The 48,608-nt window shown below is 60.7% G+C and carries 37 protein-coding genes and 3 pseudogenes (1 of these 40 cut by a window edge); 12 read left to right on the forward strand and 28 right to left on the reverse strand.

What is annotated here, in order from left to right; genetic code table 11:
• Nucleotides 1-257 carry the end of a hypothetical protein gene (locus B7Y43_RS03855; RefSeq protein WP_374130298.1) on the forward strand. The gene continues 310 nt to the left of window position 1, outside the view, so only the last 257 of its 567 coding nucleotides appear in the window; its start codon lies off the left edge, out of view; the stop codon is at nt 255-257.
• Nucleotides 257-1,309 (forward strand): relaxase/mobilization nuclease domain-containing protein, encoded by a 1,053-nt coding sequence (locus B7Y43_RS03860; RefSeq protein ID WP_374130299.1) that lies wholly within the window; start codon nt 257-259, stop codon nt 1,307-1,309. The genes B7Y43_RS03855 and B7Y43_RS03860 overlap by 1 nt, the downstream gene beginning before the upstream one ends.
• A 209-nt stretch (nt 1,310-1,518) precedes the next feature.
• Here B7Y43_RS03860 and B7Y43_RS03865 read toward each other — a convergent pair.
• Together B7Y43_RS03865 and B7Y43_RS03870 are read right to left on the reverse strand one after the other, a co-directional pair.
• Nucleotides 1,519-1,828: pseudogene (locus B7Y43_RS03865) on the reverse strand (transposase); the annotation flags it as partial.
• A 148-nt stretch (nt 1,829-1,976) separates the two neighbouring features.
• Nucleotides 1,977-4,613: a TonB-dependent receptor gene (locus tag B7Y43_RS03870; protein ID WP_374130300.1), complete on the reverse strand. Its 2,637-nt coding sequence runs from the start codon at nt 4,611-4,613 to the stop codon at nt 1,977-1,979.
• A 229-nt stretch (nt 4,614-4,842) separates the two neighbouring features.
• Between B7Y43_RS03870 and B7Y43_RS03875 the strand changes: the two genes are divergently transcribed.
• Together B7Y43_RS03875 and B7Y43_RS03880 are read left to right on the forward strand one after the other, a co-directional pair.
• A complete protein-coding gene (locus B7Y43_RS03875) occupies nt 4,843-5,982 on the forward strand; it encodes an ROK family transcriptional regulator (RefSeq protein WP_374130301.1) in 1,140 nt (379 codons plus the stop codon).
• A 26-nt stretch (nt 5,983-6,008) separates the two neighbouring features.
• Nucleotides 6,009-7,589, forward strand: a complete 1,581-nt coding sequence (locus B7Y43_RS03880; protein ID WP_374130302.1) for an alkaline phosphatase — start codon at nt 6,009-6,011, stop codon at nt 7,587-7,589.
• On the opposite strand, the gene B7Y43_RS03885 is transcribed toward B7Y43_RS03880, so the two are convergent.
• From B7Y43_RS03885 to B7Y43_RS03960, 16 genes are all read right to left on the reverse strand, one after another.
• Complete coding sequence (locus B7Y43_RS03885) at nt 7,505-8,797, reverse strand: MFS transporter (protein ID WP_374130303.1); 1,293 nt, start codon at nt 8,795-8,797, stop codon at nt 7,505-7,507. The genes B7Y43_RS03880 and B7Y43_RS03885 overlap by 85 nt on opposite strands.
• Nucleotides 8,798-9,067: 270 nt before the next feature.
• Entirely contained in the window at nt 9,068-9,853 is a 786-nt protein-coding gene (locus B7Y43_RS03890) for an LPD7 domain-containing protein (RefSeq protein WP_374130304.1), read from the reverse strand.
• A complete protein-coding gene (locus B7Y43_RS03895; protein WP_374130305.1) occupies nt 9,846-11,633 on the reverse strand; it encodes a type IV secretory system conjugative DNA transfer family protein in 1,788 nt (595 codons plus the stop codon). Before B7Y43_RS03895 ends, B7Y43_RS03890 begins: the two co-directional genes overlap by 8 nt.
• A gap of 19 nt (nt 11,634-11,652) precedes the next feature.
• Nucleotides 11,653-12,663 carry a P-type DNA transfer ATPase VirB11 gene (gene virB11, locus B7Y43_RS03900; protein WP_374130306.1) on the reverse strand — a complete coding sequence of 337 codons (1,011 nt, stop codon included), beginning with the start codon at nt 12,661-12,663 and terminating at the stop codon, nt 11,653-11,655.
• Nucleotides 12,663-13,841 carry a type IV secretion system protein VirB10 gene (gene virB10, locus B7Y43_RS03905; protein WP_374130307.1) on the reverse strand — a complete coding sequence of 393 codons (1,179 nt, stop codon included), beginning with the start codon at nt 13,839-13,841 and terminating at the stop codon, nt 12,663-12,665. Before virB10 ends, virB11 begins: the two co-directional genes overlap by 1 nt.
• Nucleotides 13,838-14,695: a P-type conjugative transfer protein VirB9 gene (virB9, locus tag B7Y43_RS03910; RefSeq protein ID WP_374130308.1), complete on the reverse strand. Its 858-nt coding sequence runs from the start codon at nt 14,693-14,695 to the stop codon at nt 13,838-13,840. The genes virB10 and virB9 overlap by 4 nt, the downstream gene beginning before the upstream one ends.
• Nucleotides 14,692-15,378 carry a virB8 family protein gene (locus B7Y43_RS03915; RefSeq protein ID WP_374130309.1) on the reverse strand — a complete coding sequence of 229 codons (687 nt, stop codon included), beginning with the start codon at nt 15,376-15,378 and terminating at the stop codon, nt 14,692-14,694. Before B7Y43_RS03915 ends, virB9 begins: the two co-directional genes overlap by 4 nt.
• Before the next feature lie 5 nt (nt 15,379-15,383).
• Nucleotides 15,384-15,716, reverse strand: a complete 333-nt coding sequence (locus tag B7Y43_RS03920) for a hypothetical protein (RefSeq protein WP_374130310.1) — start codon at nt 15,714-15,716, stop codon at nt 15,384-15,386.
• Nucleotides 15,717-15,727: 11 nt separating this feature from the next.
• Entirely contained in the window at nt 15,728-16,723 is a 996-nt protein-coding gene (locus B7Y43_RS03925) for a type IV secretion system protein (RefSeq protein ID WP_374130311.1), read from the reverse strand.
• Nucleotides 16,724-16,984: 261 nt separating this feature from the next.
• Entirely contained in the window at nt 16,985-17,692 is a 708-nt protein-coding gene (locus B7Y43_RS03930; protein WP_374130312.1) for a type IV secretion system protein, read from the reverse strand.
• Between the two features lie 11 nt (nt 17,693-17,703).
• Nucleotides 17,704-20,109, reverse strand: coding sequence for a VirB4 family type IV secretion/conjugal transfer ATPase (locus B7Y43_RS03935; RefSeq protein WP_374130313.1), 2,406 nt, complete (start codon nt 20,107-20,109; stop codon nt 17,704-17,706).
• Nucleotides 20,102-20,446, reverse strand: a complete 345-nt coding sequence (locus B7Y43_RS03940; RefSeq protein WP_374130314.1) for a type IV secretion system protein VirB3 — start codon at nt 20,444-20,446, stop codon at nt 20,102-20,104. The genes B7Y43_RS03935 and B7Y43_RS03940 overlap by 8 nt, the downstream gene beginning before the upstream one ends.
• A gap of 5 nt (nt 20,447-20,451) precedes the next feature.
• The gene (locus tag B7Y43_RS03945) at nt 20,452-20,817 is read right to left on the reverse strand and encodes a TrbC/VirB2 family protein (protein ID WP_374130315.1); all 366 of its coding nucleotides are present in this window, start codon (nt 20,815-20,817) and stop codon (nt 20,452-20,454) included.
• Nucleotides 20,805-21,482: a lytic transglycosylase domain-containing protein gene (locus B7Y43_RS03950; protein ID WP_374130316.1), complete on the reverse strand. Its 678-nt coding sequence runs from the start codon at nt 21,480-21,482 to the stop codon at nt 20,805-20,807. Before B7Y43_RS03950 ends, B7Y43_RS03945 begins: the two co-directional genes overlap by 13 nt.
• Nucleotides 21,483-21,667: 185 nt before the next feature.
• A complete protein-coding gene (locus tag B7Y43_RS03955) occupies nt 21,668-21,997 on the reverse strand; it encodes a hypothetical protein (RefSeq protein WP_374130317.1) in 330 nt (109 codons plus the stop codon).
• Nucleotides 21,994-22,146 carry a hypothetical protein gene (locus B7Y43_RS03960; RefSeq protein WP_374130318.1) on the reverse strand — a complete coding sequence of 51 codons (153 nt, stop codon included), beginning with the start codon at nt 22,144-22,146 and terminating at the stop codon, nt 21,994-21,996. The genes B7Y43_RS03955 and B7Y43_RS03960 overlap by 4 nt, the downstream gene beginning before the upstream one ends.
• A 245-nt stretch (nt 22,147-22,391) precedes the next feature.
• On the opposite strand from B7Y43_RS03960, the pseudogene B7Y43_RS03965 reads away from it, so the two are divergent.
• A pseudogene (locus tag B7Y43_RS03965) lies at nt 22,392-23,557 on the forward strand (IS3 family transposase).
• Between the two features lie 17 nt (nt 23,558-23,574).
• Here the strand turns inward: B7Y43_RS03965 and B7Y43_RS03970 are convergent.
• Both B7Y43_RS03970 and B7Y43_RS03975 read right to left on the reverse strand, forming a co-directional pair.
• Nucleotides 23,575-24,140 (reverse strand): annotated as a pseudogene (locus B7Y43_RS03970) (IS630 family transposase); the annotation flags it as partial.
• A 35-nt stretch (nt 24,141-24,175) separates the two neighbouring features.
• Nucleotides 24,176-25,495, reverse strand: a complete 1,320-nt coding sequence (locus B7Y43_RS03975) for a phosphodiester glycosidase family protein (protein WP_374130319.1) — start codon at nt 25,493-25,495, stop codon at nt 24,176-24,178.
• Between the two features lie 405 nt (nt 25,496-25,900).
• Between B7Y43_RS03975 and B7Y43_RS03980 the strand changes: the two genes are divergently transcribed.
• Nucleotides 25,901-27,028, forward strand: a complete 1,128-nt coding sequence (locus B7Y43_RS03980) for an ROK family transcriptional regulator (protein ID WP_374130320.1) — start codon at nt 25,901-25,903, stop codon at nt 27,026-27,028.
• On the opposite strand, the gene B7Y43_RS03985 is transcribed toward B7Y43_RS03980, so the two are convergent.
• Nucleotides 26,981-28,720 carry a hypothetical protein gene (locus B7Y43_RS03985; RefSeq protein WP_374130321.1) on the reverse strand — a complete coding sequence of 580 codons (1,740 nt, stop codon included), beginning with the start codon at nt 28,718-28,720 and terminating at the stop codon, nt 26,981-26,983. The genes B7Y43_RS03980 and B7Y43_RS03985 overlap by 48 nt on opposite strands.
• A 97-nt stretch (nt 28,721-28,817) precedes the next feature.
• Nucleotides 28,818-31,574 carry a TonB-dependent receptor gene (locus B7Y43_RS03990; protein ID WP_374130322.1) on the reverse strand — a complete coding sequence of 919 codons (2,757 nt, stop codon included), beginning with the start codon at nt 31,572-31,574 and terminating at the stop codon, nt 28,818-28,820.
• A 233-nt stretch (nt 31,575-31,807) separates the two neighbouring features.
• Between B7Y43_RS03990 and B7Y43_RS03995 the strand changes: the two genes are divergently transcribed.
• Both B7Y43_RS03995 and B7Y43_RS04000 read left to right on the forward strand, forming a co-directional pair.
• Nucleotides 31,808-32,182 (forward strand): transposase, encoded by a 375-nt coding sequence (locus B7Y43_RS03995; protein WP_374130323.1) that lies wholly within the window; start codon nt 31,808-31,810, stop codon nt 32,180-32,182.
• Between the two features lie 232 nt (nt 32,183-32,414).
• The gene (locus B7Y43_RS04000) at nt 32,415-32,669 is read left to right on the forward strand and encodes a hypothetical protein (RefSeq protein ID WP_374130324.1); all 255 of its coding nucleotides are present in this window, start codon (nt 32,415-32,417) and stop codon (nt 32,667-32,669) included.
• A gap of 105 nt (nt 32,670-32,774) precedes the next feature.
• On the opposite strand, the gene B7Y43_RS04005 is transcribed toward B7Y43_RS04000, so the two are convergent.
• Both B7Y43_RS04005 and B7Y43_RS04010 read right to left on the reverse strand, forming a co-directional pair.
• Nucleotides 32,775-34,070 carry an MFS transporter gene (locus B7Y43_RS04005; RefSeq protein WP_374130325.1) on the reverse strand — a complete coding sequence of 432 codons (1,296 nt, stop codon included), beginning with the start codon at nt 34,068-34,070 and terminating at the stop codon, nt 32,775-32,777.
• A 74-nt stretch (nt 34,071-34,144) separates the two neighbouring features.
• Complete coding sequence (locus B7Y43_RS04010) at nt 34,145-35,302, reverse strand: ROK family transcriptional regulator (RefSeq protein WP_374130326.1); 1,158 nt, start codon at nt 35,300-35,302, stop codon at nt 34,145-34,147.
• A gap of 195 nt (nt 35,303-35,497) precedes the next feature.
• Between B7Y43_RS04010 and B7Y43_RS04015 the strand changes: the two genes are divergently transcribed.
• Genes B7Y43_RS04015 through B7Y43_RS04025 form a run of 3 tightly spaced genes read left to right on the forward strand, consistent with a single transcriptional unit; the run spans nt 35,498 to nt 40,266 of the window.
• A complete protein-coding gene (locus tag B7Y43_RS04015; protein WP_374130327.1) occupies nt 35,498-38,203 on the forward strand; it encodes a TonB-dependent receptor in 2,706 nt (901 codons plus the stop codon).
• Nucleotides 38,200-39,303: a hypothetical protein gene (locus B7Y43_RS04020; RefSeq protein WP_374130328.1), complete on the forward strand. Its 1,104-nt coding sequence runs from the start codon at nt 38,200-38,202 to the stop codon at nt 39,301-39,303. Before B7Y43_RS04015 ends, B7Y43_RS04020 begins: the two co-directional genes overlap by 4 nt.
• Before the next feature lie 36 nt (nt 39,304-39,339).
• Entirely contained in the window at nt 39,340-40,266 is a 927-nt protein-coding gene (locus B7Y43_RS04025; RefSeq protein ID WP_374130329.1) for a sialate O-acetylesterase, read from the forward strand.
• A gap of 593 nt (nt 40,267-40,859) precedes the next feature.
• Here B7Y43_RS04025 and B7Y43_RS04030 read toward each other — a convergent pair.
• The 4 genes from B7Y43_RS04030 to B7Y43_RS04045 are packed head-to-tail and all read right to left on the reverse strand — an operon-like array spanning nt 40,860 to nt 46,826.
• Complete coding sequence (locus tag B7Y43_RS04030; RefSeq protein ID WP_374130330.1) at nt 40,860-42,026, reverse strand: ROK family transcriptional regulator; 1,167 nt, start codon at nt 42,024-42,026, stop codon at nt 40,860-40,862.
• A 24-nt stretch (nt 42,027-42,050) separates the two neighbouring features.
• Nucleotides 42,051-43,448, reverse strand: a complete 1,398-nt coding sequence (locus B7Y43_RS04035) for an MFS transporter (protein ID WP_374130331.1) — start codon at nt 43,446-43,448, stop codon at nt 42,051-42,053.
• A complete protein-coding gene (locus B7Y43_RS04040; RefSeq protein ID WP_374130332.1) occupies nt 43,408-44,178 on the reverse strand; it encodes a DUF1868 domain-containing protein in 771 nt (256 codons plus the stop codon). Before B7Y43_RS04040 ends, B7Y43_RS04035 begins: the two co-directional genes overlap by 41 nt.
• Entirely contained in the window at nt 44,178-46,826 is a 2,649-nt protein-coding gene (locus B7Y43_RS04045; protein ID WP_374130333.1) for a TonB-dependent receptor, read from the reverse strand. The genes B7Y43_RS04040 and B7Y43_RS04045 overlap by 1 nt, the downstream gene beginning before the upstream one ends.
• Before the next feature lie 743 nt (nt 46,827-47,569).
• On the opposite strand from B7Y43_RS04045, the gene B7Y43_RS04050 reads away from it, so the two are divergent.
• Nucleotides 47,570-48,199 (forward strand): glutathione S-transferase, encoded by a 630-nt coding sequence (locus tag B7Y43_RS04050; RefSeq protein ID WP_374130339.1) that lies wholly within the window; start codon nt 47,570-47,572, stop codon nt 48,197-48,199.
• Nucleotides 48,200-48,608 lie beyond the last annotated feature (409 nt).

Below are 48,608 nucleotides of genomic sequence, written 5' to 3' on the forward strand. Positions count from 1 at the left end.
ATCTCGGTTTGAAATCGCGGGTCGACGATGGCCTTATCGCCGAGCTCGCGCCCATCCGAATGCAGTTGCTGCGGATCGGCCGCAATCTCAACCAGGCAATGAAGGCCGCGAACGCGAGCATGTTGCCCGACGGCGACAAGCAGATTGGCGGCGAGCTGCGGCGTATCGCGGACATGCGGATGGAGGTATCCGAGCAGGTCGCAGCAGTCGGTGACGCGATGCGTGGCGATACCGCCTATTGGGCGGTTGCAGACTGATGAGCCTTGAAACGGCCTTGTGGGAAGCGACGCGGCCGGCGTTTCGTGTCCGCTATATCCATGATCCCGATGCGGTGCCGCGCGCGCCGCTTTATGCCAGTTTCGGGATTGCCGACGCGAAGAGCGCGCGCGCCAAGCTTGCACGGGTCGTGCGTGGCGCGCCCGAGGTGGTGGTGAAAGTGACGGGTCGCCAGAAGGGCTGCGGCCATGTGAAAGCGCATCTCGATTACATCGGACGCAAGGGCGATATCGATATCGAGACCCGCGACGGCGAAATCCTAACCAGCAAGGAGGACATCGCCGAGCGTGCCGAGGAGTGGAGCGACACGTTGCAATGGCGGTCGCGGGCTACGGTGTCATCGGTGTCGATGGTCTTCTCGATGCCCGAGGGCGCCGATCCCGACAAGGTGTTGAGCGCCGTTCGTGCGCTGGCCCATGCCGAACTTAGCGATAATCACGATTACGTCATGGCGCTGCACAACGACACCCCGCGCCCGCATGTCCACTTGTCGGTGCAGGCCGAGGGGCTCGACCGGACCCGCTTCAATCCGCGCCCGGTCCAGCTCAATCGGTTCCGCGAGCGCTTCGCCGAAGAGTTGCGCGCGCGCGGCGTCGCGGCCGAAGCCACACCGCGCCGATCGCGGGGCAAGGGCGTTGCCGGATCGAGCATCGCGCTCGTCAAGCTGCGCGCGCGCTTCCGCAGCGAGGGCAGTCGTCAGATATCCGATTCCGACCGGCGCACGAATGAGCAGGCTGTTGCGGTCGCACGCGGCCAGCAGACATTGCCCGAATTCATTTCGGCGGGGACGCGGCGTTGGGGCGAAATCCGCGTGGCTTATCGGCAAACTGCCGATGCGCTCGACGCGACGGGCAATATTGACGATCGCAAGCTGGCGGGAGACGTGCGCAGTTTTCTCGACAAGCACGAAAAGCTGAACGCCACGCCCGAAGTATTTGCCGCTCGCCATGCCGAGAGCATGAAGCGGGCGTTGCCAAAGCCCGAGGTCGCGCCGCCGGATCGCCCGCCGCGTGACAAGGGGCGAAATCGGTGAGTCTAAGGTCGACCCAAAGTCGGTCACCCATTGCCCTCCCCGCAGCTCCCGACTTCGGTCGCTCGTTCATCAAAGTCAGCACATTCATGCCGCAGTTCCGACGGCAATTTTGGTGGTCGGGCGATGTTGGGTCCGACCTGGTTTTGCGGGCACCAGTTTTCGGGCATTGCTCTGGACAATAATCCCCCGGATCATTGCCTACTGCTCCGAATCCCTCGGCACTTCGCGTTGAAGGCGAACCCGATATCGAGTCCTTCTCGAAGCAGGCCGCCGCTCTTTTAGGGTGTCGCGCTCCGCCTTCATCCGCGCCAGCTCGCGGCGCAGCCGCTCATTCTCAAACTGCTCTGGCCGCACGTTGACATGGCCGGGAAAGGCCTATCCCGGATCACCCTCCGCTTCGCGTATCCACGCAGGCAGCACGGCGAGATCGCGCGCTGCCTGCGCGGCTGAAACACCCCGCTCCAATTCCAGCTTCAGCGCGTCGAGCCTGAACTCCCGGCTGACCTTAAGTCGTTGCATCATCACCCTCTGGTTCCAAGAACGCCGTATCTCGGTGTCCACGAAACCGGGTGGAGCTCACGCAGCGCTGTTCAGACATCTACGCCGATAGTATCTACTTGGTTGACCGTCGAACGACAAAGATCGGGAATCTGTCGAGCTCGTGGCGTCAGAACTTTGCCTGCGCGCCGATCCAATAGGTTGCACCAGAATTGATCGCGGTGTTGGTGGAATCGGCGTTGATGCCAATCTGCTCGATGAAAAACGTTTTTGTCAGATTTCTCGCTTCGGCAAAGAGCTTGATATTCGGCGTGATCTTATAGCCAATTTGTGCATCGAGCCTATTATAGTCATTGGTGTAAATGTCGGCGGCCGCCGTCGCGCCGAAGGTTCCGGTGAACGTCCTGCCCTGCAGGCGCCACGCAACATTGGCCGAGAAGGGCCCCTGATTATAGGTCACGATCAGGTTCCCGAGCCACTTTGGCTGATTGCGCAGTCCATTAATGGTGCGCCGGGATCCGTCGGTGAAAACTACATTCCATCGTCCGTCGAGCACAGTTGCGTTCGCGTTCACTCCGAAATTTGCGAGGAACCCCGGCAACCCTTCGAAACGGTCGATGACAACGTTGGCCTCGATGCCGCGCAAGTCCGAAACGCTCGAATTAAGTACCACGGTCCTGATAAGGGTCAGATTACCGGCGGTGTCGGTGAAATTGGTGACTTGTCGGAAGGTTTCGTTGCGCAGGTTCTTTTTGAACAGTCCGAGCGACAAATAACCACCGCGAAAATAATATTCGGCGCTCAGATCATAACCGTCGGCAATCCGCGGGAGCAAGAAGGGATTGGCGCCGCTTTCCACGCGCACGCCCTGCGTGTTGACGGAGGTCGTCAGGCCATTCGCGAAGTCGGCAAAATCGGGCCGCGCAATCGTGCGGGTGAAAGCTGCTCGCAATTTGACACCCGCGACCGGTTCATAAGCCGCCTGCACGTTGGGCAGGAAATTCGTATAGCTGAATCGTCGAATGTCAGGGAGATTCACCCCAGAAATAACATTGCCAGTCGTATCGACGAACGAGGTCTTTTCCACGCGGAAACCGGCGCGAAGCTCGAAACGCTTACCCCTGAAGAGCAGCGAGCCATGGCCCGCCGCTGCATCCTCGGTCAGCAGATAGTCAACCGTCGGCGAAAGGTTGGTCGTCGCCGTGGCGTTGGCGACCAGATAGTTAATCAGTCCTGGGCGATTAATGAAAACTGGGCCGAGCCCAGCGACCGTCTGCGTGCCGACGCTCTGATCGAGATATTGTGAGAGGCGCAGCACCGTCCCATTCGGCACCGTGTAATTGAAGATGGTCTGATCGAAGTTGCGGTCCAGGCGTCGCCACGAGCCGCCGACGATCAAACCGAACCCACGTGCCCCAGGCTGGCCGTTCCAGTTAAAGTCGCTGTTCACATTGAAGACATTATCCCGGTGCGGGATTTGCTGATTCGCGGCGGCAGTGCCGGTCTGGTAGATCCAGTTGGCGGGATCAGCGACCAGCGCCGCCGATGCGCCGTCATAGTTGACCGACGACACCGGGCCGTTGACGTTGTAGCTGCCGGACAGATTGGCCGCACGGAAACGCGCCGAGGTCCAAAGTGACTCGTCGTTCGAATAGCGCGTGTAGCCCGCGCGAAAATTCAGCGCGGCATTGTCGGCAACGCGGAAATCGAGGCCGCTGCCGATCAGCAGCGTCTGGCGACGCAGGCGATATTCGACGAAAAACGTCTCGGCCGTCCCTCTGGTGAAGTTTCCAGTGCCGACGCCTGCGCCGGTGACCGATGTTGCGGAGAGCAAAGGGCCGCCACGATTGAACGTGTCGAACAGACTGTCGTTAAAATAACTGGCGGATAAGAAGCCATAATATTTATCAGGCGAGCGAGTTTCAACTTTGGCAAACAACGCGGTCCGCTTTTGATCTTGCTGAAAAATCCCCCGAAAAACGTTACCATTTGGAACGTCGACACCGTTGATCTGCGAAAAGGCGGTATTTTCATTATCTCGATCATACCAAGCCAATTGCTGATATTCGGCGCCGACCACGATGCCAAACTGATGCTCCGGACCAAAGGTAAATTTATGGACGAAGTCGCCGCGAAACGTCGGACGACTTCCCGCCGGCAAGTCTCGCTGGTCCCAAAGCCCGTATGCCGCAGTTACTTTCGTGAACGCCTGTGTGCCGCCGTCGAAGGCGCGCAAGGTGCGCAGCGACAAATGCGCGCCAATTGAATTAGGATCAATTTCTGGCGTGACGGTTTTGAACACATCGATCTGGCTAACGACCGCAGATGGGAAAACATCGAGCTGTGTGCCGCGATTGTTGCGCGACGAGTTCCAGATAAGGTTACCGTCAACCTCCATCGAGTTGTACCGCGCGTCAAACCCGCGCACCGTAACCGTGCGGCCCTGCGAGCTGCCGAACCCGCGAACAGCGTTCACCCCGGCGATCCGCTCAACCACGTCGGAAAGCGATCGGTCAGGGAGCGTTTCGATTTGCGTCTGCGTCAAACTATCGACGATTTGGGGGGCATCGCGCTTCAATTCGCTGGGTGACTTGGAGATTGATCGATGGCCTGTAACGACGATCGACTCGTCGTCCGCTGAGCTAGCCGTATTTTGCGACGCTTGTTGCGCAAACGCCGGCGTTGTCATCGCTGCAATCAGGCCGAATCCGGCTAAATACTTGATTGTCATTGTCTGCTCCCCTGCAATCCCATGATCAACAATGCGGCGATCACCGCGTGGCTCGAACCAAACACCCTCCGGCAAACCCGGCGCGGTTCAGCTTCGAATCGGTTCCCTGATCCCCTTGTTTGTGATGACGAGAGCTAGTGGAGGAATATGACTCTTTAATTTCATAACGGAATTTTAGTTTTCACCCGTGCCGCACGGCTTTTGGTTGAAACTGTCACATTTGCGTGCTTTTACGCAGAGTATCCATGAAGGAGCGATCGGGAGATATTTTTTAGTGGAACTTTATGATGCGCCGGAATCAGTAATGGGCGATGCAGCCGAACTCCTGCCACTCCTGTCGCAAAGCGAGCGCCGGGTGCTTGGCGCAGTATGGCGCAACGGCCCAGTGCCGCGCTCCGACATTGCGGAACAAACCGGGCTGGCAGATGCCTCGGTCACCCGCTTGGCGCGCGAACTCCAGCAGCGAGGATTCGTATCCGACTCGGTTCGCCGCGAAGGTGCGCGCGGTCAGCCAACGCGGCCGCTCGAGCTAAAGCCTGACGGCGCCTATGCATTTGGCGTCAATTTCTCCCATAGCTATATCGACCTCGCCTTGGTCAATTTGGCCGGTGAGCCCGTGGCCACCGAGCGTCGAAGGCTCGACCGCGCAAGTCCGGAGCGGATCGCGGAAATTGCCGCAGAGACGCTCCAGGAACAGTTGGTCAGCACGGGCGTGGCGCTGGAAAAGGTAATCGGGGCCGGTTTCTCGCTGCCCGGCGACTTCCTTGAAACGCCCCATTTCCTGCACGCGCATGCAGCCTTTCCTGAGCTGCGCGGCCGCGACTTGTCGGCCATTTTTCGGGTCGCGATGCCGGTTCCGGTATGCGTTGAAAATGACGGTACCAGCGCGGCGTTGGGGGAACGCGTCCATGGCATCGGGCGAAAGGTTAATTCCTTTTTGTTCCTCCACATCGGCCACGGTGTCGGCGCAGGGCTGATCATCGATGGCCGGCCCTGGCGCGGCGCGCGGGGCAATTCCGGCACGATCGGCGTGATGTATCCCAACAGCGAACCGCGCCCGTCCGGCCAGGATCTTTTCGAAACGCTGCGCGCAGAGGGCGTCGCCATCGACGATTTCGACGCACTCGATTCGATCGAACCGCAGGAATGCCCGCCACTCCGACGTTGGCTGGTACGGGCAGGCGAGCAATTGCGGCTCGCGGTCCATGTCACGAGCCGGGTAATGGATCCGGCGCTCGTCATTGTCGGCGGTCGCTTGCCGCCGAAGATCACCGAAGCATTGGCTGCCGCGATCGATGGCGACGCCGCTTTTGCCCCCAGCCGTGTGCTTCCTTATCCGCGTCTCGTTGCCTCGACATTGGGCCCCTATGCCGGCGCCATAGGCGCGGCTTCGGTTTGCTTTTATCGGGCATTCCTCGCCTCAGACGCGTCCGAAATTACCTAAAATCTAGTTTCACGAAGGAATTTAAAATGGGGTACCGCACCGCCAAGTCCTGGACAAGACGTTCTGCACTGGGGTTGTTACTCGCTGGCGCGTGCGTGCCGATCGTGGCAGCTGCCCGCATCAAGCCTTACCCGTTCCAACTGGGCGTGGCATCGGGCGAACCGGCGCCCGATGGATTCGTCATCTGGACGCGGCTATCTATCGATCCTGCCGATCCGCATGGCGGATTGCCCAATGCGCGCTATCCTGTGCGCTGGGAGGTCGCAAACGACGAACGCTTCGCCCAGATTGTCGGCAGCGGCGAGACATTGGCGCAGCCAGAGCTCGGCCATGCCGTGCACGTCGAGGTGGAGGGGCTGGCTCCCGGGCGACCCTATCATTACCGCTTTTTGATCGACGGGCATGTCAGCCCTACCGGGCGATCCCGCACCGCGCCTACGGCCGGAGCGCCCCTGGACATGCTTCGGTTCGCCGTTGTCGGCTGTCAGCATTACGAACAAGGTTACTACACGGCCTATCGCCACTTGGCGAATGAGGCGAATCCGGTCGATTTCGTCTTTCATTCTGGGGATTACATCTATGAAATGAAGCCTAACGAGCAGGTTAAGAACCCGCGCGGTGGCTTCACGCCCGTCATCCGGCTTCACCGCGGCGATGACCTGTTCAGCCTCGATGACTATCGGCTGCGCTACGCCCAGTACCGCGCCGATCCCGATCTTCAAGCAGCGCATGCTGCGGCGCCATGGTTCGGTTGCTTCGACGATCACGAGGTATCGAACAACTGGGCTGGCGAGTATGATCAATATGGTACGCCGCCAGAGCTTTTCCTACTGCGGCGGGCGGCCGCGTTTCAGGCGTATTACGAACATATGCCGCTACGCCGGTCAGCGCTGCCGCGCGCGGGATCGATGGCACTCCGCCGACGCGCCCAGTTCGGTGACCTGCTCCAAGCGCATTTTCTGGATACGCGGCAGTTCCGGAGCGATCAGCCCTGTGGCGATAAGGTGAAGCCACAATGCGACGACATCTTCAATCCTGGATTGACGATGCTTGGTGATGCCGGCGAACGATGGCTAAAAGACGCTTTGGTGCCGGGCCGCGCGCGCTGGAACCTGCTGGCGCAGCAGGTTATGATGATGGACATGGATCGGCGGACTGACGACACACTGGCCGTCCCGCTGATCAACATGGACGACTGGACGGCCTATCGCTCTGCCCGGCAGCGGCTGCTCGATCACATCCACAACCAGCGGCTGGGCAATGTGGTGGTCGTCACTGGCGACGAGCACCAGAATTATGCCGGCGAAGTGCGGTTGCACGGCGGCAGCAGCGATTCACCGATCATAGCCCATGAGTTTGTTGGGACGTCGATCTCCACAGGTGGCGACGGCTCTGACCTGCGACCGGGTGCCAAGGCCATTCTCAACCGCAATCCGCATTGCAAGTTACTCAATGACCAGCGCGGGTATTTGCTCTGCACAGTCACGCCCGATCGATGGCAGACCGACTTCAAGGTTTTGGATCAGGTTAGCCGTGGTGGTTCGTCGATCAGCACTCGTGCCCGCTTTGTCGTCGAAGCCGGTGCGCCAGGCCTCAAGCCTGCATAGCCGGGCCGCAGGATCGTGGCGAGAATCGCCGCCGCCGCCAGTCCCATCACGCTGGCGGTCAAGCACAGCGCCAAGCCCCCGGCCACCGGCAGCGCATCGGTTCCAATCCACCCGACGCCGAGCGCCAATATCGTACCGCCAAGTCCCACGGCCAGCTTCGAAAGGCAGGTAAACAGCCCGAACAGCAGCGATTGGGCGCTGCCGCCGAATTGAGCTTCGACCTGCTCGACGGCTTGTGCGATCAGCGCCCAGGAAAGCATACTTGCACCGCCCATGGCTGCGCCGAACATGCCCAGCAACAAGTCGAGCGGTAGCCCGATCGTTAATGTGCGTCCGATCAGCGCTGCGGCCACGGCCAAAACGGCATAGGCAATGATGCTCCCGACCGAAGCGCCGAGCCTCCGCTCCAGCCAATACCAAAGGGGAATGGCAGCCAGCTTGCCAAGTGTAACGGCCAGCATCGCCCGACCTGCCCATCCCAGATCGCCGAACCCGAATTTGGCCAGATAGGGAAAGAGCTTCAACATCAGGCTGAAACCGACGATTCCAGACATGGTCGCCGCGAGCACCATCAGCACGCTGCCATGCGTCACCGCAGACACTGCGATCGCGCGCCCCCCCCTGCGGGTCACACCGTCCGGTCGTACTGGCGGCGAGAGCAGGAACAAGCCAACGCCGAGCGACGCGATGCCGATTGCAAACAGCCTAAACTGGGCCGGATCAGCTTCACCTGCCAGCATCAGCATCCCCCCAGCGCTGAGCACCAACCCGGCCGCAGCGCCCGAGTAAAGTCGAAGCATCGAGAGCCGGACCCATTCGGCGGGGCAGGTTCCAAGCTCACGCAAAAGCCCATTGTGCGGGACATCGGCAAAGGCGAATAACGGACGAAACAAGGCCGTCGCAAAAAGGGCTAGATAGGCGTAACCGGGCCCGGCCCCGAGCGGTGCAAAGCTCAAGGCGAACGCCGCAGCGGACAGCACCGCGCACCAGCGCATCAGCGTGTTCGGCAGGGTAGAATCGGCCGTGCGCCCCAACCAATACCCGACTGCCAAGTCGCAAAACGCACTCCAGATTAGCAACGACAAGAAGGTTATGCCCGCAACGACGGGCGAGAGGCCGATGAATTCGGTCAGGCTATAGACGGCATACACCTCCGTCGTAGCCCAGAGCAGCGTCTTGCCGAAATGCGAGGCACCATATCGGGTCATTGGAAACATACTGGCTCGCTCGCGCGGGTTGGCTGTAAAAATCGGCATCGTCCAAGTGTAGCAGAAAAACGCCGTAGCCAAATGCCAAGAACTGGCCAAACGGCTCTCGAGCGACCTCGGATTTGTCAGAGGCCCAAGAGCGTTTGCATATGTGACGTGCCTACCCGGGCACAGGTCTCCCAAGGTCCAGCTGAACGAACGTCGGCTTAACTCGATTGGCATTCCAAAGCGGCCAAGCCGAAATCCGCCCAATTCGTCATTATCGCTACCTTAACGCGAAGGGCCGCTCCGCTTCAAAGCCTGATCTTGGGTCACTTCGCGGACGCGCTGCGCTAGCTGGTTGCGAACCTGAATGCCCGCGATCTTGTCGCCGTTGGCGATCCGCACGGCAATTTGTTGTCGTTTGGCTTCGACGTCCTTTGCCGCTTTGGCCGGATCGTCCGGGTAACGCGCCCGCGCGATCGACATCGTTTGAGCGACCAAGGTCTGGGCGCGCCGAAGTTCGGGGTCGCGGGCGTTCTGTTCACTGGATTGCGCAAGAAACCGTCCGGCCAGCACTTTGCCGGACACCGCTTCATTGTCAGGTCCCGGCTGCTTCACTCCCGCTGTCTTTGCTTCGCTGCGTTGTTCACGCGCCTCCAGCCGTGCGCGCAGGCGACTGGCTTCTGCCTCGACCACCTTTGGCGGGGTGTAGTTCTCGACCGTCAGCCCTTGCGCGGCGGCAGCGAGATAGGCGGCACGCTTAAACTGATCGCCACCATTGACCTTCAGCGAGGTCCATCCGTTAGCCTTGGCGAGCCGAACGATGTCGGGCAGGGCGTCGATGTTGCTGGTCTTGAGCCGGTCGGGCTCCAGCCTGACGATCGGCGTTTTGTCGTCCGATGTCCGGTAGAGCTTGTTGCCGACACGTAGGAACTTGCCGGTCAAATCGTCGGTGATCGTCGGCGTTTCCGGCTTGCGCTTCGGCTTTGCTGGTGTCCGTTTCGTGGCAACAGGTTTGGCCGTAACATTGCGTGCTTGCCCCGAAGGAGCGTCGCCTTCGAGCTTGTCAGCCATGTTCGTCGCCCTCTTCTATGATGCCGATGATTGCGCCGCCGTCCTCCAATGCCTGCACATCGACGAACGTGCTGTAGGCATCGCGGGTGTAGATGTCGTCGATCGCCGACGGCAACGCGACGTGTCCCGATGCTTCCTCGTCGGTCATGTCGCGGCACGGACCAACTATCGTCGGCGCGGTTGGCTTCCGCGAGATCGCTGGCACGACCGGCGCGGGAAAGGCCCGCCCCACGAAGAAGCGGCTTTTGTAATAGACGATCTTGTCGCCGATGATCGGCGGGATACCGCCGCGAAGCAGGATGAGCTTCTCAGGCGGAAACTGCATAAGCTCCTGCGGCAGCAGCAGCGCGCGGCGGTGTTCGGAGATTGATTTCGAACGATTGGCAAGTAGCCCGTTGATCGTCAGCGATTTGGTGACACTGTCCTGACCCAGATAGCCGAGCCGTTCCGACAGGTCGTTCGCGACGCGCAGTTCCTTGGGTGTGAACGCCACCTCGACACCGCAGTTGGCGACGATTTCGTCGGCCACATGCTCGCCGTAAACGCCGCGCAATTGCGACCGCGACTGGATGACCGGCAACAGGCGAATGCCGTAGCCAGCCACATAGGAGAACGCGCTGGCAATAACCGAGGCGCGACCGAGCCGTGCAAATTCATCGAGGATGACCAGCACCGGGACAGGCGTCGTTTTATCGGGGAGGTCGCGTACGTTCAGGTCGATCAGTTGCTGGAACAGCAGATTATAGAGCGGCGCGATCCGGTCGAGTTCGTCAGGCGATACGCCGAGGTAGATCGACATCGGGCGCTTGCGAAGATCACGCAGGTCGAAATCGCTGACCGATGTCGCCGCATCGACGACGGGGTTGAGCCAAAGCCCGAGCACGTTGGTAATCGTCTTCTTGATGTCGGCAAAGCTGTTGTCCGACCCGCCCGCGAAGTCGGCGAGCGCCGTGCGGCAGCCGATCGATAGGGCCAGCGCAGGGTTGGCGAGTTCGCGTTTGAAGAAGTCGCGGACATCGCCGTCCGTCATGTGACGGTAGATTTCGCCGAGCGTGAGCGGGTTTGCCTTCGTTTCGGCGAGATACGCCCCGACGCCAGTAAAGCCGGTGCGCGCGCCATTTGCCCAAAACGCCTCACCATGTTCGGGCGCGACGAACAACATCGTCGCGATCTTTTGCAGCTCGATGATGATGTCATCGGGACTGCTGCGGTCGATATAGGACAGGGGGTTGTAGCGCGCCGTCCGGCCTTCGCGCTCGGTTGGATTGAACAGGTAGACGGCCTGACCGTGAGCGCTGCGGAATCCCGCCGTCGCGTCGTAATTCTCGCGCTTCACGTCGAGAACGACGACCGAACCCTGCCAAGTCAGCAGGTTCGGAATGACGATGCCGACACCCTTGCCCGAGCGCGTCGGGGCTTCGACGATGACGTGTTCGGACCCGCCGAAGGTCAGGAACTTGCCGCGCTTGCGGCCGACAATGATGCCGGAGGCTGCGCGGAAGCCGTGACGACGCAACTCGCGTTCGGTAGCGAAGCGGGCCGCACCGTGGAGCGCCGGGGTTTTTGCCCACAGGGCGTAGATGAGCCCGGCTAGCAGAAGCGTGCCGGCTACCAGTCCGCCTGCAATCGCGCGGACCACCTGCGGGTCGCCGCGATAATACCAGAAGAAGCCCGGCATCTTGAGCGGATCGTAAGCCGCGACCGGCAGCCCGAGCACGATCCACGCGATCATGCTGGCGACGAGAAACGCCATCACGATTGCGAGCGGCCCGCCGATCACCCAGGTCGTCGCGCCGCGTTCAGGCTGCACGGCGGGCCTCGGGATCGTAATAGATCTCGGTCACGCGAAATTCGCCATCGACCTTTTTCATCTGAATAACGATATCGACTAGCATCTTGAGCAGAGCCCGGATGTCGTCGCGCGCGAGGTCGGACCCGCCTTCGCTTTCCTTCACCAGCAGGGTCAGTTGCTCGAACGCAAGTTCAGCCGAGTCCGCGTGGATCGTCGTGATCGAGCCAGGATGCCCCGAATTGACGTTGCGGAGATAGAAGAAGGCCGTCCCGTCGCGCAGCTCTTGAAGCAGGATGCGGTCGGGCCGCATCCGGAGCGCGCTTTCGAGGAGATGTTTCGCCGTGACATTCGCGGTGCCCTGGCCGTCCTTGGCATAGAGCAGGTGCACGACGTTGCGGTGGGGGACGACGAGTTCGCGGGTGTCTTCGATTGTCAGCAATCGTTCGTGCGGCGGGATGAGCTGGATCAGCCCTTTTGACAGCGTGGTCTTGCCCGAGCCGGTCGCGCCCGAAATGAGGATGTTGAGCCGCGCTTCGACGGCGGCGGTGAGAAATTCGACGTGGCGGCCATCGCGGAGCAGAGCGAGCAAGTCCCGCTCATGCACAGAGACCGCCTGTTGGGCGATGCGGGTTTGCTCGAACAGGCCCGCTGCCTCGAAGTCAGCGAGCGTCAGCGTGACGGTCGATGGCTTGCGGACGGTGATCGACACGGTTTCATCGGGAACGACGGGCGGCACGATGATCTGTACGCGCTCGCCGGTGGGGAAGATCGTCGAGACGATCGGGTTTTCTCTGGTGATGTCCTGCGCGGTATAGGCAGCCGCTGCCGTCGCCAGCGCCATGAGGTTCTTGAAATCGAGCGCAGGCTCGCTTTCCCACGTCCAGCCACCACGCCGCTCGATGCCGACTTCGCACGGAATGTTGACGACGACTTCGGTCACGGTGGCATCGTCGAGATGCCGGCGAAGCGGCGCGGTAACGCTGTCGAGAACAGCGGTGTTCTTGCCGGGCGCGGCCATTATTTGAGCGACAGGCTGTAAACGCTCGAAAAGTCGAAATCCTGCGCGACGGTGATGCCAACATCTTCACCCTGGTTTTTCCGCAGCACGGGCTTGATTTCGGCGTTTTGCTGCAAGACCGTCGATGCCGCATCGGACGGGACGCGCGTCGTGTTGGCGCCGTTGGTGCCGACCGCTTGGCTGCCGATGGTCGCTGCGTCTTCGACGAGGCTGAACAGTAAGGCCGTGCCGAAGCGTTGCCAGAAGAAGTTATTAACGCGGCCATCGAGGCCGCTGCGTCCGAGCGCATCGGTGGCAGGTGAAGCGACATCGATCGCAATCCCGCGCGGCGTGACCGCGCGGTTCCACAGCACGAACAGCCGGTATTGGCCGCGATTGAGGCCACCCTGATATTCGCCGAAGACCTTGGTGCCTTTTTCCATCAGCACGACGCGACCATTGTCGGAATAAACCGCGCGAGGAATGATGCAGGTCACAAAGCCCGGCTGGCTGCTGTCCATCGCCGTTTGCAGCACGCACGGAATGAACGTGCCTGCCGTTACGAGAAAATTGCGGTCGGGCAGGGGGCGGGCCTGTGCCTGTCCGATAACCGAAGCGCGGCGCAGTCGGTCAAGATTGGTCGGATCGCGGGGTATGGCGCGGCCGTCCGCATCCGCGTCCTGGCGTTGAACCGCCAGTGCCGGGTTTTCAGTGGCGCTACGCTCGCCACCATAGGCAATCAGCGACGATCGTCGCGACGCTTCGCGGAGCATCTGCGCTTGCGACACTTGCCGCACCTGCGGCGTTGCCGGTGGCTGTCCGCCTGGTGTGCCAGATTGTCCGAGGATCGGCGGGACTTCCGTCGTCGACAGCGCGATCGGTGCATTGGGATCGGTCGCCGCAGCGGCCAGCGTCGGGGCAATGACCGTATTGGGATCATATTGCGCCGGTCCGAGGGCAGGCTTGGGCTTGACCACAGGCAATGCCGAATTGCCGGTGATGCCCGAACCCAGCGCCAGTACCGTGAACATTACCGCTCCGGCAGCGGCGGCGAGGCCGATGACTTTTTTGGGGTCCATCGCGGCACCCGCGATCGGCGGCATCTTGTTGGCCCGCTCGGTTGTCGGGCTGCGTTCGATATCGCTGGGATCCGGCGTTTGATCGACGGTGAACCGTTCGCCTGGAGCATGCTCGGTCATCGCTGTCCTTCCGTCGTGCGTTCGACGACCGAAGAGGCGGTCCCCGTCTTTGGATCGCGCCCGTAGAAATCCTTCGCTTCATTGAAGACGCAGAGCACATCCTTGCCGCGCCGCAGGCGAAGCTGTCCGAATACGCCGTGGATCACGACGAACTCGTCGCGGACATCGAACGGAACGATGGTTTCGCTGCCGTCCGGATTGACCGCGAAGAATGCAGGCAATTCGCGCTGGTTGGGAAACCGCAGTGCCGTGAACTGGCCGTTGTCTGTGATTTCGGAGGGCTGGATCGCCGATGATCCCTGCACGGTATAGTGCAGGTTGCGCTTGCCCTCGAGGACCGCAAGATCGAGCGCCGAGCGAATTGCACCAGCTTGCAGCGCCACCGCGCGTGCGTAGGTCGCCTGCGTTGCCGCAGCCTTGGCGGCGGCTGCCTCTTCGAGCGGATAGCGAAACACGACTTTGAAGAAGGTATCGGCGGTGTGCGCGCCGATCGCGCCGCGCCGCGCGCTAAGCTCGAACGTGTAGGTGCGGACCCCTGCCGACGAGCGTGTCAGCACGATGAGGTTCGTCGAACCTGCCATTTCGCGCGGCTTGATGAACAATGAGTTTTCAGCCGGAGCGACTTCCCACGATACAGTGTCGCCGAGCGCGACATGCTCGACCCGCTCACCGGGCGAGAAGACAATTTGGGTCGCCGACCGAAAAACGCCGACGATGCGAAAGACCTGGGTTTCACTATAGACGACATCGCGGATGCGCTGATCCTGGCTGGTCGGACGCGGCGTTTCGGCAGCCGATGCCGGGACGCCGAACATGACCAAACCAACACCTGCCCAGATGAGCAAAGTCTTCATTGTGTGACCTCCAGGTCGGCGCGGTAGGTCTGCACCTCAAGGCCCAGCGGATTCTTGAACCGCTGTTGCTCGGTGGTCGGCGTGTCGGTGGTGTCGAACGTGACGGTCGCGATCGCCGGCGTGTCAGTCGTGATCGACCCGCGCTGGTGTGTCTTGGTAAAGCGGATTTGTGCGACATCCTTCGAGACGAACGTCACCGATTTGACTGCGATGAACACCGTATCGAGATTAGTGAACACCGCTTGCGGCGACTTCGGATTGTCCTTGCCGTAGAACGCAATCCAGCGTGCCTGTTCGTCGCGCGCCGACATCGCCAGCACGCCCTCGAAAAACTCTTTGCGGGCTTGCGGAATCCACCCCTCGCGGTTGCGGACATAGTCGGCGAGGAAGTATTTCGAGACTGCCTCGTCGTAGCTGAGGCGCTTGTCGCCGGAGATCTGCGAAGTGATTTCGCTCGCGCCGGTCGCTTTGTCGACCGTGATGACATAGGGCGCGACGGTCTTGAGCGGGGCGAGCATCGCCACGGCGGCAACGCCGGTAATGGCCAGACCGCCGGCAATCCCGGCGACGATCCATGCCAGTCGCTTCGAGCGGTTGGCGGCAAGCAGCCGGTCATGATCCCAGCTCGCCGCTTCGGCGAAATAGACTTTGAGGTCGTCCTTGTCAGTGACACCGCCTGCCATGACGCTTAGCAACTCCCGGATTTGGGTGACGGTTCGATCGCGCTGATCGGTGGAATCTGTGGTGCTGTCTTATCGTCGGTTGGCGACAACGCTGGCGGTCCCGGCTTCGCTCGATCGACTTGCGGAAAGACGTCGACACCGCCGGGTCGCGCCGATGCCGGAACCACCGTGCCACTCACTGGATCGACGCTCGGCAGGATCGAGCCATAGGGATTGGCGGGCCGACGGCTCTTGCCGTCGCAGCGCGCGAGCTTGGGCGTTTTCGCCGCAGCCATCGAGGCGCCAATCGGGGCAACGACAACCAGACCGGCAACGGCAAATTTCAAGAAGCGATCCATTGCTCTGTTCCTCATGTCTGACCACGACTGATCGAACCCGATCCACGGTAACGGGCGATGCCGCGTGCGATGCCCTGCGCGGCTGCGCGTTCGCCAGCGCGTGCGCCTTGCAGCCCGCGACCGGCGACAAAGCCGCCTGCTGCGGTAACCGCCGCCGCGAACTGGTTGGCGAGTGCCGGGCCGCCGCCGCCGAGCGAGGCAGCGAGGCCGGGAATTTGCAGGAAGAAAAAGAAGCCCAACGCGTAGAACGCGAGCACCTTGATTGCCGCTTGGCCGATTTCGTCGTTCTCGGAAATGGTGGCCAGGATGGCTTCGCCGACCTGCGTGAGAAACAGCGTCAGGACGAGCGCGAAGACGATCAGCATCAGGAAATTGATGCAGGCGCCGAGCCAAGCGAAGAAATAGCCACGCGTGGACTCGAACAGCAGCGCGGCGACGAAGAGCGGGCCGACAACTGAAAGAAGCGCCAATGCAAACAACCCGAACGCGCTGATAACAAAGCCGATCGCAGCACACAGCAGCGTCGCCACCATGACGAGCACAACGAGAAATCCCGAAAGCACCGCATAGCCGATGTCGGGCAAGGTGCCTTGTGTTTCCTGATATGTTTTCGCGATGTCGCGCATAGTGTTCGCGGCGGTGAAGCCGCTGCCGGCCAGCTTGTCATAGAAGCCCCCGAGGCCACCAACGTCCGCGCCACCCAGCGCCGTTGCGAACTGGCTCGGTAGTCCCCCGAGCGCGAACAGGCCGATCTGCGATCCGTAGAGCGATGTGACCGCAAAATAGAGGAACGCGAGCTGGACGCCGCGATAGACATATTCGCGGAACGGGTATTGCACCGCCCCGCGCATGATCGCGTAGCCGAGCAGCGATATGTAGATCACGATGCCGATCCGCAGCGCCGGTGCAACGATCCCGATCACCGCCGCGTACTTCTCGACAATACCCGCGAGCGCGCCGTTCAGCGCCTCGAACATGGTGGTGAAAACGTGGCCGGTGAAGTCCATGACGTGACTCAGCCTCTCAATTATTCAGTTTAATTCGAGCTTGGGCGTAGGCCGCAGCACTGCAATTGCCTGCCACGACGGCAGGCTGCGACGCGGCAGGAACATCAGATGCCGACCATTGCTTGCAGATTGCCTGCATCGACGCGATCTCGGCAGGATGGGCCACATAGTATTGCCATGTCCGCGCAGGCATGTCCGACGGTGGCGCGGAGGTTCCGCACCCGGCGAGGAGAAGGCTGATCGCCAAAGGCGCTGATCGGATCATTTTTTACCTCGGTAATAGCGACCGGCTGCGTCCATCTTTTGCGCGAGCGCCGCCTGACCGGCTGCTGCCCGCTCGCGTTCCTGCGCTTGCTGCTGCAAGGCGATGGCCTGCAAGCGAAGCTGGTCGTTCTGCATCGCTGCGGATTCGAGCTGGAGCCGGGCTGAAAGGTCGGCGACCTCTTTCGACGTGCCAGCCGACGCAAGCCGACTCCGCAATTGGTCGAGACCTTGCGCGCGCGACGTCACCGCCGTGCCCATGTTTTCAGCGAGCCCCGCCTGGATACCGATGTTGCGGGCATTGAGATCGAATGCCGCACGCGATTGGTCCGACCCACCAACACCCAATTGCGCGAGCAGGCCGCGATAGACGGAATCGGCTTTGCCGCGCGCAGCGCCGACGACGTTGAGGTCGCCGGACCCGAACCCTTGCAGCGACGATGGAGATGTATCGAGTTGGCGCAGCGCGTCGGTTTTGAGTTGCTGCGCGAGCGCGGGGATGTCGGTGAGCTTGTTCAAATCCTGATAGAGCTTCTGCGCTTCGGCGATTTGCGTCTTGCCCTGCTCGACCACTTGAAGCGCCTGCCGCACTGCATTGATCTGCTGGAGGAGATTGGCGCTGTCGTGAACCGGCATCCCCTGCGCGAGTGCGGGGAGCGGCATCGCAATCGCCATTGCGGCGGACAGGGCGAAGATCGTTTTCTTCATGTGACTGTCTTTCAACTTGGCCGCCGCCGTTGGTGGAACAGCGGCAGCCAGACGGCGGGATCGGTGCCGACTTCCGCGATGATTTCATCGACGATCGCGGTGGTTTCCGCACGACCGGATAGGACCGCCAACGCATCGTCGAGGCCGCTCAGGTCGAGCTCGACCACAACGCTATCGTGACCCTGCTTGACCAGAAACTTGTGGCTTTCGGGCGCAAGCTCTTCGCGGACGAGCTTGAACTCGGCCTCGCTGAGCGCGAACCCGTCGACATAATCGCGCCGCGCACCGAACGGGTTCGGCAGCATGATCTTGGTGGCGACCTGTTCGAGGATTGAATGGCTGATGTCGCTCTTGAGCGCATCGGCGGGTGACTGGGTGGCAAACACCAGCACCGCGTTGCGCTTCCGATACGTCTTCAAGCCGTCCTGCGCGAAGCTGCGGAAGGCGTCGTCGCCGAGCGCCTTCCAGAATTCGTCGATGCAGATAATCATCCGCTCGCCGGTCAGGAGTTGGTCGATGCGGTGGAACAGGTAGAGCATGACCGGCGTGCGAATGTCGGCATTGTCGAGAAAGTCGGTCATGTCGAAGCCGACGAACCGCGCATCCAGCGTCATTGAATCGGCCGGATTGTCGAACACCCAGCCGAACGAACCTTCCGAAGTCCACTTTTCCAGCCGCGCGCCGACGCCGCTGGCATCCTTCATGCCGAGCATCGAGCGCAACGCGCTGAGCGAGCGGCTGGCGACGTCGAGTTTCATGACGGCGTTGATGCCGTCTTCGATCAGCCGTTCTTCCTGCACCGTGATCGGCTTCCCGTCGGCACGCACGAGCTGACGGACGAATGAGGACAGGAAGGTCTTGTCTTCGGGAGCGTTGGTGAGTGCCTTCAACGGCGAGAAACCGGTCGCGACGCCATTGTGGAGCGCCAGATAAGTGCCGCCGCTTGCCTGTACGAAGATCTGTGCGCCGCGATCCTTATCGATGAAGATTTGCCGCGCGCCGGTCTTTTCGGCCTGTGCCATCAGGAAGTTCAGCAGCACTGTCTTGCCGCCGCCCGACGGGCCGATGATGAGCGTGTGGCCGAGATCGCCTTTGTGGAAATTGAAGAAATAGGGGCTGCGCGCGGTGGTCTTGAGCAGCGCAACCGCGTCGCCCCAATGGTTGCCGGTCGCCTGCCCCGCAGGGAAGGTATGGAGTGGCGCAAACGCCGCGAAGTTGAGCGACGTGATCGGGGCAGGGCGTGCCCGCCACGCGAAGTTACCGACGAGCTGCGACCAATAGGCCGCTTCGAGTGCCGCGCCTTCGCGCGCGGCGACCATGCCGGTATCGGCGAGTGCGGCGCGCGCGACCGACATGTGTTCGCGCAGCGCCTTTAATGAGTCTGCATAGACCGCCAGCGTGAAGTGATGATCGCCCAACACGAAGCGGTTCGACATGAGATCGTCGCCCGCATCGATGAGTTCGTCGGCCTGGCTGATCGCGCGGTCGCCGGCATTGTCCATCTGCGTCATCCGCAACCGGAACTTCTCGGTCGCCGCCGCCCGCCCGAGGAACGAGAAGGATTGGGTGAGGACGAACCCGAAATCGACCGACAGCAGCGACTCGAACTGGCGCGGCGTCGTCTGCGCCGGATATTCGCGAATGCCGAATATCCCGCCGAATGCCGACGCATCCGCGTCGCGCACTTCGATGGTTTCAGCACCAAAGATTGTGCGCGAACGGTAGAGCGCACCGCCCAGATGCCCGCGCACGACGGGGACACGGCGGTGGCGACCCGTCATCACCATGTCGGCGACTTCCATCGTTTCGGAAAACATCAGCCCGCGATGCTCGTAGATCGCACAGCGGCGCGGTTCGCAGCGCGCCATCAGTTTCTCGAAATCGCGGCCCTTGTCGTCGAGCAATTCGACAATTGCTTCGTTGAGCATTGGACCTTGTTGCTTGCCCGCCGATACCTTGCGCTTGAACATCTGGATGAACTTGTCGCCGCTCGTTGCTGCTGGCCGCATGACCAGCGTTACGTAGAAGCGGTTGATGAACATCCGCTCCCGGTTCATTCGCCCGAAATAGGCGCGGTCGAGATCGGCAGCGAAGCCCGACTTGAACTTGCCGCCGGGATATTGCTCGACGCGCATCCGTATCAGGTGCGTCCAGATCGACAGCCGCTCGTCGTGGAGGTTGCGGAACATCCCGTTGAGCTTGGTATGCCAGTCATTGAGGTCGCGGACGTCGGCCGTCTCGAACGCGCGACCTTGCAGCTCGAACGTCAGCATGATGTCGCCGGAATCGAGCACCACCATGTCGTCGTTGATATGGCGGGCATATGGCAGGAACTTCGCAGGCGTCACTTCGCGCTGCGCTACCTTGAGCGGCACGGCTCCAGCACCGAGCAGGCTGGAGGCGAGCGCCTTAGCCATTCCGGCCAAATCCTTTGCGACGCAGGCCATTCAGAGGCAGCGGGGTGTAGCTGCTCCCGCCCCAGAACGACCGGTTGCGGTTGCCGAGCTTGGTCCGGCCCCACAGGAACAGCAGGCGGAAGGCGTTGACGTCGTGCCGGACGATCAGCCGCGAAATCGAATAGCCGAACGCGACGACGATCGCGGCATAGACCGGACTGTTGCTCCAGATCAGCACTGATGCGCTGGAAATGAGCAACAGCACGGCAGCTTCGATCGGGATACCTGCCCACAGCGCGGGCCGAGTCACCGCGAGGAACAACGGGTTTTTGACCAGGGTTTCGGCGCCATCGTTCATCTGGGTCAGCCCGCGATCAGGCCGACGATCGAATCCGCCGAGAAGACGATGGCGATGCCGATGATGACGGTCACGAGAACGGTGGTTGAGGCGCGGCCTGTGAACCAGAGCAGGCCGCAGACGATCACGGCGATCACTGCCAACGTCCGGAGCAGGGTCGAGGACAACAGCGCGCGGACCTTGCTCGCGAAACTCTCGAGGTTCTGAGCATGCGCGGGATCGGGGTTGAAGACAGAGATGATTACCACAAGGGTGAGCGCAACGCTCCACATGACGAAGCTCTGTCGCCTTGGCGACATGGCGGCGAAATGCGCCGTCCATGACGATCGCCACGTCCCGATACCGCGCCCGGCTTTGCTCAACGTGTCCATAGGATCGACCCTTCTTGTTTAGTGGAATGGGTAGGTGCCGTGCGGTTGTAGGCGGCGCGCTCGAAGACGTTCCACGAGGGCGGCGGCGAGATCATCGCCGTTTCGACCGAGCGAGCGTCGTTCTCTTCGCGGATCGCGCCGCGGGCATCGGCATTTGCCGCGACCAATCGCGGCGCATCGCGCAGGTCGATAGGCGCGTGGTCGGTCGCTCCGGCATTGCCGACCACCTTGGCGACATAGCCGTTGCGAAAGCCACGCGAGGCGTCGCCGGTGTTATACATCGAGAGCGCCAGACGCAGGGCTGTCTGCGGATGACGGCCTTCGGCCACTGCCCTGTAGTTTTCAGAGAGGACGCGCCCGATAGCGGAGATGTTTGTGCAAGGGTCGAAGACCGTTTCCCATGTCAGGCCGAGCTTACGCATGTTGCGCGAGTTGATCTGACCGAGTCCGAGATCGACCGAATATCCAGCCGCTACATATCGCTGTGCGATTGCAACCGCATCAGCTGCGCTTTTCGCACGCGCAGGCTGCCTCGCGCCGTTGACGTTAATGGCCCAGGGATCACCGTGGCTTTCGGTCTGAACGATAGCAGCCACGGTTTGCGGCGCTACGTTTGGAGCACACTGCGACGCCAATCCCAGGATGGCGGTCGCAGCGTAGCCCATCACAAAATACTGCCGTAACGGTCGCGGGCGCTGGTCAGCAAGATCGCTTGAGTCATCCGGAACTCAGCGGTGGCAGCCGGTTGGCTTGTGATATTGGTCCTTATACCGATGCTCGCCATCGCCTGACCTCCTCAAGTGAAATTAGCATATATCACTTGAGGTTTAGTGCAAGGTATTGTTTCAGTTTATTTTATGGAGGCCCCTTTATGCGGAAATAAAATGATCCGGCCGTCATAATTATAGGTGTCGCAGACGTGACGAACTGCCGATCCGATCGAGCTATAAATCTTGAGTTTGCGCTTGTCATAATGGCAGACGACATGCTCATGACCGGCCTTCCAGCTTATACCGAGCTTTAGATACCAGGTGCAATCTTCGCGCTGAAGGATTTTTACGGATTCGATTTCCCCCGCAGGTGGTCGAAACGTCGTCAATTCCCTTTCCAGTATTAGCGGCTCATCCATCTCACTGTCTCTCCCCCGACCAGTTAAAATAGGTAATTTCGCTGCCGTCACGAATCGATCACTTCGGCAGCGAAATCATTTATAATCGCTTTTGGGGTTTGCGCTTCGGCAATCATCGAGCACCACGCAGCGCGGCGCGATCTCTCGGACGGAGATGCGCCGATCGATGTCGGTAACAGCTGCACATATTGGACGATCATTGATGGCCTCCTCACATTGGGGAGGCGTCACCCGAGCCGGGTGTTAGTAACCTGGACTCGCGCACAGGCGCTGCCGCCTTTGGGCAGAGCCTTGGACATGCGCGACAGCCACCCGGCCAGCGAAGCTGACCGGTCGCGAGGTTCCGAGGTTACTAAGCCTCACAGTCGGGTTTCACCGAACTGACGTGACCCCCGTTTCTTCATCCACCTAGAACTAGAGACCGGCCCCTCGAAGGGACGGACAGATGAAGCGGAAGCAGTTTACGGAAGAGCAGATCATTGGCATCCTGAAGGAAGCCGAGGCGGGTGCGGTGGTGACGGAGCTGTGTCGCAAGCACGGTATGTCGAGCGCTACCTATTACGCGTGGAAGGCCAAGTTTGGCGGCCTAGAAGTATCCGACGCGAAGCGGCTGCGGTCGCTCGAAGAGGAGAACGGGCGGCTCAAGCGCCTGCTCGCCGACACGATGCTCGACAACGCGGGTCTGAAGGATCTGCTGTCAAAAAAATGGTAGCGCCCGCCGCGAAGCGGCAAGCGGTCGCGCATCTCTAGGCGACGTTGGGGATGAGCGAGCGGCGGGCGTGTGCTGTCGTCGGGGCGGATCGCACGAGCATGCGGTATCGCTCGCGCCGGGCGGATGATGGCGACCTGCGGTCGAGATTATGTGAGCTGGCGCAGCAGCGCCGGCGGTTCGGCTACCGACGGCTGCACATCCTGCTCCGCCGTGACGGCATAGCGATCAACCGCAAGAAGACCCAGCGGCTCTACCGCGAGGAGGGGCTGACGGTCAGGCGCAGGAAGGGACGCAAGCGCGCCGTGGGCGCGCGGGCACCCGCACCGGTGTTGGCTCTTCCCAACCAGCGCTGGAGCCTGGACTTCGTCCACGACCAGCTCGTCACCGGGCGGCGGTTCCGCGTTCTCAACATCATCGACGATGTAACGCGCGAGTGTCTGGCGGCTGTGGTCGATACGTCGATCTCGGGCCGACGGGTGGTGCGCGAGCTGGATGATCTGATCGCCAGGCGCGGTGCGCCGAAGATGATCGTCAGCGATAACGGCACCGAGCTTACCTCGAACGCGGTGCTGGCCTGGTCCGGCGATGTCGGCATCGAGTGGCATTATATCGCGCCGGGCAAGCCAACGTAGAATGGGTTCGTCGAGAGTTTTAATGGTCGCATGCGCGACGAGCTTCTCAACGAGACGCTGTTCTTCACGATCGGTCAGGCCCGCGCGATCCTCGCCCGCTGGGCCCACGACTACAATACCGAGCGACCGCACTCGTCGCTTGGCTACGCCACGCCGACCGCGTTCGCTGCCGAACTCGAACAGCAATGGACGGGGCTGACCCCGCCCGTTGCATCACCCGCGCTCATGCGCGACAACACCGCCCGGTCTCTGGTTGCCGCTGGATGAAAGGCGGGGGTCACGTCACCCGCAACCAGCGTCGTGGTTTTGCGATGCCCATGCGGATAGCCCATTCGCAAGCGCTCGCCTCTCGGGCAGCGGCCATGGCTGCGGGTCATGTTGGTCGCGGTCCAGGTTTCGTCGATGAACACGAGGCGCTCGGGTTCAAGATCGATCTGTTCCTCGAACCAGTCCTGGCGCTGCTTCAGGACGTCGGGGCGATCCTGCTCAATCGCGTGGCCGGTCTTTTTTTGCGCGTTATGCCGTGGCGCACGAAGAAGCGGTGAAGACCGGCGATGGAGACCCGCAAGCCGGTCTCCGTGAGCGCCATGCGCAGTTCTGCAAGCGAGATGTCCTTGCGCGCTTCCCAGATGGCGAGAATGTCCGCCCGCCGATCCTCAACCCGGCGCGAGCGCATATCGCCCCCTTGCCGCTTCGGCGCAAAGCTGCCGGTCGCGCGCCGCTGCGCCTCCCAGCGGATCGCGGTCGAGGGCGCGACCTCGAACCGTGCCGCCGCCGCGCGGCAACTCATCCCCTCATCAATCGCCGCCAAAAGCCGCTTGCGCAAATCCATCGACAAAGGCTGACCCATCCGCGCTGGCCTCCTTCACCAGTGTAGATGATGAATCAGAAATCAGCCCGTGAGGGAATCCTCTTTCGATTCATATCACTCGAAATCCGCTCTAAGACGAGCAAAATAGCATCGCCAATCTCGCGTTCGCCGGTCGGGTCCGATGGATGAGTTATGAGACAACCACGGACCACCATTGCGCTGGATCCGCCACCGTCGAGGTTGATGGCATCTCGTGCGCCCAGATGTTTCATGACGCGGCGCAGTTCCTCGATCGAAAGACCTACGCTCCGGCGCGTTGCTACTGAACTGGATTCAGCGAACTCTCGGCCATCGACTACCACAAGCCAGATATGGCCATCGGCGCTCACTCCAACAGCAGTGCGCGGATTGCGAAGGACGGACCAGTTATGAACATATTTCAGGCGCGAAATGGAGGCATTGCGAGTGGCCCAGCCCTCGGAATCATCGTGGCGGACCATTTTGCCGTTCCATAACAGCAATGGCGCGCCATTGACTGCGTAGAGCAGGTCGGTGTCACCGTCGCCTGTGGGATCGTTGAAGCTCAGATCGAGCTGGGCCGTAACGCTGGATGAAATACGTTCGCGCAACCCCCTCGCCATTCGGCCGATCCCAACGAGCATGATGCCCCCAGGCGAAGTCGCTCGACCTTCGACAAGGTGGCCATCCTGTCTCAGGGTAGCCATCACGGCGCCGGCGGTATTCGGCACAAAGCCTGAGTGTTCTGTGATCGCCACGAGATCGTCGGTGACAGCACATGTTTCGTCTTGTGACGGCAAGCGATTTTTGGATTTCCCCGTCGTTCCGCAATCCCGCACCTGCCCAGGCTGGCGGTTAATCCCGTTCACCAATGTAATGCGGCCGTCACTCCACTTGATCTTTGGCCATGGACGCGCGGATGGGGAAATCTGGACGGACACGCGAGGCTGGTCGCGGATCACGAGATAAGGTCGGCCCAGGGTGGCCTCGCTCCGCAACTGACCGGCCACAACCGATATACCAGCGGGTTCGCCGACCACGCCTTCTTCCGCTGTCATAGCAAAGAAACCGCCATTGATGGCCACGAGCGCATTGCGGCTGCGGGCAATCTCGGTGGTTGTCGTGCGCCTCGTGGCATTGCCGGTGCCGGCCCATGAAAACAGCCGTCCCCGGTAAACCGATGGATCGACCTCGACGATGCTGAGGCGCCAAGGGCCGGTGGATTGATATGGCGTTGCCGCAATCGCCCGTGTGCTGAGTGCGCAACCACGTGCGCGCGCCACTGCGGCCCGGGCTAAAGCCTCATCGGGATAGTTTCCCCCCAACACTTCGACATAGGCAGCCGGATGCCGTCCGGGAGTCTCATAGGCTTCCATGCGTGGTTCGACGCCAACCGTCCGAACGCAGGCGAGGAGCTTTGTTTTTTCGGTCTTGGTTCTCGCAACGCCAGCAGTCACTACCCAGAGCGAACTGCGATCGGCTGAGCCTCGGGCGACGCGGTAAAGGGTGACGCCAGGGGCCAAGGTCTCGCTCGACCGTGTCTCTTCCAGATCGGGTCGGCCGAGCGGAAATGGCGCCGTCGGCAATGACGCGATCGCCTGCTGGGCCAAGCATATCCCTAGCGACAACGGCAGAATCGTTTGGCAGGAGCGATAGGCAATCGACATGTGATATTAATACCGTGCCGGTATTTAATTTCAACGCTGTGCTCGGAATTATCCTTGCTGTGGTCAGCTCCACAATCCATTAACGATAAAATGAGAAGTGTCGGGCGCCGGGCTATGAACTCCTGGGAGAAAGTTGGCTGGCATTCCGGGCATATCGCGGTGCTGCGCGCACTGAACGCGGCGAAGCGCGCCAGTCGCGCGGAGATCGCGCAGGCAACAGGATTGTCTCCACAGTCCATGACCCGTATCTGCCAGGAATTGATTGCCGCCGACCATGTTTTCGAGTTTGCCCGCCGTCATACCGGCGGCATGGGGCAGCCGGCGATCGAACTAGGCATTGTACCAGGGCGCATCCTGTCGCTCGGCTTAGTACTGGAACATGACCGGATCACGTGCGTCATCAGCGATCTCGTTGAGGGGGTCATCAGGCGTGTCGAGAAGCGCGGCGATTTCCTTCGGGCAGATCCCTCGGCCCAGGTAAGCGAGACGCTGATCGCGGAAACTCTCCTCCACGTGCCGGATAAGTCAGTGTTGCTGGGGCTTGGCGTATCGCAGTCTGGCTTCTTCTATGATCCGGCCCTGCAGCGCGTCGTCCGCCGCGGAGACCTCGAGGGCTGGATGCAGCTCGATCTCGACGTCCGAATTACGGAGCGGTTCGGGATCGACGTTGTCGTGGAAAATGATGGCCGAGCCGCCGCAGCTGGACATCTCGTTCACGGCGCCGGAGCGCAGTTCGACAACTTCTTCGTGTTTGTCATGACTCACGGTCTGGGGGGTGGCGCGATCGTGGGGCGAAAACTTCTCCGTGGCCGTATGGGCAACGCCGGCGAAATTGCCTTCCTGTTTCCCCACACGCCCCATGTTCGGCCTTCGACAGAAAGCCTTGCCATGTGCATGGGCCTGTCTAGCGATGACGAATTGGAAGTGGCTGCGACAAGAGCAATCGAGGATGGGGATGCCAATGTTGAAGCGTGGTTGAAGGAAAATGTGGCGCTGATTGAGCGAGCACTTCTGGCGGTCTGCGCAATGATCGATCCGGAAGCGATCGTGCTCGCCGGGCGTATGCCCATCGCTGTCCGAAAAGCACTTGCGGGTAGGGTTCAGCTCTCTGGCGTGTCGTTTGGCGGTGTTACCGCGCCTCCTCCGCAGCTCATTGTCGACCCCGCAGCTGACTGCCTCGAAATCGGCGCCGCTTCACTGCCCGTTGCGCGGCTTTTCGACGATGCGAGCCGTCGGCGCTGACCGAAGCGGGCGCCAGGCCAGGTAAAGTGCAACGAAGCATACGGTGGAGACCGTCGCGTAACCTACTGTCTGTGGGACGTCTCCGCCCAATGCACGCGAAACTGCAAAAATGCCGATGAAGAGCGCTCCGTTCGCAAGGAGCCATTGAATGGTGAGACTACCGAGGTTCGAGGTGGCGCCCCCGGCGAACCCTCCCCAGCCCGGTCCTCCGGGGAGCACGCGCGTGTAGAATGCAGCCGCAACCTCGCGATTGGCCGGGGGACCGAAGAACGCCGCTAGCAGCGTGACGACAGTGCCAAAGATGAAATTAAAGCCCAGCGTCATGGCATAGTCCAACGGATCGGAGATGTCCGCCAACGACAATGAAATCGCTGCAACGAGAATTGCGCTGACTAACGAGCAAATCTCGCTCCAGATCGTGGTGCGCCACCAGTACCAGCGCGCAATTGCGACGAACCCGGTCCCCGCCAGCATCATCGTCAAGAACTGATAGAGCGTCCGGATGCCGGGCCACGCCCATAATGTGCCGACTGCGAAGGACATGATGCACAGCAGCAGGATCACGCCGGCCTCAAGGCGCTTTTGGGCTTGTGGGGAGATGGTCGGGCGAAGCACCATCGCAACATCGTTGACGATCAGTGAGGCGCCAAAGTTCAGCCTACTATTCACGCTCGCCATGAAGCTCAACGCGATAGCCATAACTAGCAAGCCGAACAGGCCGGATGGTAGCAATTGAGCGGCCATTTTTGGGAATACGGCTTCCGGATTGGCGAGATGAGGCAGGTAGATCAGGCCGGTAGCACCGACAATGTACCAAGCCCAAGGGCGCACGAGGTAGTGCAGCCCGGTGAAGGTAAAGACGGTTAACATCGCTGAACGCTCATCTCGGGAGGCCACGATGCGCTGTGCGAGCATACCTTTGCCCGGTGCGGAATGCCACCAACTGCAAATGAGCAAAACCAGCGGCGCTAGCATGTCTTCATTTGGCCAGAGCGCGAATAGCGGATCGCGGCTGCGCGCCGATAAAAGCGGACCGAGGCTCGAAAGGCCATGAGGCAGCTTTGCAACTGCAACAACGGCCAGAACGATACAAACTGCAATCGAAACGGCGAATTCCGCCGCATCCGATTTCACGAGTCCGCGAAAACCGACCAGCAGAGCATAGCAGGCGGTCGCGAGCAGGCAGACGAGCACGATCGCATCGGCGAGCCCGCTTCGGTTGGCTGCACCCAACCGATCAAGCAGCGCTGATAGAACCAGCCCAAACGCAAACACGTTCGACCCAAGGACCAGCGCGTTGACGATGACACCGTCGAAGGCCGCTACAAACATCCTGTAGCGTCGAGTAGTGGCGTCCTGCCCATATCGTAGGGCGATAATCTCGACTTCGGTTACTACACCGGCGCGGCGCCACAATTGCGCGAAGAAAAACAGCGTAGCGAGCACGCCAGGTGCGCTGGCCCACCAAAACCAGTTTCCAGCCAAGCCGTTTGCATAGACCGCTCCGGCAATCAGCAAGGGTGTATCGGCCGAGGTCGATGATGCGGCCATGGAGGCGCCTAGAACTAGCCAAGATAGTTGCCGTCGCGCGGTGAACCGCTCGAGCAGGCCGCCACGTGCCCGGTTCAGTCCGACACCTGCTGCGACCACCAGAATCAAGGTCAAGCCTGCCAGGAGAATGTCGAGCAGCATGATGGTGGAATAGCATATCTGCTGCGGAACGCGTGACGGCCGGGCGACGATTTCATCGCCCGGCTGTACATAAAGCGTCAGGCAACCTCCGCTTAAATCAGAATTTCATCCGCCCGCCGAAGAACACGCGCCGGTCAAGTTCCGCCACTCCATAGGGCAGATAGAGAGCACTCGACTTGTTCACCGCTTGCGACTTGGTCAGGTTATTGACCTGCGCCTGCACGGAGAAGTTATCCGTGATGTTGTAATTTGCCGAAAAATCGAGCTGGCCATATGGATCGGTGAAGCGAGGAATTCCGAAGTCATCGGCAAATTGTGCCAGATATCGAGCCCGATACGAGTAAGAGAACCGCATATCGAGCTTGCCATTGTCATAATAGCCGACCAGATTATAGCTGTTTTTCGAGAGTCCCGGCAGCCCCTGACTCCGCACGTCGTTTGCCAGAGCAAAATTCGCGGAACTGTCGGTGTAGGAATAGTTTGCTACGAAACCGAAATCCTTCAGGGCAGCCGTAATCAGGCCAAGCCTAGATTGCAGTGTGACCTCGAACCCCTTGATATTGGCCGACACGCCGTTCACCGGCTGGGTGAAGGTGATGGGCCCACTCACCAGCACGCCATCAGCCTGCCGCGGGTATGTGCGGGTTTCGACAAAGGTTGTGGTGTCGATGAAGTTTTTGATGTCCTTATAAAACAAGTTCACACCAAGCACGCTGTCTCGGCTGAAATACCACTCGCCACCAATATCGAAATTGTCGGCGCTGAAGGGCGTGAGAGCTGGATTGCCCCTTGATCCCCTGCCGCCGCTTTCATCGATGCCGTTGTAGCTTTCTGATGGCGCAAGATCGCCGAGGTTCGCCCGGGTAATCGTACGACCATAGGCGGCCCGCAAGACAACGTCGCGCGCGACTTCCCAACGCGCGGTCATGCTGGGAAGAAAGAAGGAATAGGAACTGTTGAAGGTGACGGGCGTGACTCGCTCACTCGCCAAGTTCGCGTTGGCAACCTGGAACCCGCTGATGGACTGCTCGGTATTGATAAAGCGGACACCGGTGACGAGGTTGAAATTGCCAATGTCGAACTGAGCTTGTGCGTAAGCCGCAAACGTCTTCTCGGTTACATCATAGGATTGTGCGGGCGTTGCTGATGAAATCACCCTAAACGCCGTTCCTGCCAGTGGCGCGCCGTTGAGGCCATTAGGCAGGTAGGTGCTGCGCACGAGATCCTGATTGACGGAAATCAATTGGGTGGGCACCGAAGCGCCTCCGCCGCTGACATGGAACGGAACCAGTCCGCCAACGGTCGCAAGCGTCGGCAACGTGATTGCCCGGACGCCTGCGGCGGTATTCAGTCGCGTGTCAGTGGCCGTGCGGGTCACGTTACGATCCGAATAACGCACGCCGAACTGGACGCTCTTGAGGGCGGATTCGAAAGTCCGCTGGACATCCAGCTTGGTCGAAAACTCTTGATCCTTGTCCTTAGTCGGGCGGAAGGCGAAGGTATTGAGTAGGAAATTCTGCGGATTGCTCGTGAGATTAGTCCCAGTCGACCTAAAATCGAGAAAATCGCCTCGCGTTGCATAGCTGACGGTGCCAGTATCAAATACTCCGGCGTTGTCGGCAAGTCGGAAAGAATATAGATCAAATGTGCGATCTGTCTTGCGGCTTGAGTATCCTACCATCGGCGTGATAGTCCACTGATCTGTTGGTGTCCACTTGACGTTACCCGAAAATTGCAGGAAGGTTTCATCAGTTTTGTAAAAGTTGGCGCCAACGCGCTGCTGGATGTTCGTGAAATCGCCGCGGGTGATGACGTTCGTTCCGCCGATAGTCTCGATCGTAATATTGGTCGGAGCGTTCGCCCCGCCTTCTATCGCAAAGTCATCTCGCAAGGCTGTCCGATCGCTCTTTAGTTTACCGTAAAGCCCATCGACCGTTAGCTCGACAGTATCTGTGGGACGCGCCTGAAGAGCAAGTGTCGTACCAAATGTCTCCCTTTGATCGCGGAAGTAATAATAACGGGGACCATTGGCGACAAGGGCGGCTCTTACCTCCGGCGTCGCTCTGATCGGACCGGTATTGGAATTGGAAAATGCGCGCCAGCTGCCGCCTTCGATCGTGTCGGAGCGGAAGGTTGTGTCGGCATAGGCTATGGACGCCGTGAGTCCGAAACTGTCGCTGGGCTTGTAGCTCAGCGAGACCGCCCCGCGCGGATCGACCTGCTTGTTGATCTCGCTGTAGTTACCGAGCGCCGATGCCGTAACGTGGAACCCGTCTTTCTGGGACAGCGGACGTGGCGTCTCGAGCTGGACCACACCTGCAAGACCGCCTTCTGTGAGCGACGGGAGGCTCGTCTTGTTGACGACGGCGCTCGTGAAGAGTTCAGCGGGAAGAATCTCGAAGCTGAAGCCACGGCCACCGCCGCCGCCGCTGCCACCGAAGCGGCCACCATCATTATTCGAGGTTCCAGCGACACCGTTGATTTCGACCAAGGTGAACGTTGGCCCGAGACCGCGCAGATTGATCTGTCGACCCTCACCGAAACTGTTGCGGTCGAGCGTTACGCCCGGAATGCGCTGCAGCGATTCCGAAATGTTGAGATCAGGGAACTTGCCGATGTCCTCGGCAGTGATGGCATCGGCGATGCCGGTCGCATTGCGCTTGATGTTCAGGGAGCGTTCAAGGCTGCCACGAAATCCGGTCACAACGATATCAGCCGTTTGCTCGTCCGCAACCGGAACGGTCGATGCTGGCGGCGCTTCCTTGGGACGCGGGCTGGATTGGGCATGCGCGGGTAGAGCTACAGTGGCTATCGCGGCCATCGCGCAGCCGCATGAAAATCTCATTTTGTTCATAGTGGTTCCCCTTTTTTAGCTTCTCCCGCCCTATGTGCGCTCATTGTTACAGGAATAAGTATTGTAACGGTATGTAGTCTACATATCGAGTTAGAAGGGCGCAACTCTCTCTACTAATTGGTTATTTTACGATGCGCGCGGGCTCACTGCTCAGGGTAGGTGGGGCATGCTTTTCGGGCAGATCGCTAGAATGGCGTCAAATTTTTCGAAGGATGCCACGGTGTCCTCCTAGGATGTGCCCGGTCCCCGGCGTCGGCCCGGTGACGGCGGGCTCGATCATGGCGTTCGCATCCGACCTGCGCGCTTTTGCCAGCGGTCGGAACTTCGCCGCCTGGCTCGAACTTGTGCCTCGCCAGCGATCGACCGACCGCAAGACGCGGCTCGGCGGCGTAAGCGAGATGGGGCAAGCCGATATACGGAAGCTGTTGATCGTTGGCGCAATGAGCCGAATCCGCTGGATCATCCGGCGCGGCGTGTTGCCCGACAACTGGCTCGGCTGCCTGCTGGGGCGCAAGCCGCGCATGGTGGCGGCTGTCACGCTGGCCATCAAAAGAGCACACATGATCTGGGCAATGATCACGCGGCAAGAAAATTACCGGATGACGTAACACATAAGCACAAGCGGGGAGCGCCTAGCAGCCGCCACGGCGGCGATGAACGAACGTTTCGAGTTAAGAAGTCAGCATGACGCTCTCGACGACCGCAACTGGGTCCATCCGACCCGATAATGGCCATACCAGCGCGGGGGTTCGCCGCGCCCTTCGTCGCACGACTGTCCACAACCGGCATCGGAATCATTGTCAGAATCTGATACCATCCTGGGCCAAATAGCAGCCGCGCATGCGTGCGGCTCAAGGGCAGGGTCTCGAAGGCATACTTGGGCCCTGGGTGGGCGATACATCCACCGTGCGTGGCGTCTTCGCGGCTGTCGGCCCGAGTTTTAAAAATGGCATCGAGATCGAACTGTTGCGAAACGTGAACCTGCACCCGCTCGTCGCCGCACTGTTGGGGATCATTCCCTCGGCGCCAGATGCAGCCTGTATCGTTGCTGATCGAGCGCTGCGCGCACATTTGAAAGGCAGGGATGGGCGTTAAACCTGGAGGAAGTCACCAATTGGTGGTGCCCAACGGATGCCTTCTTGAACGACGATCAGACCCGCACGCACGAAGTGCAGCGCTGGCCTAGCTTTCACTGGTTCGTCATTCGAAGCTTGTTTTTGAGCGAAGCGGCGAAATCACGCGAATGGCCAACACGACGCACAGAATTGCGCTCAGCAATGGGGCTATGGCCGGAAGATATATGCTCGCCGTGCGCGACAGCGCAGGATCATGAAAGTCGACGACCTGCAGCAACAGACCAACACACAGGACACCCGTCGAAAGGCCAAGTTTTGAGCAGCACGTCAGCATGCCGAACGTGCGAAAGCTGCCCTCATCGCGGCTCGCGGTGAGCTTGGCCGCAAACGCCCAGACCGCCATACTGACTCCGCCAGAGCCTGCGCCGTAAAATGCGATCGCCAAGTAGGCAAGGAAGCCCTCCATGTGAAACGAGACACTGAACAGGAGCGATCCAATCCCGAGCATTATCGACGAAGCGCACAGAGCGTGGGCCAAAGAAGTTCGCGAGGCCAGTCGCGCCCAGCCGAGCTGCGACAGGACATTGGCGAATGCAATACCGACCAGAAGGCTGAAGCCCCCAACTTTGTCACTGATGAGGTAGCTGGCCAAATAGGGCTCGGTTCGCGCGAAGATCGATACAGCGGCTGAAATGAAGAAGATGAGCGCGAACACAGGCACTACGAGTTCCGCGGTGGGGAGCGCGGCCGATGCGATCGACAGCTCCTCCGGTAATGGCGCGTTGGCAGCCGCAAGCCTTACGACGCTACATTGCAGCCCAACTGCACCGGCGATCGCCAACAATGCGATGATACCCGACAGCAGCATGAAGTTCTGCGCCTGATCCGCCGAACCCTTGCTGACAAATACCGGCACGAACACGGCGGCGATCATGATCCGCGCCGAGCCGCCCCAAATGAAGCGGAACGATGCAAGCCGCGCTCGCGCCGCATCGTCGCGGGTCAAAAGGCCGAGCATCGCGTTCTGAGGCACATCGATGAACGGATAACTAAGCCGCAACGCCAGCAGTGCGAACACGCCGAGTCCGACGCGCAGGTCGGCGGGCAACATGCCGACGCTACCGAAGACGGCAAACGCGGTCCCGGCCACCACCGCGCCGACCAACTGCACGCGGGCGCCCGATTTCAGCGACGCGCCCCGCCGTGCTAGGCTTGCGCCCAGCATTGCATCGACGGCGGCGTTGAGCGCCATAGTCACCGCCAGCATCGCCGCTGCCACCGGGATCGCGATGCCGCAGATTTCAGTCAGGAAGAATGCGTAGAGCAGTTCGCTGCAATGCCAAAGCGAACTTTTGCCAAAATGAGCCAGCCCGTAAGCAAAGCCGATCCGGCCCTGCTGCTGCGTCGGCGAGGCGTTCATCGTCTCTTCCCTCGCTTGCCCCTGCGATGTAGTTTATCGCCAGTCTGCGACCGTTTAAGGACTCGGTGGATCGGCTAGAAATATTGGTGTTTCAGGAACGCCGAGGCCGCGCCCACGGCCGCCGCCGTCGAATCAAGCACCGCCGGGACGATCTGTGGCGCAGGTTTCGCCAGGCCCCGACGGGGCGGCGTCGGCCCGGGCGGCAGGCGCATCGCCGCGACCAATTGGGCGATCACCGGGCGCGGCAATCGACCTCCGATGACGACGGCGTCGACATCGAGCAGATGTTGCATCAAGGCTGCAATCAACGACAAGGGCGGTGCCATGCGCGCAACCCACACATCGACGCCGGGCCAGCGTTCGTCGTAACGCTCAAGCAGATCGCGAATGGCAGTCACATGGACATCATGCGCCCGCAGAGTCGCGATCAGGCTGGGCAGATCGGGCTTGGGATAACCGAGCATTTCCGGAATCGCGCCAATCTCACCGGCATTGCCAATCCGCCCGCGCATCAGCTCGCCATCGATGACGATCGCGCCCCCCAGCCCGGCAGTGACGTTGATGAAACCGAAACTTGGCGCCCACGAGCCTACCCCGAGCAATGCCTCGCCGATCGCCGCGGCGCGTGCAATGTTTTCGACAAAGGCAGGGCACTTGAACTGGCGGCCGAGCAGCGACGGCAAATCGATCAAGGCCCAATCGTCGAGCTCAGTCGGAGTGTTTATCTGAACCCCGTCGTCCATGAAATAGCCCGAAAGGCCAACGCCGATCCCGCCGAGCCTGGTGCGATCCAGCCCGCGCGCCTCAAGGCTTTGGTCGATGAAGTCTTGAAATGCTGGCAAAATCGTTGCGCGGGCCATGTCGTCGACAGCAAGATTGGCACGAGCCAGCATTTCCCCGGCGAGGTTAATCATAACAGCTTCGGCGGCATCGGTCATCACCGACAGACCGGCGGTCACGACCGAATCGGCGATCAGGCGGACTGACGAACTCGGTTGGCCGCGCCCGTGGGCCACGCCCTCGCCAATTTCGATCAGCCCGCGCGCCGACAAATCCTCCGTCACGCGAAAAATTGCCGGCCCCGACAAGTCGAGGTGCTTGATGATCTGCGAGCGCGTGAGCGTGCCGCCCGCACGAATTAGCCGCAGCACCTGGCGCTCGCGCGCCGACAGCGGTCGGGCTTGAACCGTGGCCGGTGTCCAAAGACGGGCATTCGCAGGACGATCGATCATAAACTTCCTTGCCGAAATGCGATGTTATCAAGCGGCTCGCCCATGCCAAGCGGTCGTAAACCGAAATTTACCAACTGCCATAAAAATATCATACAGATTGGTATATAAACCTCCACATCAGATATTGGGGGTTGTATGAGTAGTCAATGTTTACAATATGCATGGTTGTTGGCGGGGACGACGCTGGCGTGGCCTATGGTTGCCACCGCGCAATCGACGCCGAACGCGCAACCGACGGCGCCGACCAGCCCACAGGCGGCGGACGATCAGCGGGATGCCGATATCGTCGTCACTGGCTTTCGCGCGGCTGAGGCGGCAGCGATCAAGGCCAAGCGTCAATCGAGCATCATCATAGACGCGATCAGCCAAGACGATATCGGTCGCCTGCCTGACTTGAACGTTGTCGAAGCCAGCCGACGCATCGTCGGGCTGTCGACTGTCGGTGGGCTCGATCCAACCAAGAACCGCGACATCTATCAGCGCGTCGCGATCCGCGGGCTCGACCCCAAATATAATCTCATCATGGTCGACGGCGCGCCGCTCGCGAGCAGCGAATATACCGTGCGAGGGGCGCGGCTTGAACAGTTTCCGGCATCGTTTCTGGCGCGGATCGAAGCGGTGAAATCGGTCACCGCCGAATTCGATCCGCACGCGCTGGGCGGCCAGATCAACCTGGTGTCGAAATCGGCCTTCACCGGTCGCGGCGACCGCTTTCTAGCGGTGAACGGCTTTGGTGGCTTCAACGATTCATCGGGCAATTTCATTGCCGAGCGAAAGCCGTCGGTACGCGCCGACGCCACCGCCTCGGCAGTATTCGGTGCCGACCGCAGCTTCGGGATTGTGCTGTCGGGCGAGTATCAGCGCATTTACTCAGCCGCGCTCACTGAATTGCCGGGCGACACCGCCGGGGCTGGCTGGACCTATTATACAGCGGCAGGCACGGCAACGCCGTTCAGATCATTGTCGGCTACGGGGTTCATCGCCCCGGTGCGCTTGCAAGATTTTGCGTTCGACAATGATCGCGAACGCATGAGCATCAACGGTAAGCTTGAATTCAGCCCGAACGACAAGCTGCACCTCTCGGCCTTTGGCGGCTTTTACTACGATCAGGACCGAGAGCTGCGCGCCGAGGTGCTGACCATCCCGAGCGGCGCACCCACCGCCGTCACCGCGGCCAGCGGACGCTTCGCCAGCGGCGACTTGCAAGAGGGGATCGTGTTCCAGCCGCAGAAGCGTCGCACCGTGCTGGCGACCGTCAAAGGCGATTTCGAGATTGCGCCGCAGCTCCATTTCGATGCGACCGGCTCTTATTCTCGTGCCACCTATGACGAGCAGCGGATTTTCCAGAAATGGGCAGGCAGTGTCGTCCCGGGCCGCGTCAGTTCAGCGGCCCTGCCCGCCAATGGCTATAGCTACTCGATCGTCAATGGCTTCCCGCGGGCTGTGCACAATGATCCGGCGCGCGGGATGAACCTCGACGCCTATCAGAACCTGTATATTCGGGATGTTCTGCGCAATTCGCGGTCGAGCATTGCTTACGGGACGGCGAGCTTGGCGTTTAATACGACCGACGCCGACCGTGGCTTTGGCGGTCGCGTCGGCTTTACCTACACGCGAACCAAATTGTCCTATGACGTGACTTATAGCGAATTCACCTCGGCCAATGCCGCGGCGCAGACGCAGATCGGTGGCATCGCCAATTTGATCTATCCGCGTGTCGTTACCGCGCGCGATAGTGAAACGCCCTATTACACGCTCGACCCCGATCGGGTGCTAGGCTTGCTGGCAGCGAACCCGACGCTGTTCGTCGCGACCAATCAGATCGTCAACAATTTCGCCGATGATTTCACCGATGTAGAAAAAACCACGGCTTTTTACGGTCAACTTCAATATCGGAGCAACAATTTCTACATTCAGGCCGGGCTGCGCAGCGACAGCACCTCCATCGACATCTTGACCAACCAGGCATCGACAATTGCCGGGTCAACGGCCTACACGCCACTCAATCGAACCAACCAATATCGTTACTGGCTGCCGTCGGCGATTGCGACGTGGCAAATCTCGCCCGACATGCGCTTTACGGGGGCCGTCACAAAGACGATCGGCCGCCCCGACTTTAGCCAATATGCCGCGCGGTCGAGCTTTAGCGTGTCGACGGCCAATGTCCTGACGGTCAACATCGGCAATCCGGGCCTGCGCCCGCTCCAGGCGGTCAGTTACGACGTATCGTATGAATGGTATATGCCGGGCGGCGGCCTTTTTTCGGTCGCAGGCTTCCACAAAGAGCTAACGGATATCATTTTCAACGGCACGAATGCCGGGCCGACAACGACTTTTCAGGGCGTGAGCTACGCCAACGTCGTGATCAGCACGCCGCTCAACGCGAGCGGCGGGCGCGTGTCGGGGCTTGAAATCGGCTTCGCGAAGAACCGGTTCGAGTTTCTACCACAATGGCTGCGCGGGCTGGGGATCAATGCTAATTTCACGGTCCTTGACGGGTCGCTGGAGTTGCGCGGCAGTGCTGCCGCAATTGCCCAGGGCGCACCAGCGACCCGCAAGACAGGCAATCTAATCCTTCAGCCAAATTACATCGCCAACATAACAGCCTTTTACACGATCGGCCGTTTTGAGGGACGGTTGTCATTCAACCAGATCGGGCGCGCGCTGCAAAGCGTCGATCTCGATACGCCCGAGCGCGATCTATACCAGGAGCCGCGCGGCCAGCTCGACCTGCAACTGCGCTATTCGATTCTGCCGGGGCTGGAGGCAGTGTTCCAGGCGCAGAACCTGACCAAGGCGCCTTTTGTCGTCCGCCAGGGGCCGGACCGGTCGCTCATCAACAATTTCTTTCCTGTCGGCCGTGCATTGTGGTTTGGGCTTTCGTGGAAGCCGAAACTATGATCAATCGGGTGCTGTGTGCAGGCCTGCTGGCGGCGGTCTCGACAATGGCATGGGGTGCCGAGGCACCCCACACTGCGCGGGTCGTGCTGAAGTTCGTTAAGGCAAACGGCGCATCGGGACCAGCGGTCACTTTCGTGCCCGAAAGCTGCCCGGCGTGCCGCATCGGCAACGATGCCGGCTATACGGCGGAGAATGACCGCGAAACGTCGGTCGAGCTAATCGTCCCGCTACGCCGCACGCTGGAGTTGCGCTTTGCGCAGCGGCGCAACGCGGTGCGCCGGGTGATCCTAGAATCGGGGGACATTCCGTTCGAGGCAACCAAGGACGGTCTGACGCTCACGCTGCCGCCATTGACAAGCGATGCCGTAACGGCGGCAGAATTTTCGACGCACCTGGTTGAGCCCGGGACGGTGCTGCGCTTTGAACATGCTGACCGAGCTCGCCGGGCTGGTGCTTATGCAGAGGGCGATTTTCCAGACCGGCAGCGCGCGGCGGCCAATGTGCTGACCTTTGCGCAACGCGAAGTCATCCGCGCAATCGGGCTTGGCAGTTATGTGGCCGCGGAGAAGATCGGCACGATTGAATTGATGGGTTTCGATACCAATTTCCCGCACGGACACCGCGACGCGCCCCCGCATATGCACATGCATTTACGCTGGCCGACCTATGCCGGCACTCAGATCGCGCATTATTACATCGACGCGCGCGGGCTGCTCGAGCGCAACGAGGTCGGCGTGCAGATGGTCGGCCACCAGAGCCGTATTTATGGCAAGGGGGAGTCGTTTACTACGGTCGATCTGTTCGGTCGCCCGGTCTATGTCCATACCATCACGCCCGAAGGCTGGCTGACGCTCGGGCGCGCTGGAGTGGCTCCGTGCCTCATCCGCCCACAAACGGGTGGGTTCGACAGCGGAGCAATCGTCGACTGTCCGGGGCAGCCACCTGCGGCGATCAGTGTTGCCGACGATCCCTCGGGCAGGCTGACGGTGCGGACCAACGACATTGTCGAGACGTTTCGCTATGACGCGGATACCGGCGCGCTGCTTTCCCCGATAGCGCCACCGGCCGTTGCGCCGAGCGGCTACCCGCCCCTGCCATAGCGTGACGCGGGGCCGTTTGAGGAAGGGCGCGAACGAATGACACAGGCAAGCGCCGATTGTCCGCCGGCCAACGCCGCCGCCGCCCGTCGTAAGTACGGGTTGGCCGAGCGGCGCATGATGGCCGCCAAACCCTTGGCGAGGCTGGTTCTCCTGGGCGTTGTCCTGTTCGGCGTGCCGGGCTGCACCACGGTTTCCAGCGGCGTCAAGCCGCGCCCTTCGGACGCACCGATCGCATTCTTGTTGATGGGCCAGTCGAATATGTCCGGCCGCGGGGCGACGACGGACCCAGCGGCGCTGATGATCGAGCCCGACCCGCGCATCAAAATGCTAGGTAACGACGGCGTGATTGCGATGGCGCGCGAACCGATCGACTCGCCAGTCGGGCAAATCGATGCCGTCTCGGTCGATCGAGCAGCCGGAGTCGGGCCTGGGCTGTCCTTTGCCAAGAACTTGATCGCGCGCCAGCCTGGGCGGCATATTCTGCTTGTCCCGTGCGCCAAGGGAGGCAGCGCGATCGCTGCCTGGCGTACGGATCGCGACCGCACGACGCTCTATGGGTCGTGCCTTGCCCGTGCGCAAGCAGCGGCACGTGACGCACGCATTGGTGGAATTCTATGGTACCAAGGCGAAAGCGATGCCGAGTCACTGACGCTAGTGGGGGCATGGCCTTCGGCATTATCGCGGCTGGTACGCGATCTCCGGCGCGACCTTGGCCAGCCACACTTGCCAGTCATCGCCGTCGCGATCGGCGACCGCCCGACGAAGGGCAGCTACGGCAGCAGGTTCCCGGCATGGGCAGCGATGCAGCGTGCACAGCGCGCGATCCGGGGCCGCTGCCTCGATGTCGTCTCCGCTGCGGGCCTACCTCGCAATGCCGACGGGTTGCATTTGTCCACAACGGGCGAGGTCGCGCTGGGAGCGAAGCTGGCGACGGCGTGGATAAAGATCGAACAGCATTGTTGAGTTGTCGAGCAGCCCGAGCACCACTCGGCCGACGATCGCAGTAAAATTCCCAACTCGCTTCGTCCTGATATGCCGCTTTGTTCTAAGTTTCCTTCGCGTGCCTTCGTTTGACTCTCCTCTGTGAGACGCTGTCGGTCGACGTCGATCAGCACATCATAATGTGAGTAGATGATTGCAACCATGAAGCGGGTCGCGCCTCACACGGTGCATCAAAGATGAGCGGGGTTTGTAATACGCCCGGAGTCACAACATGAACGAATAGCAGTTTCTCGGCTTTGCACCCGCGCCCGTAAACGACGAGAATTGAATCAAAAGATGCAGAGAGCCTGCGCTCGAACGAAGGGCCCCGTGCGGGCTCGGGAGTAACGCGTGAATCGGCGTTTAATGCGGGACGCCATCGCGCTGTTCGAATGTGGTGATACAGGACAATTCGCATGGGTAGCCCATCGTTAAATCGGCGCTGCTTGGAACCTGACCAGATCGACCTTTACTTCTGTCTAATCAGTTGTTTATCGACAGGATTAGAGGGAGTCAAACTTGGATGCCAACGCACACCCAGCCCGATCGCGGCCCTCGGATTTGAGACACATTCGTCAAAAAAAGGCCCTTTGAAAACACAAGGCGCTCGCACCAAGCGATACGGCGTCCCCGGATGCCGAGGCTGTGGTGAGTTTGGGAAAGGCGCGGTCGGTTCCCCGCACTGGCACGCTGTAGAATTCTAGCCGCTCGATCAGTCGCTGCGCGATCGGCTTGGGCAATCGGCCGCCGATGATGATCGTGTCAGGATCGAGAATCGCGCCAATCGCGGAAATAATCGCGTTGGCCGTCGGGAGGGTCCGCTCGATCCATGCGCTCACAGCAGGGGAGGCTGGATCGACCCGCCGTACCATATCCTCAATGCTGTCATAGTATTCGCCTGCCGTCTCGAGCATGGCGAGCAGCGTCCGCAAAGTAGGCCGGTCCTGCCGCATGTCCGGATGCAAGGCCCCGGTCCACTCTCCGGCATTGCCTCTGCGACCACGCATCAGTTTGCCGTCGAGGACGACGCCACCACCAAGTCCGCGATCGATGAAGAGATACGCAAGGCTGGGATATTCATTCCCACGCCCGTAAAGATATTCTCCCAAGGCCGCTGCATTGCCGTCGTTTTCGATCAGTACCGGCAGTCCAAAAGCACGCCCCAGATCGCATTCAAGGTCGCTGGTGGCCCAGTCCTCCATGCCAAGCGGCGCATTGATGCGCATCGGATGCTCGACAAAAAAACCAGAGATGCCGACTCCTAGTCCGCAGACCCGGGCTGCCGGAACATCATTACTCTCGATCAGTTTCACGATTAGATTGGAGATCCGTTCGACGGTGTCTTGGCGTGTTGCACCAAGATGCGGTTCGGCGATCGACGCAACGATCATTCCCGATAGGTGCGCAAGGCTGACCGTCAGCATGTCAGCGCGGACCGCGATGCCAAAGGCAAAAGCGGCGTGCGGCGCGATGACGAGAGGCAGGCTTGGTTGCCCCATCCGCGTCATCATAACCTTTTCCTCAGCGCCGATCAGGCCGTCTCGCAGTAAATTGTCGGCCAGTCGGCTGATGGTTGGAAGGGCGAGCCCGGTGCGCCGCGCGAGTTCCGCGCGCGACAGCGGCGCGTCGCGTCGAATAAGGCCAATCAATTGCCGCTCATTTGCTGACAAGGCACGAAATGGCTCAGCCTGTGCGCGAGCATGGGCTGAGGCAAATGGACCGACCAATGCGTAACCTCTCACCAGCTTACTAATAGGAAGTATGTTTCAGTCTGGCGCCGATGTCCACTCCTTCCGTGAGCGACGGGAAAGAAAGGTCAACACGACGATGGTTACGATCAGCACGCCCGCCATCAGCCAGGCGAGAACTGTTCCTAAGTGGATCAGCGCTTCGTCACGCAGGAATTGGAGGATCACGCCCATTGCAATCGTCGAAATCCCCTGACCACATTTTGCAGCCGCAGAGAAACGACCGTGCGCTGCGAGCGTCATTGGCCCGGCCGCGGTAAGGGCCAGTAGCGACCATAAGGCAAACATCAGCCCGCCGCTGACGATGCCATATAACAGCCCGCCTATGACTGCCCCAATCGTCCCCCAAAGCGGCATGAACGGGAAAATCGCGGCTACCGCGGTCATCGCCAGCAGCGCTTCCGACAAAATTCGGCCCGGCGTCCGGAGTGCGCGAAGCCGCCAGAACGGCTGCGACGCGACAGTGCCGACCGCAACCGCCGTGATGAACGACGAGCCGGCGGTGTTGGTGATCAAACCATAAGTGGCCAGATAGGGTTCCAGCTGGACGAACCCCGTCGTCCCGGTGGAGGCGACGAACATCCATAAGGCGAGCCGCCTGGTCGCCGCCGCATCGCCGGTTGCGGGTTGCGCCACGCCCGCGGCCAAACGCCTATGCAGCACCCACGCCAGGACCACCGAGCCCAAGATCGCGCTGCTGGCAACGGCAGCGGCAAGTCCGAAGAAGCGCGTTGCGGCGGCGGCCGGCGGTTGCAGCGCCAATACTGGAATGAACAGGAATGACAGCGTGATTCGGGCCATGCCGCCGACCACGTTGCGTCCGGCGACCAGAGCCGTTCGGTCACCACCGCTGCTCGCTGCAAGCGTCAAAAGGGCATTCTGCGGCACGTCGATGGCCGCATAGGTCAGCCGGAACAGCAGCAGCGTGGCGATCGATGCGGGTACCCGAAGTGCGGTTGGCACAAAGGCCACCGATGCGAAGGTGAGCAGGGCAACCGCGCTCGCCATACCGCCGCCCAATTGAAGGCGACCGGCCTGCGCTGCGGTTGTGACCCTTGCGCCAAGCATGCGGCCAAAGGTTTCATCCGCGATCGCGGCGACTAGGAGCGAAAAGCCGACCACCAGCCCCGTCACGATTGGGGCAATGCCGCAGACTTCGTTCATGTAGAACGTAAAGTAGAGATCGCTTGCCACCCAAAACAGCGACTTCCCGCCGTGCGCTAGCATATATGCCGCAAAGGCCGAGCGCTTGCCCGGGCGCGCTGCTATTGTCCCGGCCTGCGTCCCCAACCGGAAATCCCCCTGCCACCAACCATCATCGGCTTTGCTATCTGCATCTCGGCGATGACAGGGAAATGACCGGCGGCTCGCTCGCTTAGCTGAGGTAAAATTGCCGCTTGAACGCGAACATGTCATCAAGCGTGCAATATTCCGGATCCCCAAGCGTGATGACCGGTGCCTGCATCGCCAACATAGCCTTCCAGCGTGCCAGAGCAAGGCGGAAAGCCGATCGTTCCGGCTCGGTCAGCGGGGCAAATTGGTATCCGAGCGTGATGTGAAATTCATAGCGGTCGTGATCGTCGGCGCGGATGCCGGTTACGACAGACAGCGCATCGCGCAGGCGACGCAGTCGTTGCTCGGTCTGCGGATCAAACGGTAGCAGCCTGATGGTCAGTGGCATTTCCTTGACCGACGGCTCCGCCAGATTGACGTGCATCTTATACGGCGGTCCATTCTCGCCCAGGCGAAAGCGCTGCAACCGCTCCCCCAGTATCTGGTCGCACAGCTTCATCGGCAGGTCGAGCGGCGCCCCGGCGGGCCAAAGCGGATATTGCCGGGCCTTGTCGTTGGCCCCACCGAATATCGTCATGTGATAGCTTGACGGTGGGGTCGCGGTTACCTTGCGCATCCAGTCTTCGGCAGGCATCGCGCGGTAGATGTTGAGCAGCGCATCGAAGCTTTCCGAATGCTCGCCCTGCTGCGGCAGATGGCAGACGATCGTGTTGCCCGCGAACGGCATGACCCGACCATCTACCCCGAATTTGCGCCCGACATCGGGCAACCCGGGAATCTGCGCCAACGCCCGCGGGGCAGAGAGGCCCGCCAAACCGACGGCGGACCCTTCCAGAAAATGTCTCCGGCTCATCACAGTTTGATTCTCGCGCCGAACAGGATTTGCGTCGGCAGCTTCCATTTCGATTGCAACAGCTCCTGGTTGAGGCCGTAGCGCAACTCGACGCCCTGACCGGTGAGGTTCAGCGCATCGAAGCTGAGCGTGATGCCCGGCTTGATGTCGTACGACAGCTGCAGGTCGAAATTGTTCATCGGTGCCTGAAAGCGATTGGCATACAGACCAGCCGGGGTGAGATTGGGGAACCGGTCGTCCCACAGCATGCCGGTGTGCGTCCAGGCGAAGCGCCCGTGGACGCCGCCCTTGTCGTAATACACCGACGCGTTGTAAATGCGGTTCGATTGTTGCGGTAGGCTGCTGAATACGCGGATCGACCCGTCTGACAGCGTCAGCGGGAAGGCAGCGCGGGTCAAGGTCGCGTTGGCGCTGACGCCAAAGCCATCTAGCGGGGCGGGGAGGAAGTTTAGGTCGTGCGAGAAGCCGGCCTCGACACCATAGACCCTGACCTGGCTGGTGGTGTTGCGCGGCTGGGTGACGAGCACTGGCACGGCGACGCCCGGCACCGTCTGCAACGCGCCAGTCGTGAAGATGTCGTCCTTGATCCACTTGTGGAATACGGCAATCGTCAGGATTCCCTTGCCATTGTCGAGATACCAGTCGTGACCAAGATCAAGGTTGATGGCGCTGCGTGGCTTGAGCGCGGGGTTGCTGGTGGTCAGCGTCGGCGGGTTGCCGAGCGTGTTGAGCACCGGGCCACGGAGCGAGGACTGGCCAAAGCCCGGCCGCCCGATCGACTGGCTCGCCCCGAAGCGCAGCTTGCTGCTGTCGCTGGTATCGAACATGACCGACAGCGAGGGCAGGATGTTCGTGTAAACCTGACCACCTGAAATCGGCGCATAGACACCATTGGTCGCCTGCGTGCTGCGTGAGCTGTTCTGCGTGCGCTCGACACGTACGCCTGCTGCCACGAACAGCCGGTCGGACCGATATTGCGCTTGGAAGAAGCCGGCCAGAACGCTTTCGCGCGTGCCATAGGTACCGCCGGCTTGACCCGCGAGATCGATCGCCGCGGTCGCGGTCGCGCGGTTGGCGGCGAAGAGCCCGTCCACCTTTGCCGGGTCGATCAGCGGCACCGGTGTGTCGCACAAAAAGCCACACAGCGTACCATTTACCGCTGCCGCCAGATTGTACGTCAGCCCGGTGTAGTTCGTCCGGGTGAGCGTTAGGTCCTGATCATCGATCAGCAGTCGCGCGCCAAACATCACACCGAAGCCACGGTCCTCCGCCCGGTCGTTGAAACCGATGTTGAGGCGCAGGTCGTAGCGGTCCTCGTCCAGTCCATAACGTTCCTCGCGGTGGACGGTCGGGGCATAGCGCGTGAGATCGCCCGCATTGGTCGGATTGACGGCGGTGAAAGTCGGCGTGCGACCGCCGGTGTCGTATGTGAACTGCAATCCTGTCTGGGCAAAGGCGTCGAATGTTTGGGGATTGTCGACGTTGCTGTGCGACCAACTGGCACCCGCATCGACACGCCATCCACCGCCAAGATCGACATTGACCGTGCCGTACGTGCCATAGACCTGGCGCGTCCAAATGAACCGGCCCAGCTGCACGGTTTGGGTGACATTCGTCAACGTGCCGCTGGTCGCGGTCTGGCCGGTGTTGAGCGACGAGCCCTGCACAGAGGCGTTCAAATCGTTGCGAAAGGAGCGCTCGGTCTGGCGGAAATAATAGCTGCTGACGCTCGCCGAAATCGACCCGCCAGGGCGATAGTCGATCCGGCCCTGCAGCCCGATCCGGCTCCGCTCGTTCTGATAATTATAATAGAGCCGCTGCGAGGGGACCGCAAAGCCGGTGCCGCCAAACGGCGTCGTCACCCGGCCAGCGGCATCATACCAGTTACGGGTGCCGCCAGCTTCATACTGCGGCACGTTGATCTGCCGCTTCCAATAAGTGCCGGACAGGTAGATGCCAAAATCGCGGTTCGCGCCAAAGCGGGTCGCTGCGGCGACCTCGGCCTGGGCACCGAAGTGATTGCCGCCGTTCCCCTTGCTGTCGAGCGACAAGCCGCCCTTGAAGCCTGCCGTGAACGTCGGCTTTTTGAAGTCGAACGCGCTGGCGGTGACAAAGTTCGTCAAGCCGCCGATGAAGTTGCCGTCATTGGCCGGCAGGGCTGATTTGATGACGTCGATATGCGCCGCGATGTTCGATGGCAGCACTTCCATCGAAATCTGCCGACCATTGGCTACGCCGCTGCCCTGATTGACGTCGGTCGACGCTAGGCTGAACCCATCGATCTGGATCGCGTTATAGGTTTGGTTGAAGCCGCGCACGATAATGAAGCGCGGTTCGCCCTGATAAAGCAGCGTGTTCACGCCCGCAACGCGCTTCAGCGCGTCGCCCGCGTTGAAATCGGGAAGCTGACCGATTTCGCTGGCCGACACCGTGTCGATGATCTGCGTAGCCCGCCGCTTGATAGCGACGGCCTTTTGCGCCGACGCCCTGGTGCCGGTAACGACGATGTCGGAGTCCTGGCCGGGATCGGCGGGTGGCTTTTCCTGGTTGCTGGTCGGTTGGCCCTGTTGCGCCGCGGCGGGTGCCGCCAGCAGCGCTAAGGTCGATACCGTGCCGAGCAGGAGCGCCTGCTGGATAATGCGAATCATCTTTTCCCCCTAGTTAACCTACAAACTAACTTATCATATGTTATTATGACAGCCCGATGACGCGGGAGGGGAGACTCTTTTCCGTAAGAGGGTTTGATTGCTCGGGGAGCGACCGGAACGCCGTCCGATCAGCCTTGGGCGCAGCGATACGTGGCGCAATGTCCCATTTGTCTTGTCGACGGTCGCGGCATTCGCGTGTTCGCCAAGACCGATCGAACAATATGAGCAGATGTCCGCTTCCTGGACGCGTCGCTAGGGACCTTAGCGTCCGGAATTGGGTCTGAGGGGCTCCGAACCGATCGGGCGCACGGCGCCCCACTAGCGGGGGTGATCCGAATCATTCATAGGGAGCGTCATGCAGCTTCGACAGCATTGGCGAATAACGGTAGCCCTCCTCCCGGCTATGCTAATCGGGACGTTTGTCTTCGACCATCTCAGAAAGCTCGGCTGGGACCAGCTTGGCGCGAGGGCAGCGCAGTTCTCGGTAGCATTTGTATTGGGGATGACTATTCTTTGGGCTTTGGCGAAGTTTTGGCCAACAAACCCCACCATCGACTAGTAACTCTTGCAAGCTTCGGCGGTGTCGTCTGGCATCCGGGAAACGGCCTTCGCGGTTCTCTGAACGAGTGGTGGAAGCTGAGAACCCGGAATCCACTTTTGGATAGATGCGACTGGGTCCTGGTTGGCGAGAAGCGCACGATGTTGGACTGGCTTGCGACCGCCCTGCGCTGCATATATAGGTGATGGACCACCACGTTCTCTACAGTTTCCGTCGGTGTCCTTATGCGATGCGGGCACGGTTGGCACTGGCCTCGAGCGGCACACAATATGAGCTTCGCGAAGTTCGGCTTTCCGACAAGCCTGCAGCACTCTTGTTGGCCTCGCCCAAGGGGACTGTGCCGGTACTTCTGACGGTCGATGGAACGGTGATCGAGGAAAGTCTTGCGATCATGCGTTGGGCGCTGGAAATTCAGGACCCTGAAGGCTGGCTTGCGCGCGATGACCCGGCGCTGATTGCCGCTAACGATTGCATCTTCAAGCACCACCTTGACCGATACAAATATCCAAATGCCCATGGTTCGGAGCCCGACAGCCATCGCGAAATGGGGCTCCACTTCTTGCGCGAACTTGATGCTCGGGTCGCAATCGCTGGCCAACTTTGCGGAGCAGTGCGGGGGCTTGCAGACGCCGCGATCCTGCCGTTCGTTCGGCAGTTCGCTAAGGTCGATCGCAACTGGTTCGAAGCTCAGCCTCTTCCTTGCCTGAAGGCGTGGCTTGCAAACCACCTCACGTCGGAACTGTTTGACAGGATCATGCACCGAGCTGAGCCTTGGACGCCCGGCGACCGGCCCACCATTGTAGAAGGCGCGTAGCACACCGAGTAGGCATTAGACTTCGGCTAGCCAGCAAGAGCCCCAGGCGAACTGAAAACGACCGCATGGTCAGGTTTGACGTGACCCCCGGCTTTCATCCAGCGGCAACCAGAGACCGACCGTTGTTGTCGCGCAGGAGCGCGGGTGAAGCAACGGACGGGTTTAAACCCGTCCGTTGCTTTTCGAGTTCGGCGGCGAACGCCGCCGGTGTGGCGTAACCGCTCGATTTCGTCACGGACTTACACAAATCCTTACACATGTTGAGTGAGACTGCAAGATATCTGTATATTAACAGTGACTTACGCTACGCGCGCCCCACTCAAAATCCGGTTCCGAAAGGAGTGTCGGTTCGATTCCGACCGCCCGCACCACCAAGAAGAGACACTAATACAATGATTTAGGTCGTTGT

It is taken from the genome of Sphingomonas sp. 28-62-20 (assembly GCF_002281505.1).

What these genes read in the sequence shown, in the direction of transcription:
- B7Y43_RS03860 (WP_374130299.1), top strand. Translation starts at nt 257, where the DNA reads ATGAGCCTTGAAACGGCCTTGTGGGAAGCGACGCGGCCGGCGTTTCGT.
- B7Y43_RS03875 (WP_374130301.1), top strand. Translation starts at nt 4,843, where the DNA reads ATGGGCGATGCAGCCGAACTCCTGCCACTCCTGTCGCAAAGCGAGCGC.
- B7Y43_RS03880 (WP_374130302.1), top strand. Translation starts at nt 6,009, where the DNA reads ATGGGGTACCGCACCGCCAAGTCCTGGACAAGACGTTCTGCACTGGGG.
- B7Y43_RS03885 (WP_374130303.1), bottom strand. Translation starts at nt 8,797, where the DNA reads ATGACCCGATATGGTGCCTCGCATTTCGGCAAGACGCTGCTCTGGGCT.
- B7Y43_RS03890 (WP_374130304.1), bottom strand. Translation starts at nt 9,853, where the DNA reads ATGGCTGACAAGCTCGAAGGCGACGCTCCTTCGGGGCAAGCACGCAAT.
- virB11 (WP_374130306.1), bottom strand. Translation starts at nt 12,663, where the DNA reads ATGGCCGCGCCCGGCAAGAACACCGCTGTTCTCGACAGCGTTACCGCG.
- virB10 (WP_374130307.1), bottom strand. Translation starts at nt 13,841, where the DNA reads ATGACCGAGCATGCTCCAGGCGAACGGTTCACCGTCGATCAAACGCCG.
- virB9 (WP_374130308.1), bottom strand. Translation starts at nt 14,695, where the DNA reads ATGAAGACTTTGCTCATCTGGGCAGGTGTTGGTTTGGTCATGTTCGGC.
- B7Y43_RS03915 (WP_374130309.1), bottom strand. Translation starts at nt 15,378, where the DNA reads ATGGCAGGCGGTGTCACTGACAAGGACGACCTCAAAGTCTATTTCGCC.
- B7Y43_RS03920 (WP_374130310.1), bottom strand. Translation starts at nt 15,716, where the DNA reads ATGGATCGCTTCTTGAAATTTGCCGTTGCCGGTCTGGTTGTCGTTGCC.
- B7Y43_RS03925 (WP_374130311.1), bottom strand. Translation starts at nt 16,723, where the DNA reads ATGGACTTCACCGGCCACGTTTTCACCACCATGTTCGAGGCGCTGAAC.
- B7Y43_RS03930 (WP_374130312.1), bottom strand. Translation starts at nt 17,692, where the DNA reads ATGAAGAAAACGATCTTCGCCCTGTCCGCCGCAATGGCGATTGCGATG.
- B7Y43_RS03935 (WP_374130313.1), bottom strand. Translation starts at nt 20,109, where the DNA reads ATGGCTAAGGCGCTCGCCTCCAGCCTGCTCGGTGCTGGAGCCGTGCCG.
- B7Y43_RS03940 (WP_374130314.1), bottom strand. Translation starts at nt 20,446, where the DNA reads ATGAACGATGGCGCCGAAACCCTGGTCAAAAACCCGTTGTTCCTCGCG.
- B7Y43_RS03945 (WP_374130315.1), bottom strand. Translation starts at nt 20,817, where the DNA reads ATGGACACGTTGAGCAAAGCCGGGCGCGGTATCGGGACGTGGCGATCG.
- B7Y43_RS03950 (WP_374130316.1), bottom strand. Translation starts at nt 21,482, where the DNA reads ATGGGCTACGCTGCGACCGCCATCCTGGGATTGGCGTCGCAGTGTGCT.
- B7Y43_RS03960 (WP_374130318.1), bottom strand. Translation starts at nt 22,146, where the DNA reads ATGATCGTCCAATATGTGCAGCTGTTACCGACATCGATCGGCGCATCT.
- B7Y43_RS03975 (WP_374130319.1), bottom strand. Translation starts at nt 25,495, where the DNA reads ATGGAAGCCTATGAGACTCCCGGACGGCATCCGGCTGCCTATGTCGAA.
- B7Y43_RS03980 (WP_374130320.1), top strand. Translation starts at nt 25,901, where the DNA reads ATGAACTCCTGGGAGAAAGTTGGCTGGCATTCCGGGCATATCGCGGTG.
- B7Y43_RS03985 (WP_374130321.1), bottom strand. Translation starts at nt 28,720, where the DNA reads ATGCTGCTCGACATTCTCCTGGCAGGCTTGACCTTGATTCTGGTGGTC.
- B7Y43_RS03990 (WP_374130322.1), bottom strand. Translation starts at nt 31,574, where the DNA reads ATGAACAAAATGAGATTTTCATGCGGCTGCGCGATGGCCGCGATAGCC.
- B7Y43_RS03995 (WP_374130323.1), top strand. Translation starts at nt 31,808, where the DNA reads ATGTGCCCGGTCCCCGGCGTCGGCCCGGTGACGGCGGGCTCGATCATG.
- B7Y43_RS04000 (WP_374130324.1), top strand. Translation starts at nt 32,415, where the DNA reads ATGCGTGCGGCTCAAGGGCAGGGTCTCGAAGGCATACTTGGGCCCTGG.
- B7Y43_RS04005 (WP_374130325.1), bottom strand. Translation starts at nt 34,070, where the DNA reads ATGAACGCCTCGCCGACGCAGCAGCAGGGCCGGATCGGCTTTGCTTAC.
- B7Y43_RS04010 (WP_374130326.1), bottom strand. Translation starts at nt 35,302, where the DNA reads ATGATCGATCGTCCTGCGAATGCCCGTCTTTGGACACCGGCCACGGTT.
- B7Y43_RS04015 (WP_374130327.1), top strand. Translation starts at nt 35,498, where the DNA reads ATGGTTGCCACCGCGCAATCGACGCCGAACGCGCAACCGACGGCGCCG.
- B7Y43_RS04020 (WP_374130328.1), top strand. Translation starts at nt 38,200, where the DNA reads ATGATCAATCGGGTGCTGTGTGCAGGCCTGCTGGCGGCGGTCTCGACA.
- B7Y43_RS04025 (WP_374130329.1), top strand. Translation starts at nt 39,340, where the DNA reads ATGACACAGGCAAGCGCCGATTGTCCGCCGGCCAACGCCGCCGCCGCC.
- B7Y43_RS04035 (WP_374130331.1), bottom strand. Translation starts at nt 43,448, where the DNA reads ATGACATGTTCGCGTTCAAGCGGCAATTTTACCTCAGCTAAGCGAGCG.
- B7Y43_RS04040 (WP_374130332.1), bottom strand. Translation starts at nt 44,178, where the DNA reads ATGAGCCGGAGACATTTTCTGGAAGGGTCCGCCGTCGGTTTGGCGGGC.
- B7Y43_RS04045 (WP_374130333.1), bottom strand. Translation starts at nt 46,826, where the DNA reads ATGATTCGCATTATCCAGCAGGCGCTCCTGCTCGGCACGGTATCGACC.
- B7Y43_RS04050 (WP_374130339.1), top strand. Translation starts at nt 47,570, where the DNA reads ATGGACCACCACGTTCTCTACAGTTTCCGTCGGTGTCCTTATGCGATG.